49 protein-coding genes and 4 pseudogenes (2 of these 53 only partly in view) are annotated in these 57,671 nt (G+C 41.0%); 45 read left to right on the forward strand and 8 right to left on the reverse strand.

Annotated elements, in window-relative coordinates:
* A protein-coding gene (locus BFM96_RS03920) for a Xaa-Pro dipeptidyl-peptidase (RefSeq protein WP_068990586.1) crosses the window boundary here: on the reverse strand, positions 1-1,857 show its 5' portion. The gene continues 414 nt to the left of window position 1, outside the view; 1,857 of the gene's 2,271 nt are visible here — the first part of the coding sequence; its start codon is at positions 1,855-1,857; its stop codon lies off the left edge, out of view.
* 104 nt (positions 1,858-1,961) lie between these two features.
* Between BFM96_RS03920 and gla the strand changes: the two genes are divergently transcribed.
* Complete coding sequence (gene gla, locus BFM96_RS03925) at positions 1,962-2,813, forward strand: aquaglyceroporin Gla (protein WP_068990591.1); 852 nt, start codon at positions 1,962-1,964, stop codon at positions 2,811-2,813.
* 38 nt (positions 2,814-2,851) lie between these two features.
* On the opposite strand, the gene BFM96_RS03930 is transcribed toward gla, so the two are convergent.
* Positions 2,852-4,108 carry an ISL3 family transposase gene (locus BFM96_RS03930; RefSeq protein ID WP_068990592.1) on the reverse strand — a complete coding sequence of 419 codons (1,257 nt, stop codon included), beginning with the start codon at positions 4,106-4,108 and terminating at the stop codon, positions 2,852-2,854.
* A gap of 539 nt (positions 4,109-4,647) precedes the next feature.
* Between BFM96_RS03930 and BFM96_RS03935 the strand changes: the two genes are divergently transcribed.
* The 11 genes from BFM96_RS03935 (at position 4,648) to dtd (ending at position 15,771) form a co-directional block, all read left to right on the forward strand.
* Positions 4,648-5,385 carry a CppA N-terminal domain-containing protein gene (locus tag BFM96_RS03935; protein ID WP_068990596.1) on the forward strand — a complete coding sequence of 246 codons (738 nt, stop codon included), beginning with the start codon at positions 4,648-4,650 and terminating at the stop codon, positions 5,383-5,385.
* A 2-nt stretch (positions 5,386-5,387) separates the two neighbouring features.
* A complete protein-coding gene (locus BFM96_RS03940; protein ID WP_068990599.1) occupies positions 5,388-6,326 on the forward strand; it encodes a serine hydrolase domain-containing protein in 939 nt (312 codons plus the stop codon).
* Positions 6,327-6,502: 176 nt separating this feature from the next.
* Positions 6,503-7,381, forward strand: a complete 879-nt coding sequence (mvk, locus tag BFM96_RS03945; protein ID WP_068990603.1) for a mevalonate kinase — start codon at positions 6,503-6,505, stop codon at positions 7,379-7,381.
* Positions 7,363-8,310 (forward strand): diphosphomevalonate decarboxylase, encoded by a 948-nt coding sequence (mvaD, locus tag BFM96_RS03950; protein WP_068994153.1) that lies wholly within the window; start codon positions 7,363-7,365, stop codon positions 8,308-8,310. The genes mvk and mvaD overlap by 19 nt, the downstream gene beginning before the upstream one ends.
* Positions 8,300-9,304: a phosphomevalonate kinase gene (locus tag BFM96_RS03955; protein WP_068990604.1), complete on the forward strand. Its 1,005-nt coding sequence runs from the start codon at positions 8,300-8,302 to the stop codon at positions 9,302-9,304. The genes mvaD and BFM96_RS03955 overlap by 11 nt, the downstream gene beginning before the upstream one ends.
* A complete protein-coding gene (gene fni / locus BFM96_RS03960) occupies positions 9,297-10,304 on the forward strand; it encodes a type 2 isopentenyl-diphosphate Delta-isomerase (RefSeq protein ID WP_068990607.1) in 1,008 nt (335 codons plus the stop codon). Before BFM96_RS03955 ends, fni begins: the two co-directional genes overlap by 8 nt.
* Positions 10,305-10,383: 79 nt before the next feature.
* Positions 10,384-10,911, forward strand: a complete 528-nt coding sequence (locus BFM96_RS03965) for an FUSC family protein (protein ID WP_068990609.1) — start codon at positions 10,384-10,386, stop codon at positions 10,909-10,911.
* Between the two features lie 81 nt (positions 10,912-10,992).
* Positions 10,993-11,352, forward strand: a complete 360-nt coding sequence (locus BFM96_RS03970) for a MerR family transcriptional regulator (protein ID WP_068990613.1) — start codon at positions 10,993-10,995, stop codon at positions 11,350-11,352.
* 42 nt (positions 11,353-11,394) lie between these two features.
* Positions 11,395-12,741, forward strand: a complete 1,347-nt coding sequence (gene glnA / locus BFM96_RS03975; RefSeq protein ID WP_068990616.1) for a type I glutamate--ammonia ligase — start codon at positions 11,395-11,397, stop codon at positions 12,739-12,741.
* Between the two features lie 361 nt (positions 12,742-13,102).
* Positions 13,103-15,319 carry a RelA/SpoT family protein gene (locus BFM96_RS03980; RefSeq protein WP_068990619.1) on the forward strand — a complete coding sequence of 739 codons (2,217 nt, stop codon included), beginning with the start codon at positions 13,103-13,105 and terminating at the stop codon, positions 15,317-15,319.
* A gap of 8 nt (positions 15,320-15,327) precedes the next feature.
* Complete coding sequence (gene dtd / locus BFM96_RS03985) at positions 15,328-15,771, forward strand: D-aminoacyl-tRNA deacylase (protein ID WP_068990623.1); 444 nt, start codon at positions 15,328-15,330, stop codon at positions 15,769-15,771.
* A gap of 137 nt (positions 15,772-15,908) precedes the next feature.
* Here the strand turns inward: dtd and pepA are convergent, their stop codons facing one another.
* Complete coding sequence (gene pepA, locus BFM96_RS03990; protein WP_068990625.1) at positions 15,909-16,973, reverse strand: glutamyl aminopeptidase; 1,065 nt, start codon at positions 16,971-16,973, stop codon at positions 15,909-15,911.
* Positions 16,974-17,010: 37 nt separating this feature from the next.
* Positions 17,011-17,481, reverse strand: a complete 471-nt coding sequence (gene argR, locus BFM96_RS03995; RefSeq protein ID WP_068990627.1) for an arginine repressor — start codon at positions 17,479-17,481, stop codon at positions 17,011-17,013.
* 210 nt (positions 17,482-17,691) lie between these two features.
* Here argR and BFM96_RS04000 point away from each other — a divergent pair, with 210 nt between their 5' ends.
* The 7 genes from BFM96_RS04000 to ytpR all read left to right on the forward strand — a co-directional run bounded on the left by BFM96_RS04000 (position 17,692) and on the right by ytpR (position 25,602).
* Positions 17,692-18,384: a Crp/Fnr family transcriptional regulator gene (locus BFM96_RS04000; RefSeq protein WP_068994156.1), complete on the forward strand. Its 693-nt coding sequence runs from the start codon at positions 17,692-17,694 to the stop codon at positions 18,382-18,384.
* A 277-nt stretch (positions 18,385-18,661) separates the two neighbouring features.
* On the forward strand, positions 18,662-19,894 hold the full coding sequence (gene arcA, locus BFM96_RS04005) for an arginine deiminase (RefSeq protein WP_068994158.1): 1,233 nt from the start codon (positions 18,662-18,664) through the stop codon (positions 19,892-19,894).
* An 89-nt stretch (positions 19,895-19,983) separates the two neighbouring features.
* Positions 19,984-20,997, forward strand: coding sequence for an ornithine carbamoyltransferase (gene argF / locus BFM96_RS04010; RefSeq protein ID WP_068990631.1), 1,014 nt, complete (start codon positions 19,984-19,986; stop codon positions 20,995-20,997).
* Positions 20,998-21,111: 114 nt separating this feature from the next.
* Positions 21,112-22,056 (forward strand): carbamate kinase, encoded by a 945-nt coding sequence (gene arcC, locus BFM96_RS04015; RefSeq protein WP_068990636.1) that lies wholly within the window; start codon positions 21,112-21,114, stop codon positions 22,054-22,056.
* 185 nt (positions 22,057-22,241) lie between these two features.
* Entirely contained in the window at positions 22,242-23,768 is a 1,527-nt protein-coding gene (locus BFM96_RS04020) for a YfcC family protein (RefSeq protein ID WP_068990640.1), read from the forward strand.
* Positions 23,769-24,471: 703 nt separating this feature from the next.
* Positions 24,472-24,759 carry a DUF4651 domain-containing protein gene (locus BFM96_RS04025; protein WP_068994161.1) on the forward strand — a complete coding sequence of 96 codons (288 nt, stop codon included), beginning with the start codon at positions 24,472-24,474 and terminating at the stop codon, positions 24,757-24,759.
* 216 nt (positions 24,760-24,975) lie between these two features.
* Positions 24,976-25,602 (forward strand): YtpR family tRNA-binding protein, encoded by a 627-nt coding sequence (gene ytpR / locus BFM96_RS04030; RefSeq protein ID WP_068990641.1) that lies wholly within the window; start codon positions 24,976-24,978, stop codon positions 25,600-25,602.
* Positions 25,603-25,643: 41 nt separating this feature from the next.
* Here the strand turns inward: ytpR and BFM96_RS04035 are convergent.
* Positions 25,644-26,952: pseudogene (locus BFM96_RS04035) on the reverse strand (transposase).
* Between the two features lie 262 nt (positions 26,953-27,214).
* Here BFM96_RS04035 and BFM96_RS04040 point away from each other — a divergent pair.
* The 5 genes from BFM96_RS04040 (at position 27,215) to BFM96_RS04060 (ending at position 31,648) form a co-directional block, all read left to right on the forward strand.
* The gene (locus BFM96_RS04040) at positions 27,215-27,646 is read left to right on the forward strand and encodes an Rrf2 family transcriptional regulator (protein ID WP_068990644.1); all 432 of its coding nucleotides are present in this window, start codon (positions 27,215-27,217) and stop codon (positions 27,644-27,646) included.
* 74 nt (positions 27,647-27,720) lie between these two features.
* On the forward strand, positions 27,721-28,722 hold the full coding sequence (locus tag BFM96_RS04045) for an NADP-dependent oxidoreductase (RefSeq protein WP_068990647.1): 1,002 nt from the start codon (positions 27,721-27,723) through the stop codon (positions 28,720-28,722).
* Between the two features lie 11 nt (positions 28,723-28,733).
* A complete protein-coding gene (locus tag BFM96_RS04050) occupies positions 28,734-29,579 on the forward strand; it encodes an alpha/beta fold hydrolase (RefSeq protein WP_068990648.1) in 846 nt (281 codons plus the stop codon).
* On the forward strand, positions 29,572-30,444 hold the full coding sequence (locus tag BFM96_RS04055) for an SDR family NAD(P)-dependent oxidoreductase (protein WP_068990653.1): 873 nt from the start codon (positions 29,572-29,574) through the stop codon (positions 30,442-30,444). The genes BFM96_RS04050 and BFM96_RS04055 overlap by 8 nt, the downstream gene beginning before the upstream one ends.
* Entirely contained in the window at positions 30,437-31,648 is a 1,212-nt protein-coding gene (locus BFM96_RS04060) for an NADH:flavin oxidoreductase/NADH oxidase family protein (protein WP_068990656.1), read from the forward strand. Before BFM96_RS04055 ends, BFM96_RS04060 begins: the two co-directional genes overlap by 8 nt.
* Positions 31,649-31,795: 147 nt before the next feature.
* Here the strand turns inward: BFM96_RS04060 and BFM96_RS04065 are convergent, their stop codons facing one another.
* Both BFM96_RS04065 and BFM96_RS04070 read right to left on the reverse strand, forming a co-directional pair.
* Positions 31,796-33,985 carry an alpha-galactosidase gene (locus BFM96_RS04065; RefSeq protein ID WP_068990661.1) on the reverse strand — a complete coding sequence of 730 codons (2,190 nt, stop codon included), beginning with the start codon at positions 33,983-33,985 and terminating at the stop codon, positions 31,796-31,798.
* The gene (locus tag BFM96_RS04070) at positions 33,966-34,811 is read right to left on the reverse strand and encodes an AraC family transcriptional regulator (protein ID WP_068990662.1); all 846 of its coding nucleotides are present in this window, start codon (positions 34,809-34,811) and stop codon (positions 33,966-33,968) included. Before BFM96_RS04070 ends, BFM96_RS04065 begins: the two co-directional genes overlap by 20 nt.
* A gap of 153 nt (positions 34,812-34,964) precedes the next feature.
* Here BFM96_RS04070 and BFM96_RS04075 point away from each other — a divergent pair, with 153 nt between their 5' ends.
* The 3 genes and pseudogenes from BFM96_RS04075 (at position 34,965) to BFM96_RS04085 (ending at position 38,121) form a co-directional block, all read left to right on the forward strand.
* The gene (locus tag BFM96_RS04075) at positions 34,965-36,293 is read left to right on the forward strand and encodes a glycoside hydrolase family 32 protein (protein WP_068990667.1); all 1,329 of its coding nucleotides are present in this window, start codon (positions 34,965-34,967) and stop codon (positions 36,291-36,293) included.
* A gap of 7 nt (positions 36,294-36,300) precedes the next feature.
* Positions 36,301-37,689 (forward strand): PTS transporter subunit EIIC, encoded by a 1,389-nt coding sequence (locus BFM96_RS04080; protein ID WP_068990668.1) that lies wholly within the window; start codon positions 36,301-36,303, stop codon positions 37,687-37,689.
* A gap of 174 nt (positions 37,690-37,863) precedes the next feature.
* Positions 37,864-38,121: pseudogene (locus BFM96_RS04085) on the forward strand (helix-turn-helix domain-containing protein).
* Between the two features lie 193 nt (positions 38,122-38,314).
* On the opposite strand, the pseudogene BFM96_RS04090 reads toward BFM96_RS04085, so the two are convergent.
* Positions 38,315-38,869, reverse strand: a pseudogene (locus tag BFM96_RS04090) (transposase); the annotation flags it as partial.
* 368 nt (positions 38,870-39,237) lie between these two features.
* On the opposite strand from BFM96_RS04090, the gene BFM96_RS04095 reads away from it, so the two are divergent.
* The 18 genes and pseudogenes from BFM96_RS04095 to BFM96_RS04180 form a co-directional block, all read left to right on the forward strand.
* Positions 39,238-39,891: a DUF6287 domain-containing protein gene (locus tag BFM96_RS04095; RefSeq protein ID WP_068990670.1), complete on the forward strand. Its 654-nt coding sequence runs from the start codon at positions 39,238-39,240 to the stop codon at positions 39,889-39,891.
* 55 nt (positions 39,892-39,946) lie between these two features.
* On the forward strand, positions 39,947-40,159 hold the full coding sequence (locus tag BFM96_RS04100; RefSeq protein WP_068990673.1) for a hypothetical protein: 213 nt from the start codon (positions 39,947-39,949) through the stop codon (positions 40,157-40,159).
* A gap of 223 nt (positions 40,160-40,382) precedes the next feature.
* Entirely contained in the window at positions 40,383-40,898 is a 516-nt protein-coding gene (locus tag BFM96_RS04105) for a hypothetical protein (protein WP_068990676.1), read from the forward strand.
* A 103-nt stretch (positions 40,899-41,001) separates the two neighbouring features.
* Positions 41,002-41,922 (forward strand): helix-turn-helix domain-containing protein, encoded by a 921-nt coding sequence (locus BFM96_RS04110; RefSeq protein ID WP_068990678.1) that lies wholly within the window; start codon positions 41,002-41,004, stop codon positions 41,920-41,922.
* Positions 41,923-42,308: 386 nt separating this feature from the next.
* On the forward strand, positions 42,309-42,962 hold the full coding sequence (locus BFM96_RS04115) for a DUF6287 domain-containing protein (protein WP_068990682.1): 654 nt from the start codon (positions 42,309-42,311) through the stop codon (positions 42,960-42,962).
* A 56-nt stretch (positions 42,963-43,018) separates the two neighbouring features.
* Positions 43,019-43,246: a hypothetical protein gene (locus tag BFM96_RS04120; RefSeq protein ID WP_068990683.1), complete on the forward strand. Its 228-nt coding sequence runs from the start codon at positions 43,019-43,021 to the stop codon at positions 43,244-43,246.
* Between the two features lie 275 nt (positions 43,247-43,521).
* Positions 43,522-43,917 carry a hypothetical protein gene (locus BFM96_RS04125; protein WP_083201740.1) on the forward strand — a complete coding sequence of 132 codons (396 nt, stop codon included), beginning with the start codon at positions 43,522-43,524 and terminating at the stop codon, positions 43,915-43,917.
* A 103-nt stretch (positions 43,918-44,020) separates the two neighbouring features.
* Entirely contained in the window at positions 44,021-44,941 is a 921-nt protein-coding gene (locus BFM96_RS04130) for a helix-turn-helix domain-containing protein (protein WP_068990686.1), read from the forward strand.
* Between the two features lie 172 nt (positions 44,942-45,113).
* On the forward strand, positions 45,114-45,773 hold the full coding sequence (locus BFM96_RS04135; RefSeq protein ID WP_145939707.1) for a DUF6287 domain-containing protein: 660 nt from the start codon (positions 45,114-45,116) through the stop codon (positions 45,771-45,773).
* Between the two features lie 27 nt (positions 45,774-45,800).
* Positions 45,801-46,100, forward strand: coding sequence for a hypothetical protein (locus BFM96_RS04140; protein ID WP_068990691.1), 300 nt, complete (start codon positions 45,801-45,803; stop codon positions 46,098-46,100).
* 135 nt (positions 46,101-46,235) lie between these two features.
* Complete coding sequence (locus BFM96_RS04145; protein WP_068990695.1) at positions 46,236-50,627, forward strand: PolC-type DNA polymerase III; 4,392 nt, start codon at positions 46,236-46,238, stop codon at positions 50,625-50,627.
* A 261-nt stretch (positions 50,628-50,888) separates the two neighbouring features.
* On the forward strand, positions 50,889-51,566 hold the full coding sequence (locus BFM96_RS04150) for a LemA family protein (RefSeq protein WP_068990697.1): 678 nt from the start codon (positions 50,889-50,891) through the stop codon (positions 51,564-51,566).
* A gap of 26 nt (positions 51,567-51,592) precedes the next feature.
* Positions 51,593-52,837, forward strand: coding sequence for an aminopeptidase (locus BFM96_RS04155; RefSeq protein ID WP_068990700.1), 1,245 nt, complete (start codon positions 51,593-51,595; stop codon positions 52,835-52,837).
* A gap of 14 nt (positions 52,838-52,851) precedes the next feature.
* Complete coding sequence (locus BFM96_RS04160) at positions 52,852-53,082, forward strand: GlsB/YeaQ/YmgE family stress response membrane protein (protein ID WP_068990704.1); 231 nt, start codon at positions 52,852-52,854, stop codon at positions 53,080-53,082.
* A gap of 12 nt (positions 53,083-53,094) precedes the next feature.
* Positions 53,095-53,202: pseudogene (locus BFM96_RS10810) on the forward strand (16S rRNA (uracil(1498)-N(3))-methyltransferase); the annotation flags it as partial.
* Between the two features lie 140 nt (positions 53,203-53,342).
* A complete protein-coding gene (locus BFM96_RS04165; protein ID WP_068990706.1) occupies positions 53,343-54,053 on the forward strand; it encodes a PoNe immunity protein domain-containing protein in 711 nt (236 codons plus the stop codon).
* A 1,205-nt stretch (positions 54,054-55,258) separates the two neighbouring features.
* The gene (comA, locus tag BFM96_RS04175) at positions 55,259-57,412 is read left to right on the forward strand and encodes a peptide cleavage/export ABC transporter ComA (protein WP_068990713.1); all 2,154 of its coding nucleotides are present in this window, start codon (positions 55,259-55,261) and stop codon (positions 57,410-57,412) included.
* Positions 57,413-57,425: 13 nt separating this feature from the next.
* A protein-coding gene (locus BFM96_RS04180) for a bacteriocin secretion accessory protein (protein WP_068990716.1) crosses the window boundary here: on the forward strand, positions 57,426-57,671 show its 5' portion. It continues 1,110 nt past the right edge of the window; only the first 246 of its 1,356 coding nucleotides appear in the window; the start codon lies at positions 57,426-57,428; its stop codon lies off the right edge, out of view.

Below are 57,671 nucleotides of genomic sequence, written 5' to 3' on the forward strand. Positions count from 1 at the left end.
CGCTAAACGTAGCTGGAGAGTAATCGGGCCGTTGATCCATAGATCTTCTTCCAGGGTCAAGTCGATTGTCACTTGCTGAGCCTTGTTGGTAAATAAATCTTCTTTGAAGGTTTGATAAGCTTTGCTGTAGCGGTCATAGTCTGTTTGCGGATAGTGGTTTTGGATTGTTTTTTCTTCCGTTCCTAGTGGGAGGGTAAGGGTTTTGTTAGCCCCAAAATCTTTTAACACTTCCCAATGTTGAGGGGTTTGATTATCTTGCCAAATGACGGTCGGTAGGGTAAAGCTAGACGGCTCTCCGATGAGCTTTTTCGTCAGCAAAGCATTCATCGATTCGCGGAAGTCAATAGACTGCCAGTTATTCATGTAAACATGCTCTCCGTGGTGGAGGAAGAGGTGTTTTTGGATGGTGCTAGGAAGGGCGTGAAACATCTGATAGACGTGAATTGGTTTGACATTCCAATCCTGTGTACCGTGGGTAAAGACGACTTCAGCTTTGACCTTGTGGGCATGAGGGAGATAATTGCGGTCATGCCAAAATTGAGTATAATCACCAGAGTTACGCTCAAGCGCTTTTTGCTGTTCTTCAAAGAATGCTTGATAGTCAGCATGGTGGCGTAGATAGTCTCCACCGAAAAGGTCACGCGAGTAAGTCAGAGCTGTCAGAGAATCCAAATCTTCTCCAGGATAGCCTCCAGGGCTAGTCACCAAACCATTTTCACGATAGTAATTGTACCAAGAAGAAATACCAGCCTCAGCGATGATGACCTCGAGCCCATCAACCCCTGTTGTCGCAAGACCATTAGACATGGTGCCCAGATAAGATAGACCTGTAGTTGCGACCTTGCCGTTTGACCAGTCAGCTACAACGGCGACTGTTCGACTGTGGTCGGTATAGGCAGTGCAGCGACCATTGAGCCAATCAATGACATTTTTGTAAGCCTCGACTTGTTGATAATCGCCACTGGTCATCATTCCTTGAGAATTTTTCGTGCCGACTCCTGAGACATAGAGATTGGCAAAGCCACGAGCGAGAAGATAGTCATTCAAGGAGTAACTGCCGATAGCGCCGAGTTTTTCAGTACTAGTTCCTATCCTTTGGGCTTTGGAAGGTTCCAGTCGTGAAATCGGCTGTTCTTGAACAGTGATGGTTCTTGCTTCCTTGACTGCTAAGTCCACATTCATATTTTGCAGAGCTTTGTCACTCTCCTTGTCATTGACCCCCTGGTGGTAGGGACTTGCTGTCATTACAGCAGGGATTTTCTGGCTGGTTTTTGGTCGTAAAATGCTGACCTTGATTAAGTCTCCGAGCCCATCTCCGTCCGTATCGACTAAGCTTTCAACATAAACCACCTCATGAATTAGGTCATGTGTATCAAATGTTGCAAGGCTCTTATCATTAAAGAAATGATAATGATTGTTTTCCTCGATAAATCCTTGACTGACTAGGCTATCGATGAGGGTATTGCCCCCCTTCATGCGGGTATTGAGCAGCTGATAGAGATTTTCTAAAAGATTTCCATAGCGAATCGGAAAATCAACTGCCTTGCGGAAATCCTCTACCTGTTCAAAGTCCATATGTGGCACAAATCCAAGCAATTGGAAGGCTAGCATGTAGAAAACGTCTGCTGTCAATTCACGGTCGGATTGACAGAAGGTTAGGAAATCCGTCTCGAAATCTGCCAAGAGAAGAGATAGAGCATAGTCGGTGTTTTCATAAGTAAAAAAGCAACGACGGATAAACTGCTCTAGATTTTTTTTGGCATTCTCCTCAAAAGAATAGGAAAATCCAAGCTGTTCGAGTTCTGTTTTCATTGTTTTCTCATCTTTTTTGATGTAACTAAATTGATTAAAGCGCATACATGTCTCCTTTTTGTATTTTTTGTGAAAATAACCTTTACATTCTTCATTATACTTGATAGAATAGGTTTTGTCTAAAAATTATATAAAAAGAGGAGAAAAACATGGACGTTACATGGACTGTGAAATACATCACAGAATTTTTGGGAACTGCCCTGCTCATCATTTTGGGAAATGGTGCGGTTGCCAACGTTGAATTAAAAGGAACAAAAGGTCATCAAAGTGGCTGGATTGTGATTGCGATTGGATATGGAATGGGTGTGATGATGCCTGCTCTTATGTTTGGAAATGTGTCAGGAAACCAGATCAACCCTGCCTTTACTTTGGGACTTGCAGCTAGCGGCTACTTCCCATGGGCACAAGTGGTTCCTTATATCTTAGCTCAAGTTTTGGGAGCTATCTTTGGTCAGTTGATGGTCGTTGTGGCTTACCGCCCTTACTTCCTTCAAACGACAAATCCAAATCATATCTTGGGAACCTTTGGGACAATTTCTAGTATCGACCACGGAACTGCAGAATCTCGTAAAGCAGCAACCATCAACGGATTTGTGAATGAGTTTATCGGTTCATTCGTGCTATTCTTTTCAGCAATGGGCTTGACAAAAAATTACTTTGGTGCAGAAGTAGCAGCTTTTGCAAAAACACAAGGTATGGATGTGGCTAATATTCAAGCAAAAGTAGCACTTGGTGGACACTTGAACGCAGGGATTGTGGTTGCTCACATGGCACTTGGTTTCCTTGTGATGGCTCTTGTAACGTCTCTTGGAGGTCCTACTGGGCCAGGTCTAAACCCTGCGCGTGACTTTGGACCACGTGTCCTTCACTTCCTTCTTCCAAAATCAGTTCTTGGAGAGAGCAAGGGTGATTCAAAATGGTGGTACGCTTGGGTACCTGTTGTAGCACCAATCTTGGCAGGTATTGCTGCTGTGGCACTTTACAAAGTTCTTTACGGATAAAATCGGCTCTTTGTCAACTGTAGTGGGTAGATGAAAAGCTAACACCTAGAGAGGACCAAATTGGTCTTCTCTCGTTTTATGTTTAAAGCAATGAAAATCCGCTTTTTAAAGTTTTCAAAGTTTCGAAAGCCAAAGGCATTGCGTTTGATGACTTTGATGAGATTATTCGTCGCCTCAAGTTTGGCATTTGAGTAAGGCAATTCCATGGCGTTGAGAATCTTATCCTTGTCCTTCAAAAAGGTATTAAATACGGTCTGGAAAATCGGGTCGACAGTCTGCCGAGTGTCTTGGATAAGTCCAAAAAACTGGTCAGCTTGCTTCTCCTGGAAGTGAAAAAGCAGTAGTTGATAGAGCTCGTAGTGTTCTCTCAGTTCTTGAGAATAGCCGAGCAGTTTAGCGACAATCTCCTTATTGGTCAAATGCATCCGAAAGGTCGGGCGGTAAAACCGCTTGTCACTGAGTTTTCGACTGTCCTGTTGTATCAATTTCCAGTAGCGTTTGAGCGTCTTGTATTCATGCGATTTGCGGTCAAAAGCATTCATGATTTGGGTACGGACACGGTTCATAGCACGGCTGAGATGTTGCACAACGTGGAAACGATCAAGCACGATTTTAGCATGAGGAAAAAGTTGTTTGGCTAGTTGATAGTAAGGGCTAAACATGTCCATAGTGATGAATTTAACGCGGTTTCTGACCTGTCTAGGGTATCTCAGAAAGTGATTTCGGATGGTTGCTTGCGTTCTTCCATCAAGGATAGCGATGACATTTAGGGAGTTGAAATCTTGAGCGATAAAGCTCATTTTCCCTTTCTTGAAGGCATACTCATCCCAAGACATGACTTCTGGAAGCTTAGACCACTCCGTTTCAAACTTAAACTCGTTGAGTTTTCGAATAACTGTAGATGTAGAAATGGAAAGTCTGTGTGCGATATGTGTCATTGCTTGCTTTTCGATGAGTAATTGTGCGATTTTCTGGTTGACAGCGACAGAGATTTGATGGTTTTTCTTAACAATAGGAGTTTCAGCGACCGCTATTTTCCCACATTCCTTGCATTTGAAACGACGCTTTCGAAGGCGGATAAGTAGCGGGTAGCCAGCAGTTTCTAAGTAGGGGATTTTAGAGGCTTTCTGGAAGTCGTACTTAGCCATTTGTCCCTTGCAGGAAGGGCATTTAGGGGCTGTGTAATCCAAGTGACCGTGGAGTTCTAAGTGTGTTCCCATGTCGCATTCATTAGTGATCGTGATATTTTTGTCTTTCATTTTGAGAAAATTTGTGATAAGATTTAGTTGTTCCATATGAGTCTTTCTAAATGATATTTTTGTCGCTTTTCATTATAGGTCATATGGGACTTTTTTTCTACACTGAAAAAGGCTCCATAATCTCCACAGTGGATTTACCCACTACAGATATTATAGAGCCATAAAATCAACAAAGTCTGAAGCCTAGCTTTCAGGCTTTTTTTAAAGAAATAGATGAAGAAGTACCAAAATTTCAAAAAATGCAAGGGAGTTTAGCATCTTATTCTACCTGTTTGAAATGTTTGGAATGAGAGCAAAAAAAGCGATTGAACAGTCAACTTTTTATAATAAAGCAAACGAAACTATTTGATTTTTTACATTTCATAGAGTATCAAACATAGTCAGTGTGAGACTTCGTTTATTTTATTCAATTAGGAAAGATAGTGCTACTTGCTGTCGTATGTTTCACGAAAACAACATCGCCTACAAATGTATGTAGCGGGATGAAATTTTCAGATAAAAAATAGAGCATATTCGCGTATAAATTATTGCAAAATAGGAAAAAATTTTTTACAATAGAAAGACTGGAGGAAAGTATGAGTGACAGAAATTCTATTGTAAGAGCAGTACCGACCCTTACAATCAATAATCGAAGAAAAAATCTTCAATTTTATACAGAAGTGTTAGGACTGACCAATGTGTTAGAAGACGCTGGATATACCATTTTGGGAGATCAGAGTCGGCAAGAGAAGTTACTGCTGGAGGAAGTTCCGAGTAATCGTGCCAGAAAAGTACAGGGGCTAAAAAAACTGGCAAAAGTTGTGTTAAAGGTGAAAGAGCCACGTGAAATTGATAGTTTACTAGCTAGAGCACCAGAGGAAATAACCTGCTATAAAGGAGAAAATGGTTTAGCATTTGAAGCGACCTCTCCAGAAGGAGATCGTTTTCTCCTGCATAGTGAAGACGATGTGACGACATTGATTCCTGTGGCAGAGCTAGAGCAGCTTCATCCCTTGGAGCATGTTGAAAAGCTATCAGAGTTTGAAGTAGAAAAAATTCATCTCCATATTTCTTCGCTTGACAAAGAAGATTTTTATCAAAAACTTCCGGGAAGTGCTTGCTTTTTGGACTTTGTTGAAGTAGAAGGGACGGATTTGGAGATAGAGGCAGGCAAGACGTGGGATTTATCGGCCATTCGTTGGAAAGTGGAAGAGATTGATGTGGCTCAGTTAGAGCACCAATTTTCTGATACAGAAGTTTTCGTCCCCAAGTCTCGGAAGTTCTTTGGTACAAAGGATAAAAGTCAGATTGAAGTCTGGGTTGAGAGAGTGTAAGTATGGAGACAGTGCTTTCCTTTATCAAGGAGCAGATGAAGTCTGGGTTATATCCAGGAGCGAGTTTGGCTGTTTACCGAGCTGGGGCTTGGGAGGAGCACTATGTGGGACAGAGCGATCCTGCTAGAAACCAAGAAACAAGGGCTGATTTACTCTATGATTTAGCCAGTGTTAGTAAGGTTGTCGGGGTTGGCACTCTCTTGCTAGTTGCAATGGGGCAGGGCTTAGTTGAGTTGGATCAGACTTTTCAAACCTATCAACCCCAATTTCGGCATAGTCAGATTACCATTCGGCAGCTCTTGACCCATACTTCTGGGCTCGATCCCTTTATCCCCAATCGAGATACTTTATCAGCAGAGCAGCTGAAAGCGGCCTTGTATCAGCTTGATTTACGAGAAAGTCAAGCTTTTCACTACACAGATGTGAATTTTCTCTTACTGGGTTTTTTAGTGGAAGACATCTATGGAGCCAGTTTGAATCAAGTGTTTGACCAGGAGATTTTTCGACCTTGGCAGATGAAGGATACGAGCTTTGGCCCGCGACTGGGTGCAGTTCCGACGGTTCGTGGACATGATGAGGGCTTGGTTCATGATCCCAAGGCACGGGTGCTAGGCGTGCACGCAGGTAGTGCGGGTCTGTTCTCGACTATTCACGATTTAAAGCTCTTTTTAGAGCATTATTTGCAGGATGATTTTGCAAAAGATTTATTTCAAAATTTTTCTCAAGAAGAGGGGAAAACGCGTAGTCTTGCTTGGAATTTAGAGGGTGATTGGCTAGATCATACCGGCTATACGGGTCCCTTTATCATGGTCAATCGTAAGAGGCAAGAAGCTGTCATTTTTTTGACCAATCGAACCTACGATAGGGATGACAGACCTAGATGGATCGAAGAACGTAGAAAACTGTGCGATGTCATTAAGCTCTGTTTGGAAACTCGATGAATGTTAAACCGAGAAGTGAAGTATAGATAGTTTTTGAACTGCTTGTGCAGCGATGTTATAAAAAATAAAGAAGAGAGGAACATCAGCTTGGGTTCCTTTCTTTTTCTCTGCCAAACAATCGCTTTTTTTTGTGAAATGTATTAGAATAATAAATAGAGAAATGCGAGAAAGAGACTATGACAAAAGAAATGGGTGTCGGAAAGGCACATAGTAAAATTATATTGATTGGGGAGCATGCGGTGGTTTATGGCTACCCAGCCATCTCTCTCCCCTTAAATAACATTGAGGTGACCTGCCGGATTGTTCCAGCTGAGCGTCCTTGGGTGCTTTATGAAGAAGACACGCTTTCAATGGCGGTTTTTGCGGCGCTGGATCATTTAGGGATTGGGGAAGCCTTTATCCGTTGTCAGGTGGATTCGATGGTGCCTGAAAAGCGGGGAATGGGTTCATCAGCTGCTGTTAGCATTGCAGCAATACGAGCGGTTTTTGACTATTTTGACGAGACCTTGGATGAGGAGACCTTGGAAATTTTGGCCAATCGTGCAGAGATGATTGCCCACATGAATCCTAGTGGTTTGGATGCCAAGACTTGCCTGAGCAATCGTGCTATTAAATTCATCAAAAATGTTGGATTTACGGAGCTTGATGTGGATTTGAAGGCTTATCTTTTGATTGCAGATACTGGTATTCATGGTCATACGAGAGAGGCTATCCAAAAGGTGGAAGAGGCAGGGAGATTGGCCCTCCACAATCTCCACCAGCTAGGAAATCTGACCAAGCAAATCGAGCAAGGAATTGCGCAACGAGATTTAGATGGAATTGGCCAAGCCATGACAAAAGCCCACAGTCATTTGAGGGCAATTGGGGTGAGTTGTGAGCAGGCAGATGAGTTAGTGCATCTGGCTTTAGAAGAAGGAGCTTTAGGGGCTAAGATGAGCGGGGGCGGTCTTGGGGGCTGTATTATTGCTCTCGTTAAAGAAAGAAACGAAGTTGAGCGTTTGGCTCAGCGATTACAGGAGAAAGGGGCAATCAATACATGGATAGAGAACCTATAACCGTGCGTTCATACGCCAATATTGCCATTATCAAATACTGGGGAAAGGCAGATGTGACAAGAGTAGTGCCGGCGACCAGTAGTATTTCGCTCACCTTGGAAAACATGTACACAGATACTCGTTTAAGTGCTTTGCCAAGCACAGCAACCGCAGATGAATTTTATATCAATGGGGAGTTGCAAAGTCCAGCAGAGCATGAGAAAATTCAAGCAGTGGTGGATCGTTACCGTCCAAAAGGAGCAGGATTTGTCCGTGTTGATACGGTCAATAACATGCCTACGGCAGCAGGTCTTTCTTCTAGCTCTAGTGGTCTGTCTGCACTCATCAAGGCTTGTAATGAATTTTTTAATCTAGCATTAACGACCAAGGAATTAGCCCAAGAAGCAAAGTTAGCGTCCGGTTCTTCTTCGCGAAGTTTCTATGGCCCTCTAGCTGCTTGGGACAAGGACAGCGGGGACATTTTTCCTGTCAAAACAGAGTTGAAGTTAGCAATGATTATGTTGGTTTTGGAGGACCAGAAAAAACCAATTTCAAGTCGAGAAGGTATGAAACGTTGTGTAGAAACATCTACCAATTTTGCGGAATGGATTGCTCGCTCAGAAGTTGATTACCAACAGATGCTCCAGTATTTGAGGGAAAATGATTTTGCAAAAGTAGGAGCATTAACGGAGGAAAATGCTCTGGCTATGCATGGGACGACCGAGACAGCTACTCCTGTCTTTTCGTATCTGACAGAGGCTAGCTACCAAGCCATGGATTTTGTAAGAGAGTTACGAGAGAATGGCCATGCTTGCTATTTCACGATGGATGCGGGGCCAAACGTCAAGGTTCTTTGCTTGGAGGAAGATTTGGCAGAATTGGTGCCAATCTTTGAGAAACATTATCGGGTGATTGTTTCCAAAACAAAGGATTTGAGCCATGAAGCATAAGGTAAAAAGTGGAGGGAAACTCTATCTAGCAGGGGAATACGCTATTTTGACAGCAGGGCAGTCTGCTTTGATAAAACAGATTCCTGTCTATATGCAGGCAGAGATAGAGCCGAGTTCTCGCTATCATTTAGAATCGGATATGTTTGACTATGCAGTAGATTTAACCCCAGATTCTGGCTATGCCTTGATTCAGGATGCGGTGGCAATGATGGAAACTTATCTGGTGAGCCAAGGATTGGCACCTAGACCTTTTTCCCTAGTCATTACTGGAAAGATGGAAAAAGAAGACAAGAAATTTGGTCTAGGTTCGAGCGGTAGTGTGGTTGTTTTGACAGTGCGGGCCGTGGCTGCTCTCTATGGCTTGACATTGAGCCCAGATCTCGTTTTTCGCTTGGCAGCAGCCATTCTTCTAAAGCATGGTGATAATGGCTCTATGGGAGATGTTGCCTGTATTGCTTATGATGATTTGGTAGTATATACCTCTTTTGATCGTGCAAGAGTGGCACAAGCACTTGCAGAAAAGCCCTTGGAAGTTGTACTGAAAGAAAACTGGGGCTATACCATTCAAGTGTTGAAGCCTGCTGTATCTTGTGATTTTCTAGTGGGTTGGACCAAGCAACCATCTCTTTCTCGCCTCATGATTCAAGAAGTTCAGGCAGCAATCACAGAAGAATTTCTGGAAGCGACGAATCAAGAGGTGAAAACATTGGCTCAGGCTATGTCCGATGGGGATAAGAAGCAAGTTGTGAGCAGTTTAGCGAGGGCTAGTCAGTTATTGGAAGATTTAAGCCCTAAGATTTACCCACCAATGCTCAGACGTTTGAAAGAGTCTGCTACGGGATTGGACGCAGTTGCAAAAAGTAGTGGAGCTGGGGGTGGTGATTGTGGGATTGCCCTATCTTTTTCGCTAGAGAGTAGTCTAGAACTCAAAAAACGGTGGCAGAAACAAGGAATTGAAGTATTATATGAGGAGAAAATGGGACCAAATGAGTGAGCAACGAAAAGATCAACATATCCAGTATGCCTTGGAGCAAAAATGGGGGTATAATAGTTTTGATGATATAGAGTTAATTCATCGCTCGCTTCCCTTGTATGATTTGGCTGAGATTGATATGAGTACTCACTTTGCAGGGCGTGATTGGGAGTTTCCTTTTTATATCAATGCCATGACTGGAGGAAGTGAGAAAGCAGGAACAATCAATCAAAAACTAGCACAGCTGGCAGAAGCTTGTGGTCTTTTATTTGTGACGGGATCGTACAGTGCAGCGTTGAAAAATCCTCAAGATGTGTCTTACGATGTGCGTGAAGGCCATCCCAACTTGCTCCTTGCGACCAATATAGGGCTGGACAAGCCCTATCAAGCTGCCCAACGAGCCATAAAAGCTATGAATCCTCTTTTTTTGCAGGTTCATGTGAATGTCATGCAAGAATTGCTCATGCCAGAAGGGGAACGTAGTTTTGCTCACTGGACCAATCATTTGAAAGATTATGTAGCTCAATCCCCCATCCCCTTGATTCTGAAAGAAGTGGGTTTTGGAATGGACGTGAAAAGCATGGAATTGGCTCATGAGCTAGGAATCCGCACGGTGGATCTTTCAGGTCGTGGGGGGACTAGTTTTGCGGCTATTGAAAATCGCCGCGGAGGCAATCGCAATTATCTCAACGACTGGGGCCAGACAACCGTTCAAGCTTTATTGAATGCACAAGCTTTGATGGACAAGCTTGAAATACTAGCGAGCGGTGGCGTTCGTCATCCTCTTGATATGGTCAAAGCCCTCGTTTTAGGAGCCAAGGGGGTTGGCTTATCGCGAACCATTTTGGAATTAGTGGAGACCAAACCCTTGGAAGAAGTGATGACCATTGTAGAGGGATGGAAAGAAGATATTCGTCTTATCATGTGTGCCTTGGGGTGCAAATCAATCGCTGAATTGCACCAAGTGCCCTACTTACTCTACGGGCGATTAGCACAAGCTCGCCTAGAGAACAACCACTAGAAAAATAGGAATTTTGCCAAAATCATCACTATTTTTTATCGGAAATATGGTACAATAAAACTAGAAAGAATAGTGAATCATGAATTATTTTAAAAAATATCGACTGGATTCTTCTAAATTTCGCTTAGGAATGCGGACCTTAAAGACGGGACTAGCTGTTTTTATCGTTCTTCTCCTCTTTCATATACTAGGTTGGCAAGGTCTTCAAATCGCTGCTTTGACAGCTGTTTTTAGTCTGAGAGAGGACTTTGATAAAAGTGTTCATTTTGGGACCTCACGTATTTTAGGAAATAGTATCGGTGGCTTTTATGCCGTCCTATTTTTTCTGCTGAATCAATTATTTGCAGATAATTTTCTGATTACTCTGTTTATGGTTCCGATTTGTACGATGCTGACGATTATGACCAATGTCGCTATGAACAATCAAGCCGGAGTGATTGGTGGCGTGTCTGCCCTCTTGATTATTACCCTTTCTATCCCAGAAGGGGATACCTTGACCTATGTATGTGCAAGGATTTTTGAAACCTTTGTCGGAGTTTTTATCGCCATTTTGGTCAATTATGATGTGGAGAGACTTCGACAAATTCTTTCAAAAAAAGAGAAATAATATACATGTCAGAAATTCTAACATATATTCTTGACAGACGAGAAGTTTCAGACTATAATAGTGTGTAAGAAAGGAAAAGCAATGAAGGAAAAAGAGTTTCGCCGTAATATGGCAGTTTTTCCTATTGGTAGCGTTATGAAATTGACGGATTTGACAGCTCGTCAGATTCGTTATTATGAAGATCAAGATTTGATTAAGCCTGATCGCAATGAAGGCAATCGCCGTATGTATTCTTTGAATGATATGGATCGCTTGCTGGAGATTAAAGACTATATTGCAGAAGGCTATAATATCGCTGCTATTAAGAAAAAATATGCTGAGCGTGAAGCTAAGTCCAAACGAACCATTACTGAAAAAGACGTCCGCCGTGCACTGCACAATGACATCTTGCAGCAAGGTCGCTTTGCTTCATCCATTCCACCGTTCGGTCGCATGCAGTAATCGAACAGATGTAAAAGGATTTAACAAGGAGAGAATATACCCATGCCAATCACAGTAGCTGATATCCGTCGCGAAGTGAAAGAAAAAAATGTCACCTTTATTCGCTTGATGTTTTCAGATATTTTAGGAACGATGAAAAATGTCGAAATTCCTGCAACGGATGAACAGCTTGAAAAGGTTTTATCCAATAAGGCGATGTTTGATGGCTCATCGATTGAAGGATTTGTACGTATCAACGAGTCTGATATGTATCTCTATCCAGATTTGGATACTTGGACAGTCTTTCCTTGGGGAGATGAAAATGGCAGCGTTGCTGGTTTGATTTGTGATGTCTACACGACAGAAGGGGTGCCTTTCCAAGGGGATCCTCGAGGAAATCTCAAACGTGCCCTCAAGCACATGGAAGAACTAGGGTTCAAATCGTTTAACCTTGGACCAGAACCAGAATTTTTTCTGTTTAAGCTAGACGAGCATGGCAATCCTACGCTGGAAGTCAACGACAAGGGAGGTTATTTTGATTTAGCGCCGACAGATTTGGCAGATAATACGCGCCGTGAAATCGTAAATGTCTTGACAACCATGGGATTTGAGGTGGAAGCGAGTCACCATGAGGTGGCTGTTGGTCAGCATGAGATTGATTTTAAGTATGATGAGGTTTTGCGTGCCTGTGATAAAATTCAGCTTTTTAAGCTGGTTGTAAAGACAATTGCTCGCAAGCATGGTTTGTATGCGACCTTTATGGCGAAGCCCAAGTTTGGCATTGCTGGATCAGGGATGCACTGCAATATGTCCCTTTTTGATCAGGATGGTAATAATGCCTTTTATGACCCACAGGATCCTAACGGCATGCAATTATCGCAGATAGCCTATCATTTCTTGGGTGGTCTGATTAAGCATGCCTATAATTTTACGGCTATTACCAATCCAACGGTTAATTCCTACAAGCGTTTAGTGCCAGGCTATGAAGCACCTGTCTACATCGCTTGGGCGGGTCGCAATCGTTCTCCTTTGGTACGAGTTCCAGCTTCTCGAGGAATGGGAACACGCTTAGAACTTCGTTCGGTTGACCCAATGGCCAATCCCTATATTGCCATGGCAGTTTTGCTAGAGGTGGGACTAAATGGTATTGAAAATAAGATTGAGGCACCAGCTCCGATCGAAGAGAATATCTATGTCATGTCAGCAGAAGAGCGTAAGGAAGCGGGGATTACCGATTTACCATCAACTCTTCACAATGCTCTAAAAGCCTTGACAGAAGATGAGGTCGTGAAGGAAGCACTTGGTCAACATATCTATACCAACTTTGTTGAAGCGAAGCGTATTGAATGGGCGAGTTATGCAACCTTTGTATCTCAATGGGAAGTGGATAACTACCTTGACTTATACTAAGGGCTGTGAAAAATAGATAATAAAAAAGAGGCGGAAACATTGGTTTTCTGCCTCTTATTATGGCTCGAAACCATAATGTAGATTTGCCGCTACTACTTTTTCCGATGAGGGCAATCTTATCTCCCTTGTGAATTGTCAGTGTAACACGCTTAAACAATTTATGCTTTCCATAAGAAAAACTCCGTTCTTCAAGGGAGATTGGAAATATTTCTTCTACTTTATCAATCTTAGACTCTTGGACATTTTCTAGTCAGAATGCATCGTTTTACCGATAGCGAGGAAAAATCCTTCTTATTTAATCAATAGCAGTTTTCTTCTGGCTTTAAAAATGGTAAAATGATAGGAAGAATTGGAGAGAAAGATGCCAAAAGAAGTAAACTTAACAGGCGACCAAGTGGTGGCCCTTACTAGAGACTATTTATCCCCAGAAGATGTGGCTTTTGTGCAGAAGGCCTTGATTTATGCGGTGGATTGCCACAGTGGACAATTTCGCAAGTCAGGGGAACCTTATATTATTCATCCGATCCAAGTGGCGGGCATTTTGGCCAAATTAAAACTGGATGCGGTGACCGTTTCCTGCGGTTTTTTGCATGATGTGGTGGAGGATACGGATGCGACTTTGGACGATTTGGAGCGTGAATTTGGAGAAGATGTCCGCATTATCGTAGATGGGGTGACCAAGCTCGGTAAGGTCAAGTATATGTCCCACGAGGAGCAATTGGCGGAAAATCATCGCAAGATGCTGATGGCCATGTCGAAAGATATTCGGGTTATTTTGGTGAAATTAGCCGACCGATTGCACAATATGCGCACGCTGAAACACCTGCGAAAAGACAAGCAGGAACGAATTTCGCGAGAAACTATGGAAATTTATGCTCCGCTAGCTCACCGACTAGGGATTTCCAGCGTCAAATGGGAATTGGAAGATCTGTCCTTCCGCTATCTCAACGAAGTGGAGTTTTACAAGATTTCTCATACGATGAAGGAAAAACGCAGAGAGCGGGAAGCCTTGGTCGAAGAAGTAGTTGAGAAGATTGATAGGTATGCGGCTGAACGTCATTTACATGGGAAAATCTATGGTCGTCCTAAGCATATTTACTCGATTTATCGAAAAATGCAGGATAAAAAGAAGCGTTTTGATGAGATTTACGACCTGATTGCCATTCGGTGTATCCTTGATACTCAGAGCGATGTTTATGCAATGTTGGGTTATATTCACGAATTATGGCGACCAATGCCGGGGCGATTTAAGGATTATATTGCCAACCGCAAGGCCAATGGCTATCAATCAATCCATACGACGGTTTACGGTCCCAAGGGTCCGATTGAGTTTCAAATTCGGACCAAGGAAATGCATGAGGTGGCAGAGTATGGGGTAGCTGCTCATTGGGCCTATAAAAAAGGCATTAAGGGACAGGTTGACAGTCGTGAATCAGCAATCGGGATGAACTGGATTAAGGAAATGATGGAGCTCCAAGACCAGTCTGATGATGCTAAAGAATTTGTGGATTCGGTCAAGGAAAACTATCTGGCAGAGGAAATCTATGTGTTCACCCCTGATGGAGCCGTTCGCTCTTTACCAAAAGATTCAGGACCGATTGATTTTGCTTATGAAATCCATACCAAGGTTGGAGAAAAAGCGACAGGTGCCAAGGTCAATGGTCGGATGGTTCCCTTGACAACCAAGCTGAAAACAGGGGACCAAGTGGAAATTATCACCAATAGCAACTCCTTTGGACCAAGTCGTGATTGGCTCAATATGGTCAAGACCAGCAAGGCTCGCAATAAAATTCGTCAATTTTTCAAAAACCAAGACAAGGAATTGTCCATTTCAAAAGGTCGAGAACTCTTACAAGCTCAATTCCAAGAGCATGGCTATGTAGCTAATAAATACATGGATAAAAAGCACATGGAAGAAGTGCTGCAAAAGACGAGTTACAAGACTGAGGAATCCCTCTTTGCGGCCATTGGTTTTGGAGAGGTGGGGGCCATCTCCATTTTCAATCGCTTGACAGAAAAAGAACGCCGAGAAGAGGAGAAGGCTAAGGCTCGTGCAGAGGCTGAAGAATTGCTCAAAGGCGGTGAGGTCAAGGTTGAAAACAAGGATACCTTGAAAGTCAAGCATGAGGGTGGTGTGGTCATCCAAGGAGCTTCTGGTTTGTTGATTCGGATTGCCAAATGTTGCAATCCTGTGCCAGGTGACGCTATTGTCGGCTATATTACCAAAGGTCGTGGCGTAGCTATTCATCGCGTGGACTGTATGAATTTACGAGCTCAGGATAACTATGAACAACGCTTGCTAGATGTAGAGTGGGAAGATGAGCACTCTAGCAAGGAATATATTGCTCATATAGATATTTATGGTTTAAATCGAACAGGTCTTCTCAACGATGTCCTTCAGGTCTTGTCCAACACGACCCGCAATATCTCCACAGTCAATGCCCAGCCAACCAAGGATATGAAATTTGCCAATATCCATGTTTCTTTTGGAATTGCCAATCTATCTATGCTAACAACGGTAGTGGATAAGATTAAAAGTGTACCGGAAGTTTATTCGGTCAAACGGACGAATGGGTAGGTGAGTAAATGAAAGTTGTGATTCAGCGTGTGAAACGAGCTTCTGTCGCCGTCGAAGGGCAGATGATTGGCTCCATCAAGCAAGGGCTCTTGCTTCTGGTTGGTATTGCTCCGGAGGATGAGATGGAAGATCTCCACTATGCCACTCGAAAGATTGTCAATATGCGAATTTTTTCAGATTCAGAGGATAAGATGAATCTCAGTGTCAAGGATATCGGTGGAGAAATCTTGTCCATTTCTCAATTTACCCTCCATGCTGATACCAAAAAGGGCAATCGTCCAGCTTTTACAGGTGCAGCAAATCCAGAGCAGGCAAAGGCTCTGTATGAACGATTGAATGAACAGTTAGCACTTGAAGTAGCTACTCAAACAGGTCAATTTGGGGCAGATATGCAAGTTGACCTGCTCAATGACGGCCCTGTGACCATTGTGTTGGATACGAAAAATCGCTAGTGAACAGAATTTTAATTTTTGACAAGTATAAAAGCTGATAAAATGCGTTCCCTGATGATAGGAACGCATTTTGTCATTTATAATTCAGATGAACGTTGAACTGTACGATTTCTTTTAGGAGATATTGATTATGTTGCCTAGTATCGTTTAATGGTATCAACCGTTGAGCGGTCGAGTTTCTGCACGAGGGCTTGCAGGAAATTTTGTGCCTGTAAGAAATCATCCATTGCATAAAGCGTTTGATGGGAGTGGATGTAGCGAGCGCATACTCCGATAGTGGTAGATGGGACGCCACCGCTTTGTAGATGAGCAGAGCCAGCGTCTGTTCCCCCTTTTCCACAATAATATTGGTATTTAATCCCGGCTTCTTCTGCAGTAGTGAGAAGGAAATCTTTCATAGCTGGAAGCATGAGATGTCCTGGGTCAAAGAAACGAATCAAAGTCCCTTCGCCAATCGCCCCCTGATCGCCGTAAACATCTCCGGCAGGAGAGCAGTCTACAGCCAGAAAAATCTCAGGAGCAAATTTTGTCGTGGATGTATGAGCACCACGAAGCCCTACCTCTTCTTGGACATTAGCTCCAAGATAGAGTTCGTTCGGAAGAGATTTTCCAGAAAGTTGCTCTGCAAGTTCACTGACCATCAGTACTCCGTAACGGTTGTCCCAAGCCTTAGAAATGACATTTTTGCCATTGGCTGTCAGGATAGCTGAGCTGTCTGGTACGATAACATCTCCAGGCCGAATGCCAAAACTCTCAGCCTCTGCCTTATCTGAAAATCCACCGTCAAAGACGATTGCAGAGATGGATGGGAGGGTTGGGCCTCCTGCTCCACGAGTCAAATGAGGGGGGACAGAGCCAGAAATGAGAGGGATTTTACGTCCATCTCTCGTGAGCAATGTAAAGCGTTGACTGCTGACGACGAGAGGGTTCCAGCCTCCAATTTCGACAACGCGAAAGGTTCCATCTGCTTGGATGTTGCTCACCATAAAACCAACTTCATCCATATGGGCAGCGACCATCACACGAGGAGCGTCAGCACTCGTGCTTTGTTTGACCCCAAAAATACTGCCAAGTCCATCTGTTACGATATCATCCACATGGGGAGTGAGTTTTTGACGGAGGAAGTCTCTGACCGGACCTTCGTGACCGGAGATAGCAGAGAGTTCTGTAACTTCTTTGATTTTGTCAAATAATTGTGTCATCGTTCTACCTTCTTTCTTCTATCTATTCTAACATATTTTATTTCTCACTGAAGAAAAAAGGTGGTGTGTATTTGCTTAATTCTTCAAAACAGCGTTCGGCAGATTCTATATCTTCACAGATGATGAGGCAGGTATCATCACCGCAGACAGTTGCTAAAATTTCTGGAATCTGAATGGAGTCTAAGATAGAACCAAAAGATTGAGCAAGTCCAGGCAAGGTCTTTAAGATGATTTGATTTTGAACTCGCCGCAACATGACCAAGGCATCTTCCATATAGAAACGCAGGCGGTGCTCCCAACGGCTCTGAGTAATACTGTAAATTTCGTAGTGGTTATCCTCGTGATTGACCTTGACAAGGTTGAGTTCCTTCATATCTCGAGAAAGGGTCGCTTGGGTGACAGAAATACCATTCTTCAAAAGAGCCTGCTGGAGTTCATGTTGGGTATGGATTTTCATTTCTGAAATCAAGGAGCGAATCAATTGGTGTCGTGTTTCTTTTTTATTCATGGGAGACCTCTTTTCCGTAAACGCTATCAATATTATTGTATCAAAAAATTAGGAATTATTCAAAGAAAATAAAAAAATATTCATGAAAAGGAAGTCGTTTTTAAAAATATTCAAGTTAATCACATTGTCTCCAATGAAATCTCTAAAGAATATGCTATAATGAGTAGGAGGATATAGAAACTAATAGAGGAGCAAATGACGGAGAAGCAGATGATTACACGAGAGCAGTACCATTTTTTACGAAATCTAGAAGAATTTCAGCATTTTTCAATTGAGCAATTTGATCAGCTAGTCGCTCGCATTCATTACCGAAAAGTCCCCAAAGGACAAATTTTATTTTTTGAGGACGATATACGAGATAAGTTATTTTTGATTTTCTCAGGCTATGTAAAAGTAGAGCAGCACGATTCATCCGGGACATTTTTGTACATTGATTATGTCAAAAAAGACCGTGTGATTCCCTATGGAGGGATGTTTCAAGATGAACGCTATCATTTTTCTGGTTTAGCGATTACAGATGTAGAATATTTCACACTGCCTACGGATTTATATGAAAAATTTTGTCTGACAAATGTGCATCAGATGAAAATGCTCTACCAACGCTTGTCTCGTCTCCTGCATGTGCATGAAATTCGTTTGCGAAATATGGTGACCTCAAGTGCTATTGAGCGAGTGACCCAGGCACTGGCTATCTTGCTCTATGATATTTGTGACAAAAACGAGGGCAAGGTTCAGCTCCCCTTTGCGATTACAACGATTGATATCGCCAATATGAGTGGAACTACGCGTGAGACAGTCAGTCATGTCCTGCGTCAGTTGAGAAAGGAAGGGGTCATTGAAATGGAGAAGCACCACCTAACTTTTTGCGATAAAGAATACTTTTTACAATATATTAAGTGGTAAAATGAAAAGATAGAAATGAAGATTGTGCTTTATTTCTATCTTTTTCATTTTTTTTAAAAAAATTTACAAGTCATACTTATGCTCTATATGAGAAAAAACGTAATATTATAAAAAGAAAACGAATACATTTGAATAAGATTACAAAAAATAGTATAAAAGTGTGATGGTTTTCACACTTTGCATGCTGAATTTTACAAAAAATCAAAAAGAAAGCGGGTACAATAAGAGTGTAAAAACAACACGGCGTCAAAAACGCAAAAAGAAAGGAAACGTGATTATGAGTCATACTAGTCCAATTCATGTCTATTCTGAAATTGGCAAACTGAAAAAAGTTTGCTTGCACAGACCAGGAAAAGAGTTAGAAAACTTAATGCCTGACTATCTAGAACGTCTTTTGTTCGATGATATTCCTTATTTAGAAGCTGCTCAAAAAGAGCACGATGCTTTTGCAGAAGCACTTCGCAATGAAGGGGTAGAAGTTCTTTATTTGGAACAATTGGCTGCTGAGTCACTCACTAGCCCAGAAATTCGTAATCAATTTATCGAAGAATACTTGGAAGAAGCAAATATCCGTGGCCGTCAAACAAAGATTGCTATTCGTGAATTGCTCCAAGGTATTGAAGATAATCAAGAATTGGTTGAAAAAACAATGGCTGGGGTTCAAAAAGCAGAATTGCCTGAAATTCCAGAAGAAGCAAAAGGCTTGACTGATTTGGTAGAATCTGATTATCCATTTGCAATCGACCCAATGCCAAACCTTTATTTCACACGCGATCCATTTGCAACTATTGGTAGCGGAGTTTCTCTCAACCACATGTATGCAGATACTCGTAACCGTGAAACTCTTTATGGTAAGTATATCTTTACACACCACCCAATCTATGGTGGAAAAGCGCCACTAGTTTACAATCGCGAAGAAACTACTCGTATTGAAGGTGGAGATGAGCTTGTTCTTTCTAAAGAAGTGCTTGCAGTAGGGATTTCTCAACGGACAGACGCAGCTTCTATCGAAAAACTTTTGGTAAATATCTTCAAACAAAATCTTGGTTTCAAGAAAGTGCTTGCTTTTGAATTTGCTAACAATCGTAAATTCATGCACTTAGATACAGTATTCACCATGGTAGACTACGATAAATTCACCATTCACCCAGAAATCGAAGGAGACCTTCGTGTTTACTCTGTAACATACGAAAACGAGCAATTAGCTATTAAAGAAGAAAAAGGTGATCTTGCAGAACTCCTTGCAGCAAACCTTGGTGTTGAAAAAGTTGAATTGATTCGTTGTGGTGGTGGAAACCACGTTGCAGCAGCACGTGAGCAATGGAATGATGGTTCAAATACCCTTACCATCGCACCAGGTGTGGTTGTTGTTTACAAACGAAATACGATTACTAATGCTATCCTTGAATCTAAAGGACTTCGTCTCATCAAGATCGAAGGAAGTGAATTGGTTCGCGGTCGTGGTGGACCACGTTGTATGTCTATGCCATTCGAACGTGAAGACATCTAATATCCCTTAGATAAATCATCGTTTTGATAAGGGGTGTCCCATCATATCAGTCATTAAAAATATAGGAAAAGAAAGAAGAGGAAATATCAATGACATCAGTATTTAAAGGAAGAAGCTTTTTAGCAGAGAAAGATTTCACACGTGCAGAATTAGAATATTTAATCGACTTCTCCGCACATTTGAAAGATTTGAAGAAACGCAATGTTTCTCACCGTTATCTTGAAGGAAAAAACATTGCCCTTCTATTTGAAAAAACTTCTACTCGTACGCGTGCAGCATTTACAACTGCAGCCATTGACCTAGGTGCACATCCAGAATACCTAGGTGCAAACGACATCCAACTTGGTAAAAAAGAATCAACAGAAGATACAGCTAAAGTATTGGGACGTATGTTTGACGGAATTGAATTCCGTGGATTTAGCCAAGCAATGGTTGAAGAATTAGCAGAATTCTCTGGTGTTCCTGTATGGAATGGTTTGACAGATGCATGGCACCCAACTCAAATGCTTGCAGACTACCTTACTGTAAAAGAAAACTTTGGTAAATTAGAAGGTTTGACTTTGGTTTACTGTGGAGATGGCCGCAATAACGTGGCAAACAGCCTTCTTGTGACAGGTGCTATCCTTGGTGTGAATGTGCATATCTTCTCACCAAAAGAACTTTTCCCAGAAGAAGAAGTCGTTGCATTTGCTGAAAAATTTGCAAAAGAAAGTGGCGCTCGTATCCTTATCACAGATAATGCTGATGAAGCTGTCAAAGGTGCGGATGTTCTTTACACAGACGTTTGGGTATCTATGGGTGAAGAAGACAAATTCGCAGAACGCGTTGCACTTTTGAAACCATACCAAGTAAATATGGAATTGGTGAAAAAAGCAGAAAATGAAGACCTTATCTTCTTGCACTGCTTGCCAGCTTTCCATGACACTCACACTGTTTATGGTAAAGATGTTGCTGAAAAATTCGGCGTAGAAGAAATGGAAGTAACAGATGAAGTCTTCCGTAGCAAATATGCTCGTCATTTTGACCAAGCAGAAAACCGTATGCACACTATCAAAGCAGTGATGGCTGCAACTCTTGGTGACTTGTTCATTCCAAAAGTGTAATGAGAAATTAACACTGTAAAAACATAACCTACCAAAACTATTAACCAATAATACCAACATGAGGACTGAGACTAAGTGATTTAGTCCAGTCCTTCTTATCGTAAAGGAGACTATATGGCAAATCGTAAAATCGTCGTTGCATTGGGAGGAAACGCAATTCTCTCATCAGATCCATCTGCAAAAGCTCAACAAAAAGCATTGGAAGAAACAGCAGGTCATCTTGTAAAATTGATTAAAAATGGAGATGATTTGATTGTAACTCATGGAAATGGGCCACAAGTCGGAAATCTCTTGCTCCAACACTTGGCAGCTGATTCTGAGAAAAATCCAGCTTTTCCACTTGATTCTTTAGTTGCGATGACAGAAGGAAGTATCGGATTCTGGCTTCAGAATGCACTTCAAAATGCTTTATTGAAAGAAGGCATCGAAAAAGAAGTAGCTTCTGTGGTTACCCAAGTTGTGGTGGATAAAAAAGATCCAGCTTTTGAAAATCTAACAAAACCAATCGGACCATTCTACTCAGAAGAAGAAGCAAAAGCAGAGGCAGAACGCACAGGTGCTACTTTCAAAGAAGATTCTGGTCGCGGTTGGAGAAAAGTCGTTGCTTCTCCGCAACCCGTGGATATTAAGGAGATTGAAACGATCCGTACACTGTTAAATGCAGGTCAAGTCGTGGTCGCTGCTGGTGGTGGCGGTATTCCAGTCGTTCGTGAAGAAGATGGAAGCCTAGTTGGTGTAGAAGCTGTTATTGATAAAGACTTTGCATCTCAACGCTTAGCAGAATTAGTGGACGCAGATCTCTTTATCGTCCTCACAGGCGTAGACTACGTTTATGTCAATTTCAATAAACCAAATCAAGAAAAATTGGAACGCGTAAGTGTTGCTCAACTAGAAGAATATATCAAAGAAGGACAATTCGCACCAGGTAGCATGTTGCCAAAAGTAGAAGCCGGTATTGCCTTTGTAAATAACCGTCCAGAAGCTAATGCGGTCATTACTTCTCTTGAAAATCTAGGTGCCTTGATCGAGTCTGAAAGCGGAACGATTATTGAAAAATAATACTATTCTCGTATGAGAACTGCAATTTCTTTTGTAACTACAGAAACTTCCACTCTTAAAACTCTACTTTCCTCTTCTAAACTAATCCTATTTACATTTAAGAAGTGGAAGTTATTCTGTGGGAAATCTGGAGAAAATCCCTTGTTTACAATAAAGTTGTAAACGAACGAAAAGGAGGAAAAGGGATGAGTGAAAAAGTAAAAAAAGGCTTTAAGATGCCATCATCTTATACAGTCTTAATGATTATCATTGCGCTAATGGCCATGTTAACATGGGTGGTGCCTGCAGGACGCTATGTTGATAATGGTAGTGGTAAGAGTGAGTATACACAGGTTGAAAAGAGCCCTCAGGGAGCTTACGATGTCTTAATGGCACCTGTCAATGCTATGCTCGGAAAAGATACGGTGGTTAATGAAGGGGAAAAAGATGAATACACCATTCATACGGATGGAGCGATTCAGGTTTCCTTCTTCATTATTATGGTCGGAGCCTTTCTTGGGGTTGTGACCGAAACTGGTGCACTGGACGTGGGAATTGCCTCTATCGTGAAGCGGTTTAAAGGGCGTGAAAAGATGTTGATCCCTGTCTTGATGCCACTTTTTGCCTTAGGTGGCTCCACCTATGGTATGGGTGAAGAAACCATGGCCTTCTATCCACTTTTGGTTCCTGTCATGATGGCGGTTGGCTTTGATAGCATTACAGCCGTGTCTATTATCTTGATTGGTTCACAAATTGGATGTTTGGCATCTACTGTAAACCCATTTGCGACCGGGGTTGCTTCTGACTCTGCTGGTATCAGTGTGGCAGACGGCATGCTCTTGCGCTTTATGATGTGGGTTGTCTTACTGGCTGTAGCGATTTACTTTGTTTATAGCTATGCAAGCAAGATTGAAAAAGATCCAACGAAATCTCTCGTTTATAAACAACGGGAAGAAGACTTGAAAGCCTTCAAAGTAACAGAAACCAATGCAGAATTGAGTGCTGCACAAAAACGGGTATTATGGGTCTTTGTAGCTACTTTCATCATCATGATTATCAGTTTGATTCCATGGGGTGATTTTGGAATTTCAGTATTTGAAAACTTGAACGGGGCTCTCACAGGTCTGCCAGTGATTGGTGAAATCTTTGGACATTCTGCACCACTTGGTACATGGTATTTCCCTGAAGTAACGATGCTTTTCATCTTTATGGGAGTATTGGTGGGCTTGGTTTATGGTATGGCAGAAGATCGCTTTATTTCAGCCTTTATGGCGGGTGCGGCAGACTTGCTCGGTGTAGCTTTGATTTGTGCCGTTGCTCGTGGTATCCAAGTCATTATGAACGATGGTCAAATTTCAGGAACTATTCTTCATTGGGGTGAAGGAATATTGAGCGGCTTCTCATCACAAGTCTTTATCGTGTTGACGTATATCTTCTACCTTCCAATGTCCTTCTTGATTCCATCATCCTCTGGACTTGCAGGGGCAACCATGGGAATTATCGCTCCTCTTGGAGAATTTGCAAATGTAAAAGCATCTCTTATCGTTACAGCCTTCCAATCTGCAAATGGAGTTTTGAACCTTCTTGCACCAACTTCAGGTATTGTAATGGGAGCTCTTGCTCTTGGACGTATCGAACTTGGAACATGGCTGAAATATGTCGGTAAATTCGTAGCAATCGTGATTGCTATTAGCATTATTTTCCTTATTATTGGAACTATTCTTCCATTCTAAGATTTCATAGAATGATTAGGGAGTGAGACAAACCAAGGTGAACGCATCGCGTTCACTCACAAAAGAATATAATCTGGAAGATTACGTATAAAAAATCGTGATTTCGAAGAAATTGATTTACCTCACTTCTTTATTTCTGGGTTGACGAGGTTTGTAGAATGTTGATTGATTAACGTTTTACAAACCTGACAACTACTGCGTCAAACTGTTAAATCTATAAAGGAATTGAGGCTGGACATTTTGTCTCAGCCTCTTTTAATTTGTCAACGTGAACACATGTGCGAATAGGTGAATGCTAACCGCCTGATAACGAGGTGTATTGAAAACGTTCTAAAGTCTTGGTTGATCCTGGAACGTTTTTTCTATTTGTGTTTTTTCTGAATATGTTTATTTTAGTTTTAAGATGTAGAGGACTAAATGAGTTAGACAGGATACTCTTTCAGTAAATGGAATAGACAGTAATAAAAAAATAAGTGGTTTATGTCCGAACCATCTAAGAAAGTAGTAAAAATGCTAACTTTGATTTTCATTGAGTATTAGCGAGCGTCTCTTCGTTAGGTATCTTGTTATTGGGTGATTACGGTGAATGTAAAAGGTAATATTCGTCAAAAATAGATAGTTAGAAATGTCCTTACTTGCGTTTTTTATACCCTCTTTATCGTCTTTCATTGTCCCGTGAGGGTTTTTATGGTAAAATATGGGTATGAAAGCTAAGAAAATGATTGTGTCGTGTCTTGCAGTTCTTAGTGCGGGGACTGTCTTATACGGAACTTATAAGCTCACTGAGGATCAAAAGCGAGTCAAAAAGCAGGAAAAATTGGTATCAGAAGTCCGCTATATGCTCTCCGAAATAGGAGAAATTGAGACCTTTTATGTCCAACTCTATCAATCAAACGAGGACTGCTTGGTAGGAGGAGCGATATTTTCAGATGGACGTGAATTAACATTCCGCTATGAGAAAGGCGAGTTGACCTATGAGGAGAGAAGATAATTCTTGGTAGTGGAAACTGTGTTTTGTTAAAATGATACTCAAGCATCCAAAGTGTAACTTTTTTGGTGAAAGAGATGGCTGTTTAAGCTTGATAAAATATTGGAACCCAAATCTTTCAATATTTGGCATTAGCAAGTAATAGCACAGCTAATCAAATAAAACAGGGAGATTGTTCAAAAAAAGTATAAATAGATAGCAAACGAGAAAGGATAAGAAATGATTTTTACATATAATAAAGAAGGTGTCGGAGATGTCTTGATGGTGATTGTCGCTGATAGCGGTGATGCACCATTGGACGTTGAACGCAAGGGTAAGGTCGCGCGTGTGTTTCGCACGGATCGCCAAGAAACAGTGGCTTGGAATATTTTTGAAGTGTCTAGTTTACTAGCGATTGATGGACGTGGACAAGTCTTCTTAAGTGATAGTGACGTTGCGGTGCTCAATCAAGAATTGCAGCAAGAAGGATTTTCAGAAACCTTGCTCCATGATTCTGAGCCTAAATTTGTCGTAGGTGAAATTATTGAAATGGTGGCGCATCCAGATAGCGACCACTTGAATATTTGTCAGGTAAAAGTGGCAGCAGACAAGGTTATTCAAATTGTTGCAGGAGCGCCTAATGCAGCTCTTGGATTAAAAACAATTGTAGCTCTTCCGGGTGCCATGATGCCAAAAGGAAATTTGATTTTCCCGGGTGAATTGCGTGGTGAAAAAAGCTTTGGCATGATGTGTAGCCCGCGGGAATTGCACTTACCGAATGCACCACAAAAGCGGGGGATTATTGAACTTTCTCCAAATGAAGTAGTGGGAACAGCTTTTGATCCGACTAAACATTGGCAAGGTTAAGAAAAGAAGACTCTTTGTCAAGTGTAGTGGGTAGATGTCAGCTAACACCTAGAGAGGACCAAATTGGTCTTCTCTTTTTTGATGTTGATGGCAATCAAAATCCGCTTTTTGAAGTTTTCAAAGTTCCGAAATCCAAAGGCATTACGCTTGATGACTTTGATGAGATTATTCGTCGCCTCAAGTTTGGCATTTGAGTAAGGCAATTCCATGGCGTTGAGAATCTTATCCTTGTCCTTCAAAAAGGTATTAAATACGGTCTGGAAAATCGGGTTGACAGTCTGCCGATCGTCTTGGATAAGTCCAAAAAACTGGTCAGCTTGCTTCTCCTGGAAGTGAAAAAGCAGTAGTTGATAGAGCTCGTAGTGTTCTCTCAGTTCTTGAGAATAGCCGAGCAGTTTAGCGACAATCTCCTGGTTGGTTAAGTGCATGCGAAAAGTAGGGCGATAGAACCGCTTATCACTGAGTTTACGGCTATCCTGTTGTATCAATTTCCAGTAGCGTTTCAAGGCTCGATACTCAAGAGATTTTCTATCGAATTGATTCATGATTTGTATGCGGACACGGTTCATAGCACGGCTGAGATGTTGCACAACGTGGAAACGATCAAGCACGATTTTGGCATGTGGGAGTGAAACAGTCTGGGAATAGACTGTTTCAGCCTGAGCTTAGAAATTGGAGGGCGAAGGGTTTAGCCAATTTATAGTAGGGGCTAAACATGTCCATAGTGATGAATTTAACGCGGTTTCTGACCTGTCTAGGGTATCGTAGGAAGTGATTTCGGATGACCGCCTGCGTTCTTCCATCAAGGATAGCGATGATGTTATTTGTGTCAAAATCTTGAGCGATAAAGCTCATTTTCCCTTTCTTGAAGGCATACTCATCCCAGGACATGACTTCTGGAAGCTTAGCCCACTCCGTTTCAAATTTAAACTCATTGAGTTTTCGAATAACTGTAGATGTTGAAATGGAAAGTCTGTGTGCGATATGTGTCATTGCTTGCTTTTCGATGAGTAATTGTGCGATTTTCTGGTTGACAGCGACAGAGATTTGATGGTTCTTCTTAACAATAGGAGTTTCAGCGACCGCCATTTTCCCACAGTCTTTGCACTTGAAACGACGCTTTCGAAGGCGGATAAGTAGCGGGTAGCCAGCAGTTTCTAAGTAGGGGATTTTAGAGGCTTTCTGGAAGTCATACTTAGCCATTTGTCCCTTGCAGGAAGGGCATTTAGGGGCTGTGTAATCCAAGTGACCGTGGAGTTCTAAGTGTGTTCCCATGTCGCATTCATTAGTGATCGTGATATTTTTGTCTTTCATTTTGAGAAAATTTGTGATAAGATTTAGTTGTTCCATATGATTCTTTCTAAATGATAGTTTCTTCGCTTTTCATTATAGGTCATATGGGACTTTTTTTTCTACACTGAAAAAGGTTCCATAATCTCCACAGTGGATTTACCCACTACAGAACTGAAAAAGGCTCTATAATCTCTGCGGCGGGCGTACCCACTACAGATATTATAGAGCCAAAAAAGTGAGGCAAAAGACTTGTCAGGGAGATCATTTTATGATAAACTTGTTCCTGTAGTTGATACATGAACAGAAAGGAATATCGTATATGGATACAAAATTTTCTGTTGCCCTTCACATTCTTACTATGATTAGTGAGAGCAAGGAAGTCCTCAGCTCGCAAGCCTTAGCAGAAAGTGTCGGCACCAATGCTAGTTACATTCGTAAGGTGATTGCACTTCTGAAAAATGCAGGACTCATCACTTCGCAACAAGGGCGATCAGGATACCAGTTAAGTAAGTCGCCAAAAGAGATGACCTTATTGGAAATCTACTTTGCCACGCAGGAAGTAGAACATATCAATCTCTTCCAAATTCACCAAAATGCTAACCAGGCATGTCCAGTTGGTCAGCACATTGAAAATGCCATGTCCCCTATTTTTTCAAATGTTGAAGAACAACTTGAAAAAGAACTAGGGCAAGAAACCTTGGATAATGTCATTACCAATCTCTACCAATCAGCCAATCAAAAATGTATCTGACCAAGTGTCAGATTTTCTAAAAACAAAAATTATACCTGTATTAGATACAAGTAGATAAATAGAAGGAATAACCCATGAAAGCAGCACAACACACATCTTATAACAAAAACAATATCGTACTTAACCTAACAGACATTGCTAAACCACAAATTAAACCCAATCAAGTCCTTGTCAAAGTGACAGCAGCAGGTGTCAATCCTCTAGACAACATGATTTCTCGTGGAGATGTCAAGATGATTGTCCCTTACAAATTGCCACAAACAGCGGGTAATGAAGTCGTTGGTCTGGTTGCAGAAGTTGGATCAAGTGTCACCAAGTTTGAGGTTGGTGACCGTGTCTTTGGTCGTCTTCCTCTCGACAATATCGGTGCCTTTGCTGAGTATGTAGCGGTTGAGGCTACAGCCCTTGCCAAAGTTCCTGCCTATCTGACAGATGTGGAAGCAGCAGCTGTTCCTCTGACTGCCCTAACTATTATGCAAGCTCTTAACCTCATGGGTGCAGAAGCGGGCAAGACCATTTTCATCTCAGGTGGTACAGGTGGTGTCGGCGGTATGGCTATTCCGATTGCCAAAGCTAAAGGTTTGACCGTTATTACCAATGGAGATGGAGCAAGCGGTGAGCGTGTCTTGGCTTTAGGTGCAGATCGCTTTATTGACTTTAAAACAGAAGATTACACTAAAACAGTTAAAAATGTTGACTATGTCTTGGACACGCTTGGCGGTGCAGAAACTGAGAAACAGATGTCTATCATGAAAAAAGGTGGTCACCTGGTTTCCCTCCGTGCCATGCCAAACGGTGAATTTGCCAAACGCATGAACCTGCCAAAATGGAAACAACTCCTCTTTGGTCAAGTTGGTCGCAAGTTTGACAAGATGGCGGCAAGCTACGGCGTGCACTACCATTTCATCTTCGTAGAAAGCAATGGTCAACAGCTACAAGAAGTAGCAGACATTTTCAGCAAACTAGAAATCAAACCGTCTATCGATACCGTTTATCCATTTGAAGAAGTCAACGCAGCCTTGGACAAGGTCGCAAACGGTCGCTCACGTGGAAAAACTGTCCTCAGTTTTAAATAGTAGGAGTACTTATGTCTTATATCACAACTAAAAATCAATACATTACTGTCGCTGGCAATCAGATTGCCTACCGTGAACTAGGCAAGGGCAAGTCTAAACTGCCCTTGGTCATGTTGGTCCATTTGGCCGCAACCTTGGATAACTGGGATCCAAAATTGCTAGACTTACTAGCTGAAAAAGAGCATGTCATTGTCCTTGATTTGCCTGGCGTCGGAGCCAGTCAAGGCAAGGTAGCTCCTACGATTCCAGGAATGGCAGAGCAGGCTCATGCTATTATCAAGGCTTTGGGGTATACGAAAATTAACCTGCTCGGTCTTTCTATGGGTGGTTTTATTGCCCAAGAAATCGTTCGTCTCGATAGCCAAATGGTTAACCGCTTGATTCTCGCAGGAACAGGACCTCGTGGTGGTGTTGAAGTGGATAAGGTGACAGGAAAAACCTTCCGCTATATGCTGAAGGCGGGGCTTGAGCGTGTGGATCCAAAACGCTACATTTTCTACAACCACGATAAAGCAGGACTCCTGGAAGCTGAAAAAGTTTTGGGTCGTATGGGAGAAAGAAAAGCCGAGTATGCAGACAAGGATATGAATGTCCCAGGATTTTTGATCCAGCTGAAGGCTATCAAACGTTGGGGGAGAGATCCTCAAGAAGATATGGCCTTTATCACGCAACCAACGCTGATCGCCAACGGTGACAAGGATATGCAAGTTCCGACAGAGAACTCTTATATCATGCATGAGAAAATTAAAAACAGCCAACTGATCATCTATCCAAATGCGGGCCACGGATCTATCTTCCAAAATGCAGAGGCCTTTTCAACAGCCTTGATAGCCTTTTTGGAGGAAAGCAATGTCTAAAACCATTTTAATCACAGGTTCTACGGATGGAATTGGAAAACATTTGGCTCTGAAATTAGCCAGTGAAGGACACGAAGTCATCCTGCACGGGCGAAATAGTGAAAAGCTACGTGTAGCCCTCAGTGATATTCAACTAAAAACAGGGAATAAAAACATTTACGGCTATCTAGCTGACTTTTCAAAGCTAGCAGATGTTTATCGTTTTAGTGAGGAGATTCGCAGAGATTTTGACAAGATTGATGTCTTGTTCAACAATGCGGGAGCCTACTTTGGTGACGCCCGTGTGGCAACGGCAGAAAATATCGAGATGACCTTTATGCTGTCTGTCCAAGCTCCCTATATCTTGACGACAGAGTTGCTGCCTTTGTTGGAACAAGCAGAGGCAGGTAGGGTCGTCCATACCTCTTCCTTTATGCACCATTTTGCCCAAAGCAAGGGCTTGGATTTTGGCTTAGAGAAGAGTTACTCCGCAGCCATGGCCTATAACAATGCCAAACTCTATACCATTTGGTTGGCGATTGCTCAGGCAGAAACCCTAGAAAAGCAAGGGTCATCGGTTACGGTCAATGCCTATCATCCAGGCCTGATTGCGACCAATTTGGGAAATGACGGAGTCAAACGAAACCTTAAAAGTCGTATCCTGACTAGTTTGATGAAACCATTTTCTAAGGACTTAGACCAAGGGATTGAAACAGGTTACTACCTCACCCTCTCTCCTGAAGTTGCTACCGTATCAGGACGTTACTTTTCAGAAAAGAAGGTAGCCAAGGTTAGTCTGAAAGGTTATGATAAGGCAAAAAGTCAAGCCTTATTAGCCTACTGTGACCAGAAAATTGCGGCCTTTAAGGAGGCAAATCATGGATAAACTCTTGTTGGAACCTCTCCAACTTCCAAATGGTCAGGTCTTAGAGAGCCGCTTTTTCAAATCAGCTATGAGTGAAACCATGGCTGACAAGCAACAAGCTCCCTCGGATGACTTGATTGCTCTATATGATTACTGGGCCAAGCAGGGTATGGGCGTCCTAGTGACAGGTAATGTCATGGTGGATGGTCGCTATCTGGGAGAACCGGGCAATGTGGTCCTTGATTCAGACGCTCATTTGAATCAATTTCGAAAATGGGCAGCCGTTGGACAAAAAACCGGTGTCCCTATCTGGCTCCAACTCAATCACCCTGGCAAACAGATGTATCGCTCCATCAATCAAGAACCTATTGCACCGAGTGCTATTCCGATTTCAGGCGGTTCAGCATCTGCCTTTCGTCCGCCCAGAGAGATGACCGTTTTTGAGATTAAGGAAGCCAGGGATAAATTTATTGCGGCTGGAGTTCGTGCAAAAGCTGCTGGATTTACAGGGGTGCAGTTGCACGCTGCTCATGGCTACTTGATTAATCAATTCCTCTCGCCAGCTGATAATCAGCGGACAGACCTTTATGGAGGAAGTCTGGACAATCGCATGAGGTTTCTCCTTGAAATTTACCAAGGGCTTCGTGAAAAAGTGGGACCTGATTTTACCATTGCACTGAAACTGAATGCATCCGACTTTAAAGAAGAAGGCTTTGGTTTTGAGGATTGTAAATACGTGGTAAAACGTATGTCTGAGCTAGGTATTGACCTGATTGAAATTTCAGGTGGCAACTATGAAACTCCGGTCTTTGGTGGTGAATATGAGAGTGGTGCTGGCTTTGTCACCTATGCGGTAGCCTTAGCAGACCTCACTTCTGTCCCCATTGTGTCAACAGGCGGTTTTCGTAAAATTGCTCAAATGGAAGAAGCGATTGAAGAAGGGGTGTCGATGATTGGCCTTGCCAGACCCTTTGTTTTACGACCAAATCTTGTTAATGACTACCAAGAAGACAGTGATTTTCAGCTGTCAACACCACGTTTGACAACAGGCCTGCCAAAACTGGATAAGGCACTTGGCCCCATTATTGGTGTTAGTTATTACGAAGCACAGATGAAGCGGTTAGCCAAGGGAAGAAGTGCTAAAATCAGTCACAATGCCTGGCCTTATCTTCTTCAGACAGTCAGAGCCCATGGCCTGTCTGCACTGAAACCGAGACGAAAATAGCATAGACTAGTTAAGATTTGAGAGTCAATCTCAGATCTTTTTTCTGTGCATTAGGATACGAAAAGACCAAGTCAGTTTTTGACTCGGTTGAATAGATAATGGTTAGGATTAAAGAACATTTTTTCCAACAATCAGTAATAATACAAACTATTCTACTCGGGATAACTCCAAGGTATAGGACTGAAAATCACTAGCTGCAAATGGAATATGAAGTCCAGAATGAACTAACTCAGCTCCTGAAAACTCTCTTCCAAATTGGTCAACATAGTTTGCATTTTGGTCAAGATATGGAATCTTGAAAATAGCATGATGTTGGGAAACCTTGTAGACATTGTTGAAGGCTGTGAATTTATAATGAGATTTATCTTGGCTTTCAAAAAGCCAAGCTGTTTGATGACTGGTAAAAGGGGATTTTAGGCGGTAGAAATTACCGTATTTGATAAGGTGACGGGATTGCTTGAATTCGCTGATATGCTCTATTACTTGTTTCTCTTCTTCCTCAGAAAACTCAAGAAGATTTAGTTCATAGCCCATATTGGTTGCGGACGCTAAATTCTGGCGAGTTTGAAGTGGAGTATGCCGCTGGGTTTGATGATTGGGAGTAACAGATACATGTCCTGTAATTTGATAAGGATGGAAGAGATAGCTTGCTCCGTCTTGAATTGCTTGGCGGTCCAATCCATCTGTATTATCACTTGCCCAAGTCTGAGGGAAATAGTAGAGCATCCCGTAATCAAGTCGACCACCACCACTAGAACAGTTTTCAATCAACAAGTCAGGAAAGCGTTTGGTAATACTGTCAATAATGCGATAGAGTCCTAGCATGTAGCGATGGGCAAATTCCTTTGCACTGCCAAAAACAGTTATTTGACTTTCGTGTTCTACCAAATGTCTATTCATATCCCACTTGATATAATCAACTTGATAGGTTGAAATAAATTGCGATAAGCTTTCAATCAGCCAATCCTGAACCTCTTTTTGGCTCACATCTAAACAATACTGATGACGACTATAGAGAGGAGCATGATTTTTTGAGCGGACAATCCAGTGAGGCTTTTCTTGGGCTAGTATACTTTTTTGAGAAATCATTTCTGGTTCAAACCAGATACCGAATTGCAAGCCTTGTTTATGACAAGCTTGAATGAGAGGGTGTAGGTCATCTGGAAATTTTTCCTTGTCAACCGCCCAATCACCGAGAGAAGAACGACTATTCTCTCTTCCAAGGAACCAACCGTCATCCAAAACTACAGCCTCGAACCCAAGTTGAGCAGCTTTGGAGATGAGTGATGACATCTTTTCCTGATTGACATCGAAGTAAGTCATTTCCCAGCTATTGACTAAAATTGGAGCAAAGCGATTGGTAAATTGAGGTGGGACAAGATGGTCTCTTGTAAAGTGATGAAATTCTTGCGACATGCCATTGAATCCAGCTTGGCTATAAGCGAGGACGGCTTGAGGTGTTTGAAAACTATCATTTGGCTCGAGTTTCCAAGAGAAACTGTCTGGATTTAGACCGATTTGCAGGCGAACAAAGTCATATTGATTTCGCTCCACAGATTCAGCATGCTCGCCACTATATATCAAGGTCATAGCTTTTACTTCCCCTGAGAAGTCGTCTGTGTTGTCGTTTGAAATTGCAAGAAAAGGTGGGTACTGAGGACCACTAGCCCCTCTGCGTGTAGACTGAATGTTCCGTCCTGGCTGAATTACTTTTTTTTGCAATTGAAATTCAGCCTGATGTGAGCCAGAAAAACTTGTTAGCACTTGATTATCGAAGGGAATATCAAAAGAAGCACTCATCAACTTATTGATTATCACAGAATGTTTTCCGTGGTTAATTAGTTTGTAGGAACGAAGGATAATATCATGGTGTTGAAAAATGGTGTAATAGTGTTCCAATGTCAGTTGGACTTGTTCATCTACAAAAGTCACTTTCAAAGTTTGAGCAGGACTGTCCTGATTATTTCTAGCGTGTGGCAAACCATCTAGCTCAGGCGTTCCCTCCATAATCTGATAAGATTGGAAATGAAAATGGACAATTTGAGAAAGATTAGCTAAAGTAACCTCAAGACTAGGTTCCATATAATCTCCCTGATACGGTAAGGAAAATTCATGAGGATAGTATTCGAGTGATTCGGTTGGATTATCAAAATCACTAAAGACAGCAAATGTCTTTTTTTGATTCGGTGCCTGATTCCAAGCTTTAAAGTTGGAAATAGGTGGGCCCCAATAACGATGAAGTAAATGACGATTCTGATAGAGTTCGATAATATAGGTCATTCGACTGTTTTGAATGTAGAAATAATTTGTTTCTGAATCAAATTGAATGTGGGTCATGCTGAAATTCCTTTCGATAATGGAGTGGAGATAATCCCGTTTCTTTTTTGAAAAATTTTGAGAAAGTGAGGCTATCTGAAAATCCGACCGATTGAGAAACATAGGAAACAGAATCACGAGTTTCAAGAAGCAGTTCCTTAGCTTTTCGGATTCGTAAACTAGTCAGATAATTTTTGGGTGTCGTATTGGTTTCTTTTTTAAAAATAGTGGCGAGATAGTTGGGATGGACACCGACAAACTCTGCAACATCAGTCATTTGGATAGGGTCATGGTAGTGTAAATCCATAAAATGCCTAGCCAGTGTGGATAGTTGCTGATTAGTGGACTGGTTCAAAATCCCGATTTCTTCTGTTAGGTCACCTAACAGACTATACATCAGTCCGTTAATTTTTAGGAATGAACTAAAGGTATCACCTGAACTCTCAAGAATGGTTGCAATAATCTTTTCATATTGTTTGGCATTCTGACAATCATATACAAATTGGTGTCTTTCTGCAGCTTGATAAATAAAGTTTGACTTTATTCCTAAAAAACCAATCCAAGAATATCTCCAAGGTTCATCAGCATCAGCTGTGTACTTAAACCAATAACCTGATGGAATAATAAATAACTGATTAGCCTTTATATCGTATACCTTGTCTTCAATTTCAAAGGTTCCTTTTCCTTGACTGACAAAGGTAATAAGATGATAGTCCCGACTTTTTAAACTATAAGAATAATTAGGTAAGCATTGCTCGATCCCACCACTGTAGAGAATTAAGTCTGAGATATGTTTATTGCTAAAATCTGTAAATCGATCGGTGTATTGTTTGAGAAAGTGTTCCATATTTACAGTATATCGAAACAAGAAATAAAAAACCAGACGATATTAGATTTTTCCATAAATTGATTTAGATTTTCTATATGAATGCTAAAACTAATCCGCTACAATATACATAACAACTAGTTGAAAGCGTTTTATATATTTAGGAGGTAATATTTGGAAAATCTATATAAAAACCATTTTCACCTTGAACCTCCCAGAGGTTTGTTAAATGATCCAAATGGATTAACCTATTTTCAAGGAAACTATTATGTATTTCACCAATGGAATCGCTTTGACCTCAATCATAATTATAAGGAATGGGGTTTATTTACATCAAAGGATTTATTACGATGGAAACATCAAGGTAGTGCCTTGCTTCCAGATTCTGATAAAGACTTGTCAGGAGTTTATTCAGGATCGGCTATCGTAAATGAAGATAAAATGCATCTATTTTACACTGGTAATAGTAAAATAGATGGGAGTCGGCGTTCTCTTCAATGTCAAGCTATTAGTGAAGATGGTAAAACTTTTCAAAAAAGTAATTCCTTTATCATAACACCAGAAGAGTTTACAGAACACCATCGTGATCCGAAGATATGGTCTGACCAAAATGGTTACCATATGATTGTTGGCAGTCAGACTAAAAATGGATATGGTGCGATAGCCTATTATCAATCCATTGATTGTAAAGAGTGGGACTATCAAGGTATCTTCTATACTTCCGAGGACCTAGAACAAATGGCGGAATGTCCAGATTATTTTGAGCTTGATGGAGAGTCTCTGCTTCTGGTCTGTCCGCAACAACGCGATTTGGAAAGTGATACAGATATTTCAAGTTATTCAGCCTATTATATGGGAGATATTAGAGATAATGAATTTTATCCTACAAGTGAGATTCAACCAATGGATGATGGATTTGATTTCTATGCTCCTCAAACGTTTTTAGATCCCAAAGGGAGACGGCTGATGTGGGCCTGGATGAGCCGTATGAACTCTAAAGAAGAAGCGGCTTGCCCTACAAAAGACTTTGGTTATCTCCATTGTTTGACAATGCCTAGAGAATTAAGGGTGATAGATGGCAAACTTTACCAACTGCCCCTCCAAGAAATTCTTCAAAGTAGAAAGAAGATAGAATCGCTTGAAACGGTTCTTTATGAATCAGAGGAGTTAGCTACTCAGTCTGTCATTGATATGACATGGAGTAAGAGCCTATCAAGCATTGAACTTGCCTTGTTCGACCAAAATGTGACTCTTGAATACAAACATCAGAAATTGATTCTTTCAAGAAAATCATGGTCAGACAAGCAGGTGCATACAAAAACAATTCCGCTCAAGGAACTGACAGCACTTCAAATTTTTATTGACAGCTCTGCTATGGAACTGTTCATAAACAAGGGTGAGAGAGTTATGTCCTTGCGTTATTTCTTACAGCAAGAAAAACGCTCATGTGACATTCGTGCCTCGCATCAAATGAATCTTTCCTATTCAAAATTAGAAAGTTGAGAAGAAAATGGATAATAAAACTACAGCAAAAGAAATATTAAAATATGTCGGTGGTGCAGAAAATGTAAAGTCTGCTCAACATTGTGCAACTCGGTTACGCATCATTACTAAAAACCAAGATTTAGTAGATGTAAAAGCTATTGAAAATCTGGATAAGGTAAAAGGTAGTTTTTATAATTCAGGGCAATATCAAATTATCCTTGGGACAGGACTTGTTGATAAAGTTTATGAAGAATTTATGCCTCTAATTGGACAAGCAATGACTGCTAAAGTTGACGATGAGTTAGCTGAACCAGAAAAACTGACCTTTAGACGAGCAATTCGTATATTTGGTGATGTCTTTGTGCCAATTATTCCTGTTCTGGTTGCCACAGGTTTATTTATGGGATTACGTGGGCTCTTGACACAGGAAGCAGTTCTTGGTGTTTTTGGATTGACACCAGCTGATGTACCAGTTCAATTAATTCAATTTACTCAAATATTGACAGATACAGCTTTTGCATTTTTACCTGCACTTGTAGCTTGGTCTACATTCAATATCTTTGGTGGAACACCTATCCTTGGGATGGTATTGGGCTTGATGTTGGTTAACTCTATCTTGCCGAATGCTTATGCGGTCGGGTCAGGAGAAGCTGAGCCAATGATCTTCTTTGGATTTATTAAGGTTGTCGGTTACCAAGCATCTGTATTGCCTGCCTTTATGACTGCAGTTGTTACAACTAAGATTGAAAAATGGCTAAAAAAGACTATTCCAGATTCTCTTGATTTAATCTTACGTCCATTCTTGACACTCTTAAGTGGTTTGGCCTTAGGTTTGTTTATCATCGGCCCTGTTTTCCATGAGATTGAAGTTTACGTTCTTGCAGCTGTAGAATTCTTGTTAACTTTACCATTTGGTCTTGGAGGCTTGATTTATGGTTCCTTTGGACAACTACTTGGTATTTTAGGAATCCATCATATTCTGAGTCTTCTCGAAATCAATATGCTTGCGAAAGACGGATGGAACTTACTAAATCCTGTTGGGACATGTGGTAACGTTGCTCAAGCAGGAGCTGTTCTAGCAATTGCAATTAAGACAGTTTCAAACAAAATGAAACAGGTAGCCTATCCATCTGCCTTATCGGCAGCTCTTGGGATTACTGAACCTGCAGTCTTTGGTGTTACATTACGTCTTGGAAAACCATTTATTATGTCAATGATTGGTGGTGGTATCGGAGGATTCTTCGCATCAATCTTCCAACTTAAAGCAACAGGATTGGGATTGACAGGTATTCCTGGAACACTTCTGTACTTGAATGAACAATTACCACTTTATATCCTAACAAACTTGATTGCATTTGCATCTGCATTTGCTCTAACTTGGATGTTTGGTTATAAAAAAGATGAAGTTTTGTAGAATATCAAGTAGCAATTAAAGATACTATCAAACTGCTATAAATTTAATTTGAGTGCACTTCTCGATTTACTAAGTTCGAGAAGTGCTTTGCATTCAGAAATGAATTGTCCAATTAGGACAATTTTTCAATATTTCCCGAGTCAACCTCTATACTTTTCCTTGGGAGAAAGATTGATGTACCGACGTCTAAGGGATTTGAGAGAAGACAATGATTTCACTCAAAAATACGTTGCCGAAAAACTTTCGTTTACTCACTCTGCTTATGCAAAAATTGAGAGAGGAGAACGTATCTTAACGGCATAAGTAATAATAAAACTTTCAAATCTATATAATGTCAGTACAGATTATTTGTTAGGGCAAACTGACTTTCCCCATCGAATTAAGAATAATTTAAAATATTCCCTCCTGATTTGTTCATTGACAATTGAATAATTCTAGGTGGGACTTTTTCTACCATTTGTCAAGCATCCCAAGGTTTTAAAGCGAAAATATTTTGAGGACAATCGCTAAATGTCGGTTATTGCCCTCTTTTTCTGTGCTAAGGAGCGATAAAAGTGTACACAAAAGGAACACCTTATCTAGCCTTTTTAAAAATAAGGTGTTAGAATAGTATGGCATACTCACTTTACTGATTTTGGGTTGAAGTATAATCGTAAAGTTTGTTATGCGTTATGAGGTAATACATTGTCCTTATGAGACGATGTATAGAGGCAATCGTGTGTGGTTTAGTTGAAGTCATCTGCGATTGTCTTTTTCGTTTCTCATAGAAATCTGCGATATGGCAGGGATTCGTGTGACTAGCTGCAGCGATGTTGTGAATGCATTTGAAGAGAATCTTTCTGGCATAAGGATTGCCGCGTTTGGTGATGTGTTCCTTGGCTAAGAAGTTCCCAGATTCATAATGTCTCAGATCAATCCCAATAAAGGCGTTGATTTGATTGGCAGACTGAAAACGGCGAATGTCCCCAAGCTCGCCAATGATAGATGTCGCTGTGGTTTCCGCTATTTCAGGAATAGAGAGAAGGATCTCATATTCAGGAAAAGGTTTGGCTAGAGTTACCATTTCGTCCAGAACAGCTTGTCTGCGTTCAGATAATCTTAACAGTTCTTGTGCATAGTAACGGACCTCTTCAATGACTGGAGCGGTTTTCTTGACTGCACAGTAGGACTGTTTAACGAGTGATGTCATTTTCAATACTCAACGTCTAGTGTCCCACATACTTTGATAACATTCTCTCTAAAACAGGTGTCTTGCCAGTTTTTATTACGACGTCAAGCGTCAAAAACTCCCACGACTTAACAAGACACCTCTACTTTAACATAAAGAAAAAGTAGTGAGTACTCTCTCCCGTCGGAGATTTCCTCACTACTAATCTTAGTATGTTTTTGATGCGTGAAGGAGTAGAATAAGGGTGTCTATTAGATAAGGTAGGAAAAGGAGGTGTTGACACGAATAAAATTACAAAAACGTTACAAATATTTCAAAAATGTGTTGAAAAACAACATAATTTGTATTATAATATAGTTAAAGAAAGCGAGGAAAAACTTATGAAAAATAAAGTAATGGTATCAATGTTTACATTGGCTTCTGTCTCTATTTTATTGACCGCTTGCGGACAAAAAACAGAGAAGCAAAGCTCTTCTAGCTCATCAACGGTAGAGCAAAGTACGAAAACAAGTGAGAGCAAAGCAAGTAAGTCAAAAACTTCTACAAAGTCTGAGATGAAAGATTCAGCTACAAAGGCTAGTTCAGACACAGCAACTCCTGCGGAAAAAATGCCAAGTGCTAGTGCGAGCCAAGAAAAGACAGAAGAAGCATCATCAGCTCCAACGTCCTCAGAAAGTACAATTGATCTCAATGCACTGGTAAACGGAGATTTTTCAAGTATTGCAGGGACATGGCAAAATGACGTAGGAAGTTCCATTATCTTTGACGCCAATGGCGTGACATCTGTAGTGACAAAAAATGTCTATACGGGCGAGACATATTCTAGTGATTCAGTGCCATTGGATAGTCCTAGAGTAGATGAACGTGGCTGGTTTGTCGTTGGTTTGGGACAAGGTATGGGGAGTGAACCTCTTATGGTCATCCCTCGAGGTGTAACATTTATGATGGATAATGTGACACGAAATCAAGATGTGATCCAAATTGGAACAGATGCAGCTTATGCTACCTATCATCCTTATTATAAAATCAACTAAATAATCAATATGTTTAGACAAGCTTTATGTTTGTTTCAAAGTGAAGCAAGAGAGCATGCAAGGACATGCCGTGACAGAAGGTGTCTATATAGGATCTTACGGACTTCTATTTGAAGATGATTCAGAGAATGCTTCAGCAGCCTGGGCTGTGAATGTGGTACCAGCAGGCGTAGCGAGCTCTTACTTTAAGATTGTACGAGATCAAGATGCCATTTATATGGGACAAGGTGTGGACATGGAGAACCACCCTTACTATCGAGCAAATTAAAAAGCAATCAGCATGAAGGAACAGGATTCATGCTGATTTTTTAATTTGATAGTGCTTGTAGCGTGTTATGGGATTAGGAAAGGAAATTTCTATCAATGCATTCTATGAATAGGGAATTACTTTTGTTAAAAATATTTCAAAAAAATTACAAATATTTCAAAAATGTGTTGACAAATAACAGTATTAATATTATAATAACAGCAAAGAAAGTGAGGTAAAACACATGACAAAGAAAACAATCCTATCCGCAGTGACATTAGCTTCTGTGGCCCTATTATTGACGGCTTGCGGACAAAAAGCGACAGAATCAAATTCTTCGAGTTCATCAAGGATTGAGCAGAGTATGGCGAAAAGTAAGGATAAAAAATCAAGTCAATCTAGCTCATCTGAAATGATGAAAAATAAAAAAGAAAATGCCCAAGATACAGATATGAAAGCAAGCGCATCTTCTTCGGAACAAGAGGGAGCGTCAGCTGAAGAAACAGCGGCTCAATCTTCAAAGCAAACCCAAGAAACAGGAAAAGGGGGCTATGAAGCAAAGGATGGTGGCACATTGCCTTTATTTGAAGAGACTCCTGTCTATACTGCTATGGATAAGGGGAAAGGTGCAGGCTTTACGCTTCCAGCTGGTGAGGTGAACTGGGATCAGTATGTGCAAGGAAATGGAGATTACTGGTATAGCTATGTAGGAAATGACGGTGTTCGGTATTACATCGCTTATTCAGATGTAGAGCACTGATAGTCACAGTAGAGAAAACAGTGGGAAGGAATGACTTTCTTGCTGTTTTTCAATACTATGGGGAATATGTGGTATAATATCAGTAAAAAGGATAAGGTTTTCTATGGATAAAGAGGTATTTGCAAAACGAATCAAAAACTTACGAGTAGAAAAAGGACTGACTAAGGAAGAACTGTGCCAAGATGAAGAGCACTTATCCGTCCGTCAGTTGACAAGGCTCGAGACAGGCAAATCACAGCCTACTTTAGCCACCTTAGAATACTTGTCTGAAGCCTTTGGTGTGAGTGTTGCTTATCTTTTGGGGAAAGAGGAGGTTTCGTTGCCTCAAGAGTATCAAAACCTAAAATATCAATTCATTCGAACGAGTAGTTATAGCAATCCTGAAGTTTGGACAGAAATGGAAGAACTACTGGATAAGTTATTGGAATTTTATGAAGATTTGCCAGCAGAGGAACAGTTAGCAGTGGATATTTTGCAATCTCAGCTTTATACTTTCACTTCTCAAGGTGAAAAATTTGGCTTATCCTTATTGGAAGAATACTTACCACATTTGTTGGAGAAAAGAGAATATACTTTAAATGATTTATTGCTAATACAATTGTATGGTTTGCATATTGAAGCCGAGGATTCCATAAAAGAAACATTTGACATTGAATTATTAAGAAGTATTACCAAAAAGTTGTTGGAAGCTTATGAAACAACATCTGAAGATTATTTGTTTTTGTTGAGAGATTTGCTCATTATTCCTCTCTATGTTGAAAGTTTACGCAAGGAATTTCGGTATTCATCACAGGCCTTGACAATGCTTAGAGAAATCATGGAGGAAACACAGGACTTTCAAAAGAAACCGATTCTCTTAATGCTGGAGTGGAAGTATGCTTTATTTGCCCAGAAAGATCGGGATGCAGCTGTAGGACTATACCGAGATGCCAAGACTCTGGCTCAACTATTTGGCAATCCTTTTTTAGTCGGAAAATTAGAAGAAGAGTGGGAACAGGATACTGGTATCCGTTCACAAGACTGAACAGGACATCCGTGTCCTGTTTTTTTGATGGGTGAAGGAGTAGAATAAGGGTGTCTATTAGATAATACTCAATAAAAATCAAAATTAGTATTTTTACTCCTCTCTTATACGGTTCAGATATAAATCACCTATTTTTTTATTACTGTCCATTCCATTTGCTGAAAGAGTATCCTGATTAACTCATTTAGCCTTCTACATTTTAAGGTTAAAATAAATATGTTTAGATAAAATGACTATTTTTGAAATTAAATGAGTATAAGGTTTTAAAAGAAAAGGGAGGTGTTGATACGAAGAAAGTTACAAAAACATTACAAATGTTTCGAAAATGTGTTGAAAAACAACATAATTTGTATTATAATATAGTTAAAGAAAGCGAGGAAAAACTTATGAAAAATAAAGTAATGGTATCAATGTTTACATTGGCTTCTATCTCTATTTTATTGACCGCTTGCGGACAAAAAACAGAGAAGCAAAGCTCTTCTAGCTCATCAACGGTAGAGCAAAGTACGAAAACAAGTGAGAGCAAAGCAAGTAAGTCAAAAACTGCTACAAAGTCTGAGATGAAAGATTCAGCTACAAAGGCTAGTTCAGACACAGCAACTCCTGCGGAAAAAATGCCAAGTGCTAGTGCGAGCCAAGAAAAGACAGAAGAAGCATCATCAGCTCCAACGTCCTCAGAAAGTACAATTGATCTCAATGCACTGGTAAACGGAGATTTTTCAAGTATTGCAGGGACATGGCAAAATGACGTAGGAAGTTCCATTACCTTTGACGCCAATGGCGTGACATCTGTAGTGACAAAAAATGTCTATACGGGCGAGACATATTCTAGTGATTCAGTGCCATTGGATAGTCCTAGAGTAGATGAACGTGGCTGGTTTGTCGTTGGTTTGGGACAAGGTATGGGGAGTGAACCTCTTATGGTCATCCCTCGAGGTGTAACATTTATGATGGATAATGTGACACGAAATCAAGATGTGATCCAAATTGGAACGGATGCAGCTTATGCTACCTATCATCCTTATTATAAAATCAACTAAATAATCAATATGTTTAGACAAGACTTTATGTTTGTTTCAAAGTGAAGCAAGAGGGCATGCAAGGATATACCGTGACAGAGGGTGTCTATGTTGGATCTTACGGACTTCTATTTGAAGATGATTCAGAGAATGCTTCAGCAGCCTGGGCTGTGAATGTAGTACCAGCAGGCGTAGCGAGCTCTTACTTTAAGGTTGTACGAGGTCAAGATGCCGATATGGAGGACCACCCTTGCTATCAAATTAAAAATCATCACGAAGGAACAGGCTTCATGATGATTTTTTAATTTGATAGTGCTTGGTAGCGTGTTATGGGATTAGGAAAGGAAATTTCTATCAATGCATTCTATGGGTAAGCAATATCTTTGGTTAAAAATATTTCAAAAACGTGTTTATAAACAATATTAATATTATAATAATGGCGAAGAAAGCGAGATAAAACACATGACAAAGAAAACAATCCTATCCGTAGTGACATTAGCTTCTGTGACCTATTATTGACGGTTTGCGGAAAAAAGCGACAGAATCAAATTCTTCGAGTTCATCAAGGATTGAGCAGAGTATGGCGAAAAGTAAGGATAAAAAATCAAGTCAATCTAGCTCATCTGAAATGATGAAAAATAAAAAAGAAAATGCCCAAGATACAGATATGAAAGCAAGCGCATCTTCTTCGGAACAAGAGGGAGCGTCAGCTGAAGAAACAGCGGCTCAATCTTCAAAGCAAACCCAAGAAACAGGAAAAGGGGGCTATGAAGCAAAGGATGGTGGCACATTGCCTTTATTTGAAGAGACTCCTGTCTATACTGCTATGGATAAGGGGAAAGGTGCAGGCTTTACGCTTCCAGCTGGTGAGGTGAACTGGGATCAGTATGTGCAAGGAAATGGAGATTACTGGTATAGCTATGTAGGAAATGACGGTGTTCGGTATTACATCGCTTATTCAGATGTAGAGCACTGATAGTCACAGTAGAGAAAACAGTGGGAAGGAATGACTTTCTTGCTGTTTTTCAATACTATGGGGAATATGTGGTATAATATCAGTAAAAAGGATAAGGTTTTCTATGGATAAAGAGGTATTTGCAAAACGAATCAAAAACTTACGAGTAGAAAAAGGACTGACTAAGGAAGAACTGTGCCAAGATGAAGAGCACTTATCCGTCCGTCAGTTGACAAGGCTCGAGACAGGCAAATCACAGCCTACTTTAGCCACCTTAGAATACTTGTCTGAAGCCTTTGATGTGAGTGTTGCCTATCTTTTGGGGAAAGAGGAGGTTTCGTTGCCTCAAGAGTATCAAAACCTCAAATATCAATTTATTCGAACTACGAGCTATGGGAATCCTGAAGTTTGGGCAGAAATGGAAGAATTACTGGATAAACTAATGGGATACTATGATAATTTACCTGAGAAAGAACAGATGATAATTGATATTTTACAGTCAGGATTCTATACTTATATCTCTCCAAATCAAGTTTTTGGAAAAGAAATTCTTTATCGTTATCGCAATGAATTAATAACAGAAGAAAGCTATACATTGAGGCATTTATTGGTACTCAATCTATATTTTCTTCAGTTAGATGAGGAAGATATCATTCAAACTCACTTTGATATTGATTTATTTTACAGTTTGTCACAAAAGTTACTGGAAATGAAACCGAATATTGCCCAAGACTATCTATTTTTATTGAGGGATGTACTGATTATGATTCCTTGTGTTGAAAGTTTACGCAAGGAATTTCGGTATTCATCACAGGCCTTGACAATGCTTAGAGAAATCATGGAGGAAACACAGGATTTTCAAAAGAAACCGATTCTCTTAATGCTGGAGTGGAAGTATGCTTTATTTGCCCAGAAAGATCGGGATACAGCTGTAGGACTATATCGAGATGCCAAGACCCTGGCTCAACTATTTGGCAATCCTTTTTTAGTCGGAAAATTAGAAGAAGAGTGGGAACAGGATACTGGTATCCGTTCACAAGACTGAACAGGACATCCGTGTCCTGTTTTTTTGATGCGTGAAGGAGTAGAATAAGGGTGTCTATTAGATAAGGTATGAAAAGGGAGGTGTTGATACGAATAAAGTTACAAAAACATTTCGAATGTTTCAAAAATGTGTTGAAAAACAACATATAGTTACAGAAAGCGAGGAAAAACTTATGAAAAATAAAGTAATGGTATCAATGTTTACGTTGGCTTCTGTCTCTATTTTATTGACCGCTTGCGGACAAAAAACAGAGAAGCAAAGCTCTTCTAGCTCATCAACGGTAGAGCAAAGTGCAAAAACAAGTGAGAGTAAAGCAAGTAAGTCAAAAACTGCTACAAAGTCTGAGATGAAAGATTCAGCTACTAAGGCTAGTTCAGAGACCGCAGCAACTCCTACAGAAAAAATGCCAAGTGCTAGTGCGAGCCAAGAAAAGACAGAAGAAGCATCATCAGTTCCAACGTCCTCAGAAAGTACAATAGATGTCAATGCTCTTCTCAATGGAGACTATTCAAGTATTGCAGGAACATGGAAAAATGCTGAAGGAAATATTGTCACCTTTGATGCGAGCGGTCCAGTGTCCTCTAGCTTTGCTGGTGATAAAAAAGTGAAGCGAGAAGACATGAAGGGAATAAATGTGATAGATGGCGTCTATGTTGGTTCTTATGGGCTTTTGTTTGATGATGGTGAGGCTCACACTTCCGTAGCTTGGGCAGTCAATGTGGTTCCAGCTGGTGTTGCAAGTTCTTACTTTAAGGTTGTACGAGATCAAGATGCCATTTATATGGGGCAAGGTGCCGATATGGATAACGATCCATATTACAGAATGAACTGATAGTAGCAATCTTTTAAAGGAGAGTGTATGATTATTTTAACGAAAACGGTCGCCTACTCTCTTCCACACGCTGTTACGACTCCTCTTCACAACGTTTCTTGTCAGGTTGTTGCCTACTACAAAGTCTATCGCTTTATGGGGATTTATATTGAAAATCCGACAGATCAAGACCAGATATATCGTATTTTTGAAAAGGATACCTTGCTTGGTTTTGCCTTTGTGGAAACTCATGACAGCCGTCTCTACTTTTTTGATAAACAAATGATACTCCAGCCCGAAGATGTTTATTTGGAAGAACATCTCGAAGAATACATCTATGAAGATTAATCAGAAGTCAGCTTCTTGCTGGCTTTTTTGTATGGGTCACGATCAGTCTGAGCTAGAGAGCTTCTAGCAAGTTCTCGAAAAATGATGGTTTTTATGGTAAAATGGAAGAACATAGAAAGACAAGGGAAAGCAAGAATGACAGATAAGTTTCAATTACTGATGAATCAGCTGGATATGCCACTTGAACTCCAAAAGTCAAGGGCCTTTTTGCATGCGGAGATTGAACAGGTTCTGGTCCATAAGGTTAGTCGGATTTGGGAGTTTCGCTTTGTGTTTGCAGAAATTTTGCCGATTGAGATTTTCAGAGAGTTAAAGGAGCGGCTCGAGAGTCAGTTTTCAAAGACCGGCAATCGTGCGATTTTTTCCATTCGTGCAAAGAGTGATGCACTAACTCCAGATTTGCTTCAAGCTTATTATCATGAGGCTTTTCAAGAGGGGCCTTGTGCGAGTCAGGGGTTTCGAAGTCTTTATCAGGATTTAAAAGTAGATTTGAAAGAAGGGAAGCTCTTAATCGAAGGGCCGTCAACCATTGATACGGAACATTTTAGAAAAACGCATCTGCCAAATCTGACGAAACAACTGGAGCAGTTTGGTTTTCCGCATTTGGTTTGCCAAGTGGTGGCAAATGACCAGCTAACCCAGCAGCAGGTGGCCGCATTTGAGGCAGAAAAAGAAAAAATTCAAAAAGCAGCTAATGAAGAGACTTTAGAAGCCATGGCTGCTCTTGAGAAGATGGCACCACCAGTGGAGGAGAAGCCAAGCTTTACACCAGAGTTTACCAATCGCAAACCTGCCGCACCTAAGTTGGATAAGGCTGAAATTACACCGATGAGTGAAATTCAGACAGAGGAAAATCGCATTGTCTTTGAAGGTTTGGTGTTTGATGTGGAGCAAAAGATTACACGGACTGGCCGTGTGTTAATTCTCTTTAAAATGACCGATTACACGTCTAGCTTTGTCCTTCAAAAATGGGTCAAGAATGAAGAAGAAGCTAAGAAATTTGACATGATTAAGAAACATTCTTGGCTGCGAGTGCGGGGGAATATCGAGATGAACAATTTCACCCGTGATTTGACCATGAATGTGCAGGATATCCAAGAAGTTGTTCACTATGAACGCAAGGACCTCATGCCAGAAGGGGAAAAGCGGGTCGAGTTTCATGCCCATACCAATATGTCTATGATGGACGCCTTGCCTGAGGTGGAGGAGATTGTAGCGACGGCTGCGAAATGGGGACACAAGGCAGTAGCAATCACAGATCATGGCAATGTGCAGAGTTTTCCACATGGGTATAAGGCGGCGAAAAAAGCAGGTATTCAGCTGATTTATGGTATGGAAGCCAACATCGTTGAGGATCGGGTGCCGATAACCTATCATGAAGTGGATATGGAGCTGAGCGAGGCGACTTATGTGGTCTTTGACGTGGAGACGACGGGTCTTTCTGCGGTCTATAACAAGCTCATTCAGGTCGCGGCCAGCAAGATGTACAAGGGCAATGTCATCGCTGAGTTTGATGAATTTATCAATCCAGGCCATCCCTTGAGTGCTTTTACGACAGATTTGACGGGGATTACAGATGACCATGTGAAAAATGCTAAGCCGTTAGAGGAAGTCTTGCGGAAGTTTCAAGAGTTTTGCGAGGGGAGTGTCCTTGTCGCCCACAATGCGACCTTTGACGTCGGTTTTATGAATGTCAATTACGAACGGCATGGTTTGCCGACGATTACTCAGCCAGTTATCGATACCTTGGAATTCGCTAGAAACCTCTATCCAGACTTCAAACGGCATGGTCTAGGACCCTTAACCAAGCGTTTCCAAGTTGCCTTGGAGCACCACCACATGGCCAATTACGATGCGGAAGCTACGGGACGTTTGCTCTTTATCTTTTTGCGTGATGTGGCAGAAAAATATGGAGTGACCAATCTCAAAGATTTAAATACGGACTTGGTCGATGAAAATTCCTACAAAAAAGCCCGAGTTAAGCATGCGACGATTTATGTGAAAAATCAAACGGGCTTAAAAAATATGTTCAAATTAGTAAGCTTATCCAATACCAAGTATTTTGAAGGGGTACCGAGAATTCCTAGAACGGTGCTAGACCAGTATCGCGAAGGGCTGATTTTGGGTTCTGCCTGCTCAGAAGGTGAAGTGTTTGATGCAGTGGTATCAAAGGGGGTGGATGCGGCTGTTGAGGTCGCCAAGTACTACGATTTTATCGAAGTCATGCCACCGGCCATTTATGCTCCTTTGATTGCCAAGGAGCAGATCAAGGATGAGCAAGAAGTCCACACGATTATTCAGAGCTTGATTGAAGTGGGAAATCGCTTAGGCAAACCCGTTCTTGCGACAGGGAATGTACACTATATCGAGCCAGAAGAAGAGATTTATCGAGAAATAATCGTACGCAGTCTTGGTCAAGGGGCGACGATTAACTGGACCATTGGCCATGGGGAAAATGCCCAACCAGCTCCCTTGCCCAAAGCACATTTTCGAACGACGAATGAAATGTTGGATGAATTTGCCTTTTTAGGCGAAGACTTGGCTCGAAAAATCGTCATTACCAATCCGAACGATTTGGCAGATACGTTTGAACCCATCGAGGTAGTCAAAGGCGATCTTTATACTCCCTTTATTGAAAAAGCTGAGGAAACCGTTGCTGAGCTGACCTATCAAAAGGCCTTTGAAATCTACGGCAATCCCTTGCCAGACATTGTGGATTTACGGATTGAAAAGGAATTGACTTCGATATTGGGAAATGGCTTTGCTGTGATTTATCTGGCTTCCCAGATGTTGGTGCAACGCTCCAACGAACGGGGGTATCTCGTTGGTTCTCGGGGGTCGGTTGGTTCCAGCTTTGTGGCGACCATGATTGGGATTACAGAGGTGAACCCTCTCTCGCCTCACTATGTCTGCAAACACTGCCAATATAGTGAGTTCATCACGGACGGTTCTTACGGTTCGGGATTTGACATGCCGAATAAAAACTGTCCAACTTGTGGAGAATTGCTCTCTAAAAATGGGCAGGATATTCCTTTTGAGACCTTCCTTGGTTTTGATGGGGATAAGGTGCCAGATATTGATTTGAACTTTTCTGGGGAAGACCAACCGAGTGCTCATCTGGATGTTCGAGATATTTTTGGTAGTGAATACGCCTTTCGGGCAGGAACAGTAGGTACGGTAGCGGCAAAAACAGCCTATGGATTTGTCAAGGGCTATGAGCGTGATTACAATAAATTCTACCGAGATGCGGAAGTCGAACGTCTGGCTCAAGGTGCCGCGGGAGTGAAACGAACGACTGGTCAGCACCCAGGAGGAATTGTTGTTATTCCAAATTACATGGATGTTTATGATTTCACCCCTGTCCAATATCCAGCTGATGATGTGACAGCCGAATGGCAGACAACCCACTTTAACTTCCATGATATTGACGAAAACGTCTTGAAACTAGATGTTCTCGGACACGATGACCCGACCATGATTCGAAAACTCCAAGACCTCTCAGGGATTGATCCCAATGAAATTCCGATGGATGACGAAGGTGTCATGGCCCTCTTTTCTGGAACAGAGGTTTTGGGGGTGACAGCTGAGCAAATCGGGACTTCGACAGGCATGCTGGGAATTCCAGAGTTTGGAACCAACTTTGTCCGAGGGATGGTCGATGAAACTCATCCAACGACTTTTGCAGAATTACTTCAGTTATCGGGACTTTCTCACGGAACGGATGTGTGGCTCGGCAATGCCCAGGATTTAATCAAGCAAGGGATTGCAGACCTATCAACCGTAATCGGCTGTCGGGATGATATCATGGTTTACCTCATGCATGCCGGCCTAGCTCCTAAGATGGCCTTTAACATCATGGAGCGAGTGCGAAAAGGCATGTGGCTTAAGATTTCTGAGGAGGAGCGCAATGGCTACATTGCTGCGATGAGGGAAAATAAGGTTCCGGAATGGTACATCGAATCCTGTGGAAAAATCAAGTACATGTTCCCCAAAGCCCATGCGGCGGCCTATGTAATGATGGCGTTGCGCGTGGCCTATTTTAAGGTTCACCATCCGATTTATTATTACTGTGCTTATTTCTCCATTCGTGCCAAGGCTTTTGATGTCAAGACCATGGGAAGTGGGCTGGAGGCCGTCAAACGTCGCATGGCAGAAATTGCAGAAAAACGTAAGAATAATGAAGCCAGTAACGTAGAAATTGACCTTTATACGACCCTTGAAATTGTCAATGAGATGTTGGAACGTGGCTTCAAATTTGGGAAGATTGACCTCTATCGCAGCCATGCAACGGAGTTTTTGATTGAAGGAGATACCTTGATTCCACCGTTTTCTGCGATGGATGGCTTGGGTGAAAACGTAGCTCGCCAAGTGGTTCGTGCCAGAGAAGAAGGAGAATTTCTTTCCAAAACAGAATTACGCAAACGAGGGGGCTTGTCTGTGACCCTTGTTGAAAAAATGAACGAGATGGGGATTCTGGGTGATTTACCAGAGGATAACCAACTCAGCTTGTTTGATGATTTTTTCTAGAAAGTAATGCTCGTCAACAATTAAAATCTGAGGTTGTTCACTCTCTAGCGTAACCTCTCGTCGTGCCTTAATTTTTTAGGGTGCAAGCTAGGCTAATCAGATTGTGAGTTTGATAGAGTAAAAGAAAAAATTGAAGCCTCTAGTCTATAAAATAAGACTTTCAAACAAGCCATTCAATGGTCTATTGCATTAGTGCGGTAAGGGTAAGCTTGTCTTGAAAAAAAGTTTTTTCCACCATAAAAAAAGAAAATAGGAGAATAGATGAAAAAGAGAAATCCTTTTGTGATTTTATTGAGTTTTTTAGGGATATTTATTTTGGCGGCCTTTGTGTGGATGTTGATTTTTAGCACATTCACACCAGCGGGCTTTCCAGAAGATCAGACTTGGGAACCTTTTCCGTTTGCCATCCCGAGTTTAGCCATGCTGACAACGATTATCTTGATAGTGAGCTTGCAGTACAATCATCTGCGGTTTTTAGAGCAACGTTTGGAGAATAGTAAGAGCAATATCACCATTTATGAAGAGCGAAATAAGCAGCTCTTAGACAAGGCCAATCGTTTTGTCGATAAGCACCAAGACCGTGAAAAGGAGACCATTGTTGATGTGGCGAAGGTTTCTGGCAAGGAATACCAAAAAGAGGTTAAGCACCATCTGAAGGGCTCAACCATTGAGTCATCGGCAGAATTTGGTCAATTTTTGGAAGAGATGCCTGATTTGTTGGCAAATAAAAATGTGGAACGTTTGTTGCAAGAGATTTTCAATACTGAAAATAATCTAGCCCAGTTCCGTTTTACCTACAACCAAGATGTGGAAAATTTTAATGTACAGTTGCATGAATTTCCGACAAATCTGGTCGCAAAATTGTGTAAGATAAAACCTAAGGACTACTACGTCCTCTCTGTGGATGAAGAATTCACAGATGATATGTTAGGAATTTAAGAAGTAAACAGAAAAAGGAGACAAAAATGGTATTACCAAACTTTAAAGAAAACTTAGCAAAATATGCAAAATTATTGATTTCCAATGGAATCAATGTTCAAGAAGGTCATACAGTGGTTCTGTCCATTGATGTAGACCAAGCAGAATTGGCACGTCTCTTGGTCAAGGAAGCGTATGCTCACGGGGCTCATGAGGTGATCTTACAGTGGGCAGATGATGTGATTAAACGTGAAAACATGTTGCACATGCCTTTGGAGCGATTGGAAACAGTCCCTGATTACCGTATCGCAGAAATGAATTACTGGATGGACAAGAAAGCAAGTCGTCTGGGCGTTCGTTCGGCTGATCCAGATGCCTTAGCAGGAGTAGATGCGGATAAATTAGCCAAGGCCACGCGTGCGATGAGTTTAGCCTATAAACCTCTTAGCATTGCAACACAAGCCAATAAAGTCAGCTGGACAGTAGCTGCAGCGGCAGGAACTGCTTGGGCCAAGAAGGTCTTTCCAAATGCTGCTTCAGATGAGGAAGCAGTGGACTTACTTTGGGATCAAATTTTCAAAACTTGTCGCGTCTATGAAGAAGATCCTGTTGCTGCTTGGAAGGCTCATGAGGAGACCTTGAGTGCAAAAGCAAAAATCTTGAACGAAGAGCAATTTGACGCCCTACACTACACAGCACCAGGGACTGATTTGACCCTTGGTATGCCGAAAAACCATGTCTGGGAAAGTGCAGGCAGCCTCAACGCTCAAGGAGAGTATTTCATTGCCAATATGCCGACAGAGGAAGTCTTTTCTGCACCAGATTATCGTCGTGCGGATGGCTATGTGACATCAACCAAACCTCTCAGCTACAACGGCAACATTATCGAGGGCATTAAAGTGACCTTTAAGGATGGCGAAATCATCGATGTTACGGCTGAAAAAGGCGATGAAGTCATGAAAAAATTAGTCTTTGAAAATACGGGTGCACGAAGTCTTGGAGAAGTAGCTTTGGTCCCAGATAAGAGCCCGATTTCTCAGTCTGGCATTACCTTTTTTAACACTTTGTTCGATGAAAATGCGTCCAACCACTTGGCGATTGGGGCAGCTTATGCAACTAGTGTCAAAGGTGGGGAAAATTTTGGTAGTGAAGAAGCCCTAAAAGAGGCAGGGCTTAATCGTTCGGATGTTCATGTTGACTTTATGATTGGCTCCAATCAGATGAATGTTGACGGAATTCGTGCGGATGGCACGGTCGTGCCAATTTTCCGTAATGGTGATTGGGCGATTTAAAAGAGAGGTAAAAGATGATAGGAAGCATGTTGATTGGGTGGTTGATTGCCTTTTTGGCAGCTGCCATCACAAATCGTGGAGAGCGTATGGGCTGTATCGGAAAAATCTTGCTCGGTTGGGCGGGAGCTTGGATCGGCCAACTCCTCTTTGGTTACTGGGGTCCGCAAATGGCAGGTACCGCTATTGTACCGTCAATTTTGGGGGCTATGTTACTACTCGCTCTTTTTTGGCGGCGAGAACGTTGATGAAAAAGGCTAGACCAAGTGGAATTACCGGTTGAGGTAATGATTGCCTGCGGTTTTCCAAAAGGGGACAAATTAGAATTTCTTGCCCAGAAAACGACAGAGTTAGGTGCAAGTCAGCTCTGACCCTGGACCTAATAAGTCTAGAATTCCAGTGGAAGCTGTAGATGGCAATGGAAATAAGGCATACGGTGAGGTTCTTGAACTGGGTCACACTCATAAGCGACCTGTTAGTGCGACTTCATCCAAGGAAGGAGGTTAGCATGAGAGATTCACTATTTGATAAAACTCACTTTGATAGTTTATATAACCATTATAATGAAAAAATTAGTAATTTAGAAGATTCCATATGTCAGGACACAGTTAAAGATAAAGTTCGTAAAATAGCTCCAATACGACTATTCAATTGGAAGTTCCAACAGCTCAAAATTATGTACTCAAGAGGAGACTCTCTAGATGATATAAAGCAAGCTTATTTAAAATTGTTTGATGATTTTATAGATATTTTCACTCCTGATATTAATATTGACATTCAACATTTCGTTGCGTTAGGTGTGTTACTTAATATTCCTAAAGAAAAGTTGACCTTACTAAATAAGATTAAGGATAATAGAAATATCATAGATGGATTTATTGCCTTATGTTTGTCAGAGTATCAGATTTTGTCCAAAGTTGATTTAGAAGATTTTTTAGAAAATTATGATAGCTTGTTTAATATTTATAATTCATCTACTTTAGATAAGAAAGAAAAAACAATGGACTATTTACAAAATTGGTATAATAAAATGAGAGGAACATATTTTTGGGGCTCACACAAAGATACAGGTTTTTTATATACTGGATATTGGTCCTTTGAAGTTGCTGCACTGGTAAAAATACTCAAGATACCCGATGATTCTTTCAAAGACCATAAATATTATCCTTATGATTTAGTACATTTTGCGACTTTCTTAGATGGTTCGAACGCAAACTAGCTATTTTTTATGCCTGTATTTTTCATCTACTAAAAAATCATCCTATTAGACTTACTGAAACTGTTTCATTTTTAAACAAATATAATCATGCATACATCTGATGTGACCCACAAAAGTTAGACCAAAATCTAACAATAAAGAGGTCGGCACAATCGAATGGCTATTTTTGAAATTACATGAGTATTAAAGACGTTCAAAAAATTATTTCAAAAACCGATTACTTTGCAACCTGTTTTTTATGAGAATACTTCAGAAATATTAGGTGTATTTCCTATTCGAGATTCTGACGATAAGCTATTATTACCAAAATATCCTGAAAAACTTTATCAAGTTGATGGAAAGCAGGTAGGTAAAATCCATATTCTTTTTATTAATTCGAGTGATGAAACTGTTATCTCAGAAGTACCATTTAGACAGGGATTAAAAATACTGTCTAGTAAGATTGTTAAAGAAACTGACATTGAGATTGTTATCCATCCATTAATCAAATAGATTTACGTCAATTATTGACATATTTTTGAGAAGGAATTTAAAAATATATTAACATGAATAGATAAAATCGTAATCAATGTGGTGAAAATTACTTTTTGCAAGTAAAATATCTGTGAAAGATGTCAATAAACTAGTGATGCTATTTACTTCTTGCAATTCTATCTATTATTTTTGAGTTATTTTAATAATAAAATGTTAGAAAAATAGTAGCTGAAACTTGCACCAAGGATAGATATTATACATGGGATAGAACTCTCTACAAGCATTACTGTGATAACTGTTTGCCAGCTTATCTATGAAATGTTTTTCCGGTGTTCTAGTTGATTAGCTTTGCATTCTGTAGAGATGTGCCAAATCTATTTGGCTAATATTTTCAAGTTCTATCAAATAACGATGAAGGATGTCCATGCTATGTTCCAAGAAGGAGAGCATGCTCTTTACATTGGATAGCCTACTTATTGCTACTGTCGTATCTTCTCGCGAACTGTGAAAGAATTCAATCAAAAGCACAGTAGGCAGTTGGAAGATGTTGTTATATAAGTACAAAGTTCCTCATTCAGGAATGCTCTAGCTAAGATAGCTTTTTCTATTTTAGGATTTTCAGGATAAGAGCACCGATAGTCACACACTCTGTTTAGGCAGAGTTTTTTATTCTTGTCAAACGGAGAAAAATTCGGTAACATAGAACTATTATTTTTTAGAAGGAGCACCGTATGAAGTTTGGAAAACGGCATTATCGTCCTCAAGTAGATAGTCGGGATTGTGGGGTTGCCTCACTTGCTATGGTCTTTGGTTTTTATGGTTCCAGATACTCTCTTGCCAGTCTTCGTGAAATGGCAAAGACTACTATGGAAGGCACGACTGCCTTTGGCTTGGTCAAGGTCGCTCAAGAGCTTGGCTTTGAAACACGTGCTCTTAAGGCAGATATGACCCTCTTTGACATGGAAGATTTGACCTATCCCTTTATTGCCCATGTGCTCAAAGAAGGTAAACTTCTTCATTATTACGTCGTGATTGGCCAAGACAAAAAATCCATTCATATTGCTGATCCAGACCCTGCCGTTAAAATCACCAAACTCCCTCGCAAACGATTTGAAGAAGAATGGACAGGGGTCACCATCTTTCTTGCTCCAACACCTGAATACAAACCACACAAAGAGAAGAAAAATGGGCTTCTCTCTTTCTTGCCGATTCTTACCAAACAAAGAGGGTTGATTACCAATATCATTCTTGCTACCTTTCTAGTCACTCTCATCAATATTGTCGGCTCTTACTATCTTCAATCCATTATTGATACCTATGTGCCGGATCAGATGAAAAATACCTTGGGAATGATTTCGCTAGGGCTTGTCATCGTCTATATCTTGCAACAGGTGCTCGCCTATGCTCAGGACTATCTGCTCTTGATTTTGGGGCAACGTTTGTCGATTGATGTGATTCTATCTTATATCAAACATGTCTTTCATCTACCCATGTCCTTTTTTGCGACTCGTAGGACTGGGGAGATTGTTTCCCGTTTTACCGACGCAAATAGTATCATTGACGCTCTAGCCTCTACTATCTTATCCATATTTCTGGACGTTTCAACGGTGCTCATTATCTCAGTCGTTCTTTTCTCCCAAAACATCCATCTCTTCTTTATCAGTCTCTTGGCCTTGCCTATTTACTCCGTTATCATCTTTGCCTTTATGAAACCTTTTGAAAATATGAATCGAGATACTATGGAAGCTAATGCCGTGCTCTCCTCTTCTATCATCGAGGATATTAACGGAATTGAAACCATTAAATCCTTGACCAGCGAGAGTCATCGCTATCAAAAGATTGATAAGGAATTTGTCGATTATCTCAAAAAATCCTTTGCTTATAGCCGAGCGGAGAGCCAACAGAAGGCTCTGAAAAAAGTAGCTCAGCTCCTTTTAAATGTTGCTATTCTTTGGATGGGAGCGATTCTGGTCATGGATAATCAAATGACCTTAGGGCAGCTGATTACTTACAATACCTTACTCATTTACTTTACCAATCCATTAGAAAATATCATCAATCTCCAAACCAAACTCCAGACTGCCCAAGTGGCTAATAATCGCTTGAATGAGGTCTATTTGGTGGAGTCCGAATTTGCCGATAAAAAGACTGTGCAAGACCTGAGTATGGTGGCTGGAGATATTGATTTTAAAGATGTCAGCTATAAATACGGCTATGGGAAAGATGTCTTATCTGATATCAATTTATCTATCAAACACGGCAGTAAGGTTGCCTTTGTTGGCATTTCTGGCTCTGGGAAAACAACCTTAGCCAAAATGATTGTGAATTTCTACGATCCTTCAAAGGGAGAAATTACACTCAACAATATCAACCTCAATCAGATTGACAAGCATGCGCTACGGCAACATATCAACTATCTGCCCCAACAGCCTTATGTTTTTAATGGAACCATTTTAGACAATCTGCTCCTAGGGGCGAAAGAAGGAACAACGCAAGAAGACATTCTACGAGCAGTTGAACTAGCTGAGATTCGAGCAGATATTGAGCGTATGCCCCTCAATTACCAAACAGAATTGACTTCAGATGGGGCAGGGATTTCTGGTGGTCAACGACAACGGATTGCCCTGGCACGTGCTCTTTTGACCGATGCTCCTGTATTGATTCTTGATGAGGCGACCAGTAGCCTCGACATTCTGACTGAAAAACGGATTGTCGATAATCTCATGGCTCTAGATAAGACACTCATCTTTATTGCACACCGTTTGACCATTGCCGAGCGAACAGAACATGTAGTGGTGCTCAATCAAGGACAAATTATCGAACAAGGAACTCACCAAGAACTCTTGGCGAAAAATGGTTTTTATGCCAACTTGGTCAATAGCTAGAAAGGAGAAGAAGATGAACGAACAATTTTTAGAAAGTGCTGAGTTTTACAACCGTCGCTACCATAATTTCTCAAGCCGTGTGATTTTGCCAGCCTTTGTCCTCCTACTCTTTCTTCTATCCTTTGCTTTTTTAGCCAAGAAAGAGCTGACTATCTCTGCAGGGGCTAGTATTGAGCCTGAAAGCATTTTAGTTAATATCCAATCAACCAGCAATAACGCTATTATTGAAAACCATTTAGAAGAAAATAAAGTTGTTAAA

Source organism: Streptococcus himalayensis (assembly GCF_001708305.1).
In the GTDB taxonomy this organism is placed as follows: Bacteria; Bacillota; Bacilli; order Lactobacillales; family Streptococcaceae; genus Streptococcus; species Streptococcus himalayensis.

What these genes read in the sequence shown, in the direction of transcription:
- fni (WP_068990607.1), top strand. Translation starts at nt 9,297, where the DNA reads ATGAGTGAGCAACGAAAAGATCAACATATCCAGTATGCCTTGGAGCAA.
- BFM96_RS04150 (WP_068990697.1), top strand. Translation starts at nt 50,889, where the DNA reads ATGAAAAAGAGAAATCCTTTTGTGATTTTATTGAGTTTTTTAGGGATA.
- BFM96_RS04025 (WP_068994161.1), top strand. Translation starts at nt 24,472, where the DNA reads ATGAAAGCTAAGAAAATGATTGTGTCGTGTCTTGCAGTTCTTAGTGCG.
- BFM96_RS04125 (WP_083201740.1), top strand. Translation starts at nt 43,522, where the DNA reads ATGGCGAAAAGTAAGGATAAAAAATCAAGTCAATCTAGCTCATCTGAA.
- arcA (WP_068994158.1), top strand. Translation starts at nt 18,662, where the DNA reads ATGAGTCATACTAGTCCAATTCATGTCTATTCTGAAATTGGCAAACTG.
- pepA (WP_068990625.1), bottom strand. Translation starts at nt 16,973, where the DNA reads ATGACACAATTATTTGACAAAATCAAAGAAGTTACAGAACTCTCTGCT.
- BFM96_RS04050 (WP_068990648.1), top strand. Translation starts at nt 28,734, where the DNA reads ATGTCTTATATCACAACTAAAAATCAATACATTACTGTCGCTGGCAAT.
- BFM96_RS04095 (WP_068990670.1), top strand. Translation starts at nt 39,238, where the DNA reads ATGAAAAATAAAGTAATGGTATCAATGTTTACATTGGCTTCTGTCTCT.
- argR (WP_068990627.1), bottom strand. Translation starts at nt 17,481, where the DNA reads ATGAATAAAAAAGAAACACGACACCAATTGATTCGCTCCTTGATTTCA.
- BFM96_RS04105 (WP_068990676.1), top strand. Translation starts at nt 40,383, where the DNA reads ATGACAAAGAAAACAATCCTATCCGCAGTGACATTAGCTTCTGTGGCC.
- BFM96_RS04165 (WP_068990706.1), top strand. Translation starts at nt 53,343, where the DNA reads ATGAGAGATTCACTATTTGATAAAACTCACTTTGATAGTTTATATAAC.
- BFM96_RS04135 (WP_145939707.1), top strand. Translation starts at nt 45,114, where the DNA reads ATGAAAAATAAAGTAATGGTATCAATGTTTACGTTGGCTTCTGTCTCT.
- mvk (WP_068990603.1), top strand. Translation starts at nt 6,503, where the DNA reads ATGACAAAAGAAATGGGTGTCGGAAAGGCACATAGTAAAATTATATTG.
- dtd (WP_068990623.1), top strand. Translation starts at nt 15,328, where the DNA reads ATGAAAGTTGTGATTCAGCGTGTGAAACGAGCTTCTGTCGCCGTCGAA.
- BFM96_RS04120 (WP_068990683.1), top strand. Translation starts at nt 43,019, where the DNA reads ATGCAAGGATATACCGTGACAGAGGGTGTCTATGTTGGATCTTACGGA.
- arcC (WP_068990636.1), top strand. Translation starts at nt 21,112, where the DNA reads ATGGCAAATCGTAAAATCGTCGTTGCATTGGGAGGAAACGCAATTCTC.
- BFM96_RS03980 (WP_068990619.1), top strand. Translation starts at nt 13,103, where the DNA reads ATGCCAAAAGAAGTAAACTTAACAGGCGACCAAGTGGTGGCCCTTACT.
- BFM96_RS04130 (WP_068990686.1), top strand. Translation starts at nt 44,021, where the DNA reads ATGGATAAAGAGGTATTTGCAAAACGAATCAAAAACTTACGAGTAGAA.
- BFM96_RS04110 (WP_068990678.1), top strand. Translation starts at nt 41,002, where the DNA reads ATGGATAAAGAGGTATTTGCAAAACGAATCAAAAACTTACGAGTAGAA.
- BFM96_RS04060 (WP_068990656.1), top strand. Translation starts at nt 30,437, where the DNA reads ATGGATAAACTCTTGTTGGAACCTCTCCAACTTCCAAATGGTCAGGTC.
- BFM96_RS03940 (WP_068990599.1), top strand. Translation starts at nt 5,388, where the DNA reads ATGGAGACAGTGCTTTCCTTTATCAAGGAGCAGATGAAGTCTGGGTTA.
- BFM96_RS04115 (WP_068990682.1), top strand. Translation starts at nt 42,309, where the DNA reads ATGAAAAATAAAGTAATGGTATCAATGTTTACATTGGCTTCTATCTCT.
- BFM96_RS03965 (WP_068990609.1), top strand. Translation starts at nt 10,384, where the DNA reads ATGAATTATTTTAAAAAATATCGACTGGATTCTTCTAAATTTCGCTTA.
- BFM96_RS04055 (WP_068990653.1), top strand. Translation starts at nt 29,572, where the DNA reads ATGTCTAAAACCATTTTAATCACAGGTTCTACGGATGGAATTGGAAAA.
- BFM96_RS03935 (WP_068990596.1), top strand. Translation starts at nt 4,648, where the DNA reads ATGAGTGACAGAAATTCTATTGTAAGAGCAGTACCGACCCTTACAATC.
- BFM96_RS04020 (WP_068990640.1), top strand. Translation starts at nt 22,242, where the DNA reads ATGAGTGAAAAAGTAAAAAAAGGCTTTAAGATGCCATCATCTTATACA.
- argF (WP_068990631.1), top strand. Translation starts at nt 19,984, where the DNA reads ATGACATCAGTATTTAAAGGAAGAAGCTTTTTAGCAGAGAAAGATTTC.
- BFM96_RS04065 (WP_068990661.1), bottom strand. Translation starts at nt 33,985, where the DNA reads ATGACCCACATTCAATTTGATTCAGAAACAAATTATTTCTACATTCAA.
- BFM96_RS03970 (WP_068990613.1), top strand. Translation starts at nt 10,993, where the DNA reads ATGAAGGAAAAAGAGTTTCGCCGTAATATGGCAGTTTTTCCTATTGGT.
- gla (WP_068990591.1), top strand. Translation starts at nt 1,962, where the DNA reads ATGGACGTTACATGGACTGTGAAATACATCACAGAATTTTTGGGAACT.
- BFM96_RS04100 (WP_068990673.1), top strand. Translation starts at nt 39,947, where the DNA reads ATGCAAGGACATGCCGTGACAGAAGGTGTCTATATAGGATCTTACGGA.
- mvaD (WP_068994153.1), top strand. Translation starts at nt 7,363, where the DNA reads ATGGATAGAGAACCTATAACCGTGCGTTCATACGCCAATATTGCCATT.
- BFM96_RS04080 (WP_068990668.1), top strand. Translation starts at nt 36,301, where the DNA reads ATGGATAATAAAACTACAGCAAAAGAAATATTAAAATATGTCGGTGGT.
- ytpR (WP_068990641.1), top strand. Translation starts at nt 24,976, where the DNA reads ATGATTTTTACATATAATAAAGAAGGTGTCGGAGATGTCTTGATGGTG.
- BFM96_RS03955 (WP_068990604.1), top strand. Translation starts at nt 8,300, where the DNA reads ATGAAGCATAAGGTAAAAAGTGGAGGGAAACTCTATCTAGCAGGGGAA.
- comA (WP_068990713.1), top strand. Translation starts at nt 55,259, where the DNA reads ATGAAGTTTGGAAAACGGCATTATCGTCCTCAAGTAGATAGTCGGGAT.
- BFM96_RS04070 (WP_068990662.1), bottom strand. Translation starts at nt 34,811, where the DNA reads ATGGAACACTTTCTCAAACAATACACCGATCGATTTACAGATTTTAGC.
- BFM96_RS04000 (WP_068994156.1), top strand. Translation starts at nt 17,692, where the DNA reads ATGATTACACGAGAGCAGTACCATTTTTTACGAAATCTAGAAGAATTT.
- BFM96_RS03930 (WP_068990592.1), bottom strand. Translation starts at nt 4,108, where the DNA reads ATGGAACAACTAAATCTTATCACAAATTTTCTCAAAATGAAAGACAAA.
- BFM96_RS04045 (WP_068990647.1), top strand. Translation starts at nt 27,721, where the DNA reads ATGAAAGCAGCACAACACACATCTTATAACAAAAACAATATCGTACTT.
- BFM96_RS04140 (WP_068990691.1), top strand. Translation starts at nt 45,801, where the DNA reads ATGATTATTTTAACGAAAACGGTCGCCTACTCTCTTCCACACGCTGTT.
- BFM96_RS04155 (WP_068990700.1), top strand. Translation starts at nt 51,593, where the DNA reads ATGGTATTACCAAACTTTAAAGAAAACTTAGCAAAATATGCAAAATTA.
- BFM96_RS04145 (WP_068990695.1), top strand. Translation starts at nt 46,236, where the DNA reads ATGACAGATAAGTTTCAATTACTGATGAATCAGCTGGATATGCCACTT.
- glnA (WP_068990616.1), top strand. Translation starts at nt 11,395, where the DNA reads ATGCCAATCACAGTAGCTGATATCCGTCGCGAAGTGAAAGAAAAAAAT.
- BFM96_RS04040 (WP_068990644.1), top strand. Translation starts at nt 27,215, where the DNA reads ATGGATACAAAATTTTCTGTTGCCCTTCACATTCTTACTATGATTAGT.
- BFM96_RS04160 (WP_068990704.1), top strand. Translation starts at nt 52,852, where the DNA reads ATGATAGGAAGCATGTTGATTGGGTGGTTGATTGCCTTTTTGGCAGCT.